The 53,998-nt window shown below is 66.4% G+C and carries 61 protein-coding genes and 1 tRNA gene (2 of these 62 only partly in view); 22 read left to right on the top strand and 40 right to left on the bottom strand.

The features are described from left to right. The 8 genes in view from tatA to hisB are tightly spaced (at most 55 nt apart) and all read right to left on the bottom strand, a layout consistent with a single transcriptional unit that may run on beyond the window. Positions 1 to 134 carry the 5' portion of a Sec-independent protein translocase subunit TatA gene (gene tatA, locus GO606_RS07915; RefSeq protein WP_169117629.1) on the bottom strand. It extends 97 nt beyond the left edge of the window, so 134 of the gene's 231 nt are visible here — the first part of the coding sequence; the start codon lies at positions 132 to 134; its stop codon lies off the left edge, out of view. 11 nt (positions 135 to 145) lie between these two features. Further along, a complete protein-coding gene (locus tag GO606_RS07910; RefSeq protein ID WP_169117630.1) occupies positions 146 to 493 on the bottom strand; it encodes a histidine triad nucleotide-binding protein in 348 nt (115 codons plus the stop codon). A 12-nt stretch (positions 494 to 505) separates the two neighbouring features. Beyond that, complete coding sequence (locus GO606_RS07905) at positions 506 to 832, bottom strand: phosphoribosyl-ATP diphosphatase (protein WP_053420000.1); 327 nt, start codon at positions 830 to 832, stop codon at positions 506 to 508. Beyond that, on the bottom strand, positions 829 to 1,230 hold the full coding sequence (hisI, locus tag GO606_RS07900; RefSeq protein WP_169117631.1) for a phosphoribosyl-AMP cyclohydrolase: 402 nt from the start codon (positions 1,228 to 1,230) through the stop codon (positions 829 to 831). The genes GO606_RS07905 and hisI overlap by 4 nt, the downstream gene beginning before the upstream one ends. Next, on the bottom strand, positions 1,227 to 1,985 hold the full coding sequence (gene hisF / locus GO606_RS07895; RefSeq protein ID WP_169117632.1) for an imidazole glycerol phosphate synthase subunit HisF: 759 nt from the start codon (positions 1,983 to 1,985) through the stop codon (positions 1,227 to 1,229). Before hisF ends, hisI begins: the two co-directional genes overlap by 4 nt. Continuing rightward, on the bottom strand, positions 1,985 to 2,734 hold the full coding sequence (gene hisA / locus GO606_RS07890; RefSeq protein ID WP_169117633.1) for a 1-(5-phosphoribosyl)-5-[(5-phosphoribosylamino)methylideneamino]imidazole-4-carboxamide isomerase: 750 nt from the start codon (positions 2,732 to 2,734) through the stop codon (positions 1,985 to 1,987). The genes hisF and hisA overlap by 1 nt, the downstream gene beginning before the upstream one ends. Positions 2,735 to 2,789: 55 nt before the next feature. Then, positions 2,790 to 3,428, bottom strand: a complete 639-nt coding sequence (gene hisH / locus GO606_RS07885) for an imidazole glycerol phosphate synthase subunit HisH (protein WP_169117634.1) — start codon at positions 3,426 to 3,428, stop codon at positions 2,790 to 2,792. A 42-nt stretch (positions 3,429 to 3,470) separates the two neighbouring features. Beyond that, positions 3,471 to 4,058 carry an imidazoleglycerol-phosphate dehydratase HisB gene (hisB, locus tag GO606_RS07880; protein WP_169117635.1) on the bottom strand — a complete coding sequence of 196 codons (588 nt, stop codon included), beginning with the start codon at positions 4,056 to 4,058 and terminating at the stop codon, positions 3,471 to 3,473. Between the two features lie 178 nt (positions 4,059 to 4,236). Here hisB and hisC point away from each other — a divergent pair, with 178 nt between their 5' ends. Further along, positions 4,237 to 5,307 (top strand): histidinol-phosphate transaminase, encoded by a 1,071-nt coding sequence (hisC, locus tag GO606_RS07875; RefSeq protein WP_169117636.1) that lies wholly within the window; start codon positions 4,237 to 4,239, stop codon positions 5,305 to 5,307. Between the two features lie 107 nt (positions 5,308 to 5,414). On the opposite strand, the gene hisD is transcribed toward hisC, so the two are convergent. Beyond that, on the bottom strand, positions 5,415 to 6,731 hold the full coding sequence (gene hisD / locus GO606_RS07870) for a histidinol dehydrogenase (protein ID WP_169117637.1): 1,317 nt from the start codon (positions 6,729 to 6,731) through the stop codon (positions 5,415 to 5,417). Then, positions 6,728 to 7,369 carry an ATP phosphoribosyltransferase gene (gene hisG, locus GO606_RS07865; protein ID WP_169117638.1) on the bottom strand — a complete coding sequence of 214 codons (642 nt, stop codon included), beginning with the start codon at positions 7,367 to 7,369 and terminating at the stop codon, positions 6,728 to 6,730. Before hisG ends, hisD begins: the two co-directional genes overlap by 4 nt. 133 nt (positions 7,370 to 7,502) lie before the next feature. Between hisG and rnk the strand changes: the two genes are divergently transcribed. Further along, positions 7,503 to 7,898 carry a nucleoside diphosphate kinase regulator gene (gene rnk / locus GO606_RS07860; protein ID WP_169117639.1) on the top strand — a complete coding sequence of 132 codons (396 nt, stop codon included), beginning with the start codon at positions 7,503 to 7,505 and terminating at the stop codon, positions 7,896 to 7,898. Between the two features lie 30 nt (positions 7,899 to 7,928). Here the strand turns inward: rnk and murA are convergent, their stop codons facing one another. The 11 genes from murA to GO606_RS07805 all read right to left on the bottom strand — a co-directional run bounded on the left by murA (position 7,929) and on the right by GO606_RS07805 (position 17,140). Next, the gene (gene murA, locus GO606_RS07855) at positions 7,929 to 9,179 is read right to left on the bottom strand and encodes a UDP-N-acetylglucosamine 1-carboxyvinyltransferase (RefSeq protein WP_169117640.1); all 1,251 of its coding nucleotides are present in this window, start codon (positions 9,177 to 9,179) and stop codon (positions 7,929 to 7,931) included. An 8-nt stretch (positions 9,180 to 9,187) separates the two neighbouring features. Beyond that, a complete protein-coding gene (locus GO606_RS07850) occupies positions 9,188 to 9,445 on the bottom strand; it encodes a BolA family protein (protein WP_169117641.1) in 258 nt (85 codons plus the stop codon). 10 nt (positions 9,446 to 9,455) lie between these two features. Beyond that, positions 9,456 to 10,226, bottom strand: a complete 771-nt coding sequence (locus tag GO606_RS07845; protein WP_169117642.1) for an ABC transporter permease — start codon at positions 10,224 to 10,226, stop codon at positions 9,456 to 9,458. Beyond that, positions 10,219 to 11,115 (bottom strand): ABC transporter ATP-binding protein, encoded by an 897-nt coding sequence (locus tag GO606_RS07840; protein ID WP_169117643.1) that lies wholly within the window; start codon positions 11,113 to 11,115, stop codon positions 10,219 to 10,221. Before GO606_RS07840 ends, GO606_RS07845 begins: the two co-directional genes overlap by 8 nt. Then, positions 11,112 to 11,414 (bottom strand): STAS domain-containing protein, encoded by a 303-nt coding sequence (locus GO606_RS07835; RefSeq protein WP_169117644.1) that lies wholly within the window; start codon positions 11,412 to 11,414, stop codon positions 11,112 to 11,114. Before GO606_RS07835 ends, GO606_RS07840 begins: the two co-directional genes overlap by 4 nt. After that, the gene (locus GO606_RS07830; RefSeq protein WP_169117645.1) at positions 11,411 to 12,067 is read right to left on the bottom strand and encodes an MlaC/ttg2D family ABC transporter substrate-binding protein; all 657 of its coding nucleotides are present in this window, start codon (positions 12,065 to 12,067) and stop codon (positions 11,411 to 11,413) included. The genes GO606_RS07835 and GO606_RS07830 overlap by 4 nt, the downstream gene beginning before the upstream one ends. Before the next feature lie 6 nt (positions 12,068 to 12,073). Next, complete coding sequence (locus tag GO606_RS07825) at positions 12,074 to 12,913, bottom strand: MlaA family lipoprotein (RefSeq protein ID WP_169117646.1); 840 nt, start codon at positions 12,911 to 12,913, stop codon at positions 12,074 to 12,076. Between the two features lie 25 nt (positions 12,914 to 12,938). After that, on the bottom strand, positions 12,939 to 13,406 hold the full coding sequence (gene mlaD, locus GO606_RS07820) for an outer membrane lipid asymmetry maintenance protein MlaD (protein ID WP_169117647.1): 468 nt from the start codon (positions 13,404 to 13,406) through the stop codon (positions 12,939 to 12,941). Continuing rightward, positions 13,403 to 14,197, bottom strand: coding sequence for a lipid asymmetry maintenance ABC transporter permease subunit MlaE (mlaE, locus tag GO606_RS07815; protein ID WP_169117648.1), 795 nt, complete (start codon positions 14,195 to 14,197; stop codon positions 13,403 to 13,405). Before mlaE ends, mlaD begins: the two co-directional genes overlap by 4 nt. Further along, entirely contained in the window at positions 14,194 to 15,021 is an 828-nt protein-coding gene (locus GO606_RS07810) for an ABC transporter ATP-binding protein (RefSeq protein WP_425532203.1), read from the bottom strand. The genes mlaE and GO606_RS07810 overlap by 4 nt, the downstream gene beginning before the upstream one ends. Positions 15,022 to 15,169: 148 nt before the next feature. Next, on the bottom strand, positions 15,170 to 17,140 hold the full coding sequence (locus GO606_RS07805) for a monovalent cation:proton antiporter family protein (protein ID WP_169117650.1): 1,971 nt from the start codon (positions 17,138 to 17,140) through the stop codon (positions 15,170 to 15,172). A gap of 149 nt (positions 17,141 to 17,289) precedes the next feature. Between GO606_RS07805 and GO606_RS07800 the strand changes: the two genes are divergently transcribed. The 6 genes from GO606_RS07800 to GO606_RS07775 all read left to right on the top strand — a co-directional run bounded on the left by GO606_RS07800 (position 17,290) and on the right by GO606_RS07775 (position 21,722). Beyond that, complete coding sequence (locus GO606_RS07800) at positions 17,290 to 18,285, top strand: KpsF/GutQ family sugar-phosphate isomerase (RefSeq protein WP_169117651.1); 996 nt, start codon at positions 17,290 to 17,292, stop codon at positions 18,283 to 18,285. Next, on the top strand, positions 18,285 to 18,806 hold the full coding sequence (locus tag GO606_RS07795; RefSeq protein ID WP_169117652.1) for a KdsC family phosphatase: 522 nt from the start codon (positions 18,285 to 18,287) through the stop codon (positions 18,804 to 18,806). Before GO606_RS07800 ends, GO606_RS07795 begins: the two co-directional genes overlap by 1 nt. An 8-nt stretch (positions 18,807 to 18,814) precedes the next feature. Further along, on the top strand, positions 18,815 to 19,396 hold the full coding sequence (gene lptC, locus GO606_RS07790; RefSeq protein WP_169117653.1) for an LPS export ABC transporter periplasmic protein LptC: 582 nt from the start codon (positions 18,815 to 18,817) through the stop codon (positions 19,394 to 19,396). Next, positions 19,393 to 19,965 (top strand): lipopolysaccharide transport periplasmic protein LptA, encoded by a 573-nt coding sequence (gene lptA, locus GO606_RS07785; protein WP_169117654.1) that lies wholly within the window; start codon positions 19,393 to 19,395, stop codon positions 19,963 to 19,965. The genes lptC and lptA overlap by 4 nt, the downstream gene beginning before the upstream one ends. A gap of 61 nt (positions 19,966 to 20,026) precedes the next feature. Beyond that, positions 20,027 to 20,803 (top strand): enoyl-CoA hydratase, encoded by a 777-nt coding sequence (locus tag GO606_RS07780; protein WP_169117655.1) that lies wholly within the window; start codon positions 20,027 to 20,029, stop codon positions 20,801 to 20,803. 352 nt (positions 20,804 to 21,155) lie between these two features. Then, entirely contained in the window at positions 21,156 to 21,722 is a 567-nt protein-coding gene (locus GO606_RS07775; protein ID WP_169117689.1) for a phasin family protein, read from the top strand. A 142-nt stretch (positions 21,723 to 21,864) separates the two neighbouring features. Here GO606_RS07775 and GO606_RS07770 read toward each other — a convergent pair whose 3' ends face one another. The 9 genes from GO606_RS07770 to miaB form a co-directional block, all read right to left on the bottom strand. Continuing rightward, complete coding sequence (locus GO606_RS07770) at positions 21,865 to 22,656, bottom strand: lysophospholipid acyltransferase family protein (protein WP_169117656.1); 792 nt, start codon at positions 22,654 to 22,656, stop codon at positions 21,865 to 21,867. 9 nt (positions 22,657 to 22,665) lie between these two features. After that, the gene (gmhB, locus tag GO606_RS07765) at positions 22,666 to 23,199 is read right to left on the bottom strand and encodes a D-glycero-beta-D-manno-heptose 1,7-bisphosphate 7-phosphatase (RefSeq protein WP_169117657.1); all 534 of its coding nucleotides are present in this window, start codon (positions 23,197 to 23,199) and stop codon (positions 22,666 to 22,668) included. 15 nt (positions 23,200 to 23,214) lie between these two features. Continuing rightward, a complete protein-coding gene (glyS, locus tag GO606_RS07760; RefSeq protein ID WP_169117658.1) occupies positions 23,215 to 25,302 on the bottom strand; it encodes a glycine--tRNA ligase subunit beta in 2,088 nt (695 codons plus the stop codon). Next, entirely contained in the window at positions 25,302 to 26,222 is a 921-nt protein-coding gene (gene glyQ / locus GO606_RS07755) for a glycine--tRNA ligase subunit alpha (RefSeq protein WP_169117659.1), read from the bottom strand. Before glyQ ends, glyS begins: the two co-directional genes overlap by 1 nt. Before the next feature lie 124 nt (positions 26,223 to 26,346). Then, positions 26,347 to 27,846 carry an apolipoprotein N-acyltransferase gene (lnt, locus tag GO606_RS07750; protein WP_169117660.1) on the bottom strand — a complete coding sequence of 500 codons (1,500 nt, stop codon included), beginning with the start codon at positions 27,844 to 27,846 and terminating at the stop codon, positions 26,347 to 26,349. Between the two features lie 38 nt (positions 27,847 to 27,884). Further along, a complete protein-coding gene (locus tag GO606_RS07745) occupies positions 27,885 to 28,733 on the bottom strand; it encodes a CorC family transporter (protein ID WP_211166537.1) in 849 nt (282 codons plus the stop codon). 49 nt (positions 28,734 to 28,782) lie between these two features. Beyond that, a complete protein-coding gene (ybeY, locus tag GO606_RS07740; protein ID WP_246979443.1) occupies positions 28,783 to 29,241 on the bottom strand; it encodes an rRNA maturation RNase YbeY in 459 nt (152 codons plus the stop codon). A 2-nt stretch (positions 29,242 to 29,243) separates the two neighbouring features. Beyond that, positions 29,244 to 30,215 (bottom strand): PhoH family protein, encoded by a 972-nt coding sequence (locus GO606_RS07735; protein WP_169117662.1) that lies wholly within the window; start codon positions 30,213 to 30,215, stop codon positions 29,244 to 29,246. Beyond that, on the bottom strand, positions 30,216 to 31,553 hold the full coding sequence (gene miaB, locus GO606_RS07730; protein ID WP_169117663.1) for a tRNA (N6-isopentenyl adenosine(37)-C2)-methylthiotransferase MiaB: 1,338 nt from the start codon (positions 31,551 to 31,553) through the stop codon (positions 30,216 to 30,218). It lies immediately after the preceding gene. 52 nt (positions 31,554 to 31,605) lie between these two features. Here miaB and GO606_RS07725 point away from each other — a divergent pair. Then, positions 31,606 to 31,682 (top strand) — tRNA-Met (locus GO606_RS07725). A 97-nt stretch (positions 31,683 to 31,779) separates the two neighbouring features. Here the strand turns inward: GO606_RS07725 and GO606_RS07720 are convergent. Together GO606_RS07720 and GO606_RS07715 are read right to left on the bottom strand one after the other, a co-directional pair. Continuing rightward, positions 31,780 to 32,304, bottom strand: coding sequence for a cupin domain-containing protein (locus tag GO606_RS07720; RefSeq protein WP_211166538.1), 525 nt, complete (start codon positions 32,302 to 32,304; stop codon positions 31,780 to 31,782). A 226-nt stretch (positions 32,305 to 32,530) separates the two neighbouring features. Next, positions 32,531 to 33,436 (bottom strand): LysR family transcriptional regulator, encoded by a 906-nt coding sequence (locus GO606_RS07715; RefSeq protein WP_169117664.1) that lies wholly within the window; start codon positions 33,434 to 33,436, stop codon positions 32,531 to 32,533. 155 nt (positions 33,437 to 33,591) lie between these two features. Here GO606_RS07715 and GO606_RS07710 point away from each other — a divergent pair, with 155 nt between their 5' ends. The 4 genes from GO606_RS07710 to maiA are packed head-to-tail and all read left to right on the top strand — an operon-like array spanning position 33,592 to position 37,258. Next, the gene (locus GO606_RS07710) at positions 33,592 to 34,629 is read left to right on the top strand and encodes a cupin domain-containing protein (protein ID WP_169117665.1); all 1,038 of its coding nucleotides are present in this window, start codon (positions 33,592 to 33,594) and stop codon (positions 34,627 to 34,629) included. 25 nt (positions 34,630 to 34,654) lie between these two features. Next, on the top strand, positions 34,655 to 35,365 hold the full coding sequence (locus tag GO606_RS07705) for a fumarylacetoacetate hydrolase family protein (RefSeq protein WP_169117666.1): 711 nt from the start codon (positions 34,655 to 34,657) through the stop codon (positions 35,363 to 35,365). A gap of 22 nt (positions 35,366 to 35,387) precedes the next feature. Continuing rightward, positions 35,388 to 36,584, top strand: a complete 1,197-nt coding sequence (locus GO606_RS07700; RefSeq protein ID WP_169117667.1) for a 3-hydroxybenzoate 6-monooxygenase — start codon at positions 35,388 to 35,390, stop codon at positions 36,582 to 36,584. A gap of 11 nt (positions 36,585 to 36,595) precedes the next feature. After that, positions 36,596 to 37,258: a maleylacetoacetate isomerase gene (maiA, locus tag GO606_RS07695; RefSeq protein WP_169117668.1), complete on the top strand. Its 663-nt coding sequence runs from the start codon at positions 36,596 to 36,598 to the stop codon at positions 37,256 to 37,258. A 93-nt stretch (positions 37,259 to 37,351) separates the two neighbouring features. On the opposite strand, the gene GO606_RS07690 is transcribed toward maiA, so the two are convergent. Then, the gene (locus tag GO606_RS07690; RefSeq protein ID WP_246979441.1) at positions 37,352 to 38,203 is read right to left on the bottom strand and encodes a LysR family transcriptional regulator; all 852 of its coding nucleotides are present in this window, start codon (positions 38,201 to 38,203) and stop codon (positions 37,352 to 37,354) included. A gap of 97 nt (positions 38,204 to 38,300) precedes the next feature. Between GO606_RS07690 and GO606_RS07685 the strand changes: the two genes are divergently transcribed. Then, complete coding sequence (locus GO606_RS07685; protein ID WP_169117669.1) at positions 38,301 to 39,497, top strand: YbfB/YjiJ family MFS transporter; 1,197 nt, start codon at positions 38,301 to 38,303, stop codon at positions 39,495 to 39,497. Positions 39,498 to 39,568: 71 nt separating this feature from the next. On the opposite strand, the gene GO606_RS07680 is transcribed toward GO606_RS07685, so the two are convergent. From GO606_RS07680 to ftsY, 4 genes are all read right to left on the bottom strand, one after another. Then, positions 39,569 to 40,699 (bottom strand): radical SAM/SPASM domain-containing protein, encoded by a 1,131-nt coding sequence (locus GO606_RS07680; protein WP_169117670.1) that lies wholly within the window; start codon positions 40,697 to 40,699, stop codon positions 39,569 to 39,571. Between the two features lie 78 nt (positions 40,700 to 40,777). Next, on the bottom strand, positions 40,778 to 41,680 hold the full coding sequence (gene ftsX, locus GO606_RS07675) for a permease-like cell division protein FtsX (protein ID WP_169117671.1): 903 nt from the start codon (positions 41,678 to 41,680) through the stop codon (positions 40,778 to 40,780). Continuing rightward, on the bottom strand, positions 41,677 to 42,339 hold the full coding sequence (locus tag GO606_RS07670) for a cell division ATP-binding protein FtsE (protein WP_169117672.1): 663 nt from the start codon (positions 42,337 to 42,339) through the stop codon (positions 41,677 to 41,679). The genes ftsX and GO606_RS07670 overlap by 4 nt, the downstream gene beginning before the upstream one ends. Beyond that, positions 42,336 to 43,466 carry a signal recognition particle-docking protein FtsY gene (gene ftsY, locus GO606_RS07665; protein WP_169117673.1) on the bottom strand — a complete coding sequence of 377 codons (1,131 nt, stop codon included), beginning with the start codon at positions 43,464 to 43,466 and terminating at the stop codon, positions 42,336 to 42,338. Before ftsY ends, GO606_RS07670 begins: the two co-directional genes overlap by 4 nt. Positions 43,467 to 43,606: 140 nt before the next feature. On the opposite strand from ftsY, the gene GO606_RS07660 reads away from it, so the two are divergent. The 5 genes from GO606_RS07660 to GO606_RS07640 are packed head-to-tail and all read left to right on the top strand — an operon-like array spanning position 43,607 to position 47,663. Continuing rightward, on the top strand, positions 43,607 to 44,980 hold the full coding sequence (locus GO606_RS07660) for a M16 family metallopeptidase (RefSeq protein ID WP_246979440.1): 1,374 nt from the start codon (positions 43,607 to 43,609) through the stop codon (positions 44,978 to 44,980). A gap of 1 nt (position 44,981) precedes the next feature. Next, positions 44,982 to 46,370 carry a M16 family metallopeptidase gene (locus GO606_RS07655; protein WP_169117675.1) on the top strand — a complete coding sequence of 463 codons (1,389 nt, stop codon included), beginning with the start codon at positions 44,982 to 44,984 and terminating at the stop codon, positions 46,368 to 46,370. Further along, positions 46,367 to 46,906 (top strand): 16S rRNA (guanine(966)-N(2))-methyltransferase RsmD, encoded by a 540-nt coding sequence (gene rsmD, locus GO606_RS07650; RefSeq protein ID WP_169117676.1) that lies wholly within the window; start codon positions 46,367 to 46,369, stop codon positions 46,904 to 46,906. Before GO606_RS07655 ends, rsmD begins: the two co-directional genes overlap by 4 nt. After that, on the top strand, positions 46,903 to 47,394 hold the full coding sequence (gene coaD / locus GO606_RS07645) for a pantetheine-phosphate adenylyltransferase (RefSeq protein WP_169117677.1): 492 nt from the start codon (positions 46,903 to 46,905) through the stop codon (positions 47,392 to 47,394). The genes rsmD and coaD overlap by 4 nt, the downstream gene beginning before the upstream one ends. Before the next feature lie 14 nt (positions 47,395 to 47,408). Beyond that, positions 47,409 to 47,663, top strand: coding sequence for a YfhL family 4Fe-4S dicluster ferredoxin (locus GO606_RS07640; protein WP_041645708.1), 255 nt, complete (start codon positions 47,409 to 47,411; stop codon positions 47,661 to 47,663). Positions 47,664 to 48,134: 471 nt separating this feature from the next. Here GO606_RS07640 and GO606_RS07635 read toward each other — a convergent pair whose 3' ends face one another. Beyond that, positions 48,135 to 48,443, bottom strand: a complete 309-nt coding sequence (locus GO606_RS07635; RefSeq protein WP_169117678.1) for a c-type cytochrome — start codon at positions 48,441 to 48,443, stop codon at positions 48,135 to 48,137. A 420-nt stretch (positions 48,444 to 48,863) separates the two neighbouring features. Here GO606_RS07635 and GO606_RS07630 point away from each other — a divergent pair, with 420 nt between their 5' ends. Beyond that, positions 48,864 to 49,217, top strand: coding sequence for a hypothetical protein (locus GO606_RS07630; RefSeq protein ID WP_169117679.1), 354 nt, complete (start codon positions 48,864 to 48,866; stop codon positions 49,215 to 49,217). Between the two features lie 42 nt (positions 49,218 to 49,259). Here the strand turns inward: GO606_RS07630 and queF are convergent, their stop codons facing one another. Beyond that, positions 49,260 to 50,111 carry an NADPH-dependent 7-cyano-7-deazaguanine reductase QueF gene (gene queF, locus GO606_RS07625; RefSeq protein ID WP_169117680.1) on the bottom strand — a complete coding sequence of 284 codons (852 nt, stop codon included), beginning with the start codon at positions 50,109 to 50,111 and terminating at the stop codon, positions 49,260 to 49,262. Positions 50,112 to 50,273: 162 nt separating this feature from the next. Beyond that, the gene (locus tag GO606_RS07620; protein ID WP_169117681.1) at positions 50,274 to 51,728 is read right to left on the bottom strand and encodes a TolC family outer membrane protein; all 1,455 of its coding nucleotides are present in this window, start codon (positions 51,726 to 51,728) and stop codon (positions 50,274 to 50,276) included. Between the two features lie 235 nt (positions 51,729 to 51,963). On the opposite strand from GO606_RS07620, the gene GO606_RS07615 reads away from it, so the two are divergent. Further along, positions 51,964 to 52,650, top strand: coding sequence for a transglutaminase-like cysteine peptidase (locus GO606_RS07615; protein ID WP_246979439.1), 687 nt, complete (start codon positions 51,964 to 51,966; stop codon positions 52,648 to 52,650). Positions 52,651 to 52,693: 43 nt separating this feature from the next. Continuing rightward, positions 52,694 to 53,998, top strand: partial view of a bifunctional diguanylate cyclase/phosphodiesterase gene (locus tag GO606_RS07610; protein WP_169117682.1) — the 5' portion only. 648 nt of this gene lie beyond the right edge of the window; the window shows 1,305 of its 1,953 coding nt (coding positions 1–1,305); it begins with the start codon at positions 52,694 to 52,696; the stop codon falls past the right edge of the window.

Genomic DNA, 53,998 nt, shown 5'->3' with positions numbered 1-53,998 from the left:
TCCCGCATGCCGTCCTTGAAACCCTTGACCGCGCCACCCAGGTCCTGGCCCACATTGCGCAGCTTCTTCGTCCCGAAGACCAGCACGACGATCACCAGAACGATCAGCCAGTGCCAGATACTGAATGAACCCATTACTTCTCTCCTTAACGCCTCAACATTGCCGGAAGCACCTCCGGGCCGCCCACGATGTGGACGTGCAGGTGATACACCTCCTGCCGTCCCACCCGACCCGTGTTGATGATCATTCGAAAGCCGTCGGCGCAACCTAGTTCCCCGGCGATCCGGGCAGATTCGGTCATCACCCGGCCCATCACCGCTGCGTGCTCCGGCCGCAACTCGGCCATCGACGGAATGTGCAGCTTCGGGATCACCAGGAAGTGAACCGGTGCGACAGGATGGATGTCGTGAAAGGCGAGGATGTCCTCGTCCTCGTGGATCTTCTTCGCCGGGATCTCGCCGGCCACGATCCTGCAGAAAATACAGTCGCTCATGGTTTGTTCGCCTCACGAAGCCGTGCGGGATTTCTTCTCGTCGATGCCAGAGACCCCTTCGCGACGCCGGAACTCCGCGAGCACGTCATCGACCGACAGGCCGAAATGCGTCAGCAGCACCAGCGAATGGAACCACAGGTCGGTGACTTCCCAGACCACGTGGAGCATGTCCTTGTCCTTGGCTGCCATGATCGTCTCGGCCGCCTCTTCGGCGACCTTCTTGCAGATCGCGTCGGTACCCTTGGCATACAGGCTTGAAACGTAAGACGAATCCGGATCGGCTTTCTTGCGCTCGGCAAGGGTCGCGGCGACTCGGTGCAGCACTTCGATATCGATCATTTGTAGATATCCTTCGGATCTTTGACGACCGGATCGACAGCTTCCCATGAACCGTCGGCCAGGTAGCGCTGGAAAAAACAACTGTGGCGGCCGGTATGGCAGGCGATGCCGCCGACCTGCTCGATCTTCAGGAGGACGACGTCGCTATCGCAGTCGACGCGGATCTCCAGCACCTTCTGGATATGGCCGGACTCCTCACCCTTGTGCCACAGCCGGCGGCGCGAACGGGACCAGTAAATCGCCTCGCCGGTTTCGGCGGTGCGCTGCAGCGCCTCGCGGTTCATCCACGCGAACATCAGCACATCGCCGGTCGCCGCTTCCTGCGCAATCACCGGCACGAGTCCCTGGTCGTCCCACTGCACCTCGTTGAGCCAGCGTACGGAGTTCGGTTTGCTCACAATCTCACCTCGATGCCCCGGCTGCGCATCAGCTCCTTCGCTTCGCGCACCGTATGCTGCCCGAAGTGAAAGATGCTGGCGGCGAGCACCGCATCCGCACGCCCCTCCGAGACGCCCTCGGCGAGATGCTCGAGCGTCCCGACGCCGCCACTGGCGATCACCGGGACCGGCACCGCGTCGGCGACGGCGCGCGTCAGTGCGAGGTCGAAACCAATTTTCGTGCCATCCCGATCCATGCTGGTGAGCAGGATTTCACCGGCGCCGAGCGCGGCGACCTTCTGCGCCCATTCGACTGCGTCGAGCCCGGTATTGTTGCGCCCGCCGTGCGTGAACACCTGCCACCTGCCGGGCGCCGTCTGTTTCGCATCGATCGCGACGACGATGCACTGGCTGCCGACCTTGCCGGCGGCCTCGGCGACAACCTGCGGGTTATTCACCGCGGCGGTGTTGATGCTGACCTTGTCGGCGCCGGCGTTCAGCAGCCGGCGCACATCCTCGACGGTGCGCACGCCGCCACCCACCGTCAGCGGGATGAAAACCTGCTCGGCAACCCGTTCGACGACATGCAGGATGATGTCGCGAGCATCCGAGCTGGCAGTGATATCGAGAAAGGTGATCTCGTCGGCACCCTGCTCATCGTAGCGGCGCGCGATTTCGACCGGATCGCCGGCATCGCGCAACTCGACGAAATTCACCCCCTTGACGACGCGCCCCGCACTGACATCGAGACAGGGGATGATGCGTTTGGCAAGCATCAGGCTTCGCCGCCGTTGAGTTCGTCGGCGCGCGCCTGTGCGGCGGCAAAATCCAGCGTCCCTTCGTAGATGGCACGCCCCGTGATCGCGCCCATCACGCCTTCGGCTTCGACCGCGCACAGCGCGTCGATGTCCGCGATGCTGGCAATGCCGCCGCTCGCGATGACCGGAATGCGCAGCGCCTGGGCAAGGCGGACGGTGGCTTCGACATTCACGCCCGAAAGCATGCCGTCGCGGCCGATGTCCGTGTAAATCACCGCCTCGACCCCGTAGTCCTCGTATTTCTTCGCCAGGTCGACGACGTCGTGGCCGGTCATCTTCGACCAGCCGTCGACGGCGACCTTGCCGTCCTTGGCATCCAGGCCGACGATGATGTGACCCGGAAACGCGCCGCAGGCGTCATGCAGGAAGCCCGGATTCTTCACCGCGGCAGTGCCGATGATGATGTACGAAATGCCGTTGTCGAGATAATGCTCGATCGTGTCGAGGTCGCGGATGCCTCCGCCGAGTTGCACCGGAATGTCGTCGCCGACCTCATCGACGATCGAACGGATCGCGGCGCCGTTCTTCGGCTTGCCGGCGAACGCACCGTTCAGATCGACCAGGTGCAGGCGTCTCGCCCCCTGCTCGATCCAGTGCCGGGCCATCGCGGCAGGATCCTCGGAAAATACGGTGGCATCGTCCATTTCGCCCTGCTTCAGGCGTACACAATGGCCGTCCTTGAGATCGATAGCGGGAATCAGCAGCATACGGGGGATGGGGTCAATATCAGAAGTGGATGGGAAACGGCAATGGCCAGACGAGTCAGGGCGCCCAGGAAATGAAATTCGCAAGCATTTTCAGGCCCGCCTGGGCGCTCTTTTCCGGATGAAACTGAACCGCAAAGATGTTAGCCCGGGCGACTGCACTGGTAAACCTTATCCCGTAGTCGCTTTCGGCGGCGACCAGCGCCGCGTCGGCTGGCGCGACGAAATAGCTATGGACGAAATAGAAGCGCTCGTTGTCCGGAATCCCCTCCCACATCGGATGAGGCTTGCGCTGGCGCACTTCGTTCCAGCCCATGTGCGGCACTTTCAGCCGGCTGCCGTCGGCGGCGACCATCTTCGCGTCGGGGAAGCGAACCACGCACCCCGGCAGGATTCCCAGTCCGGGCACGTTGCCTTCCTCGCTGTGCTCGAACAGCATCTGCTGGCCGATGCAGATGCCAAGGAAAGGCTTCGACGCGGCGGCGGCCTTGACCACGTCGCGCAGTCCGCGCAGGTCGAGTTCGCGCATGCAGTCGGGCATCGCGCCCTGCCCGGGGAACACCACTCGTGCGGCGGCGGCCACGACGGCCGGATCGGAGGTCACGACCACCCGCTTGTCGGGCGCTATATGTTCGATCGCCTTGGCAACCGAGCGCAGATTGCCCATGCCATAGTCGATGATGGCTACGTCGCTCATCGCGGAATCGCTCGTATCGTAATCAGATGAATCGGGAAGGAATCAGAGTGCGCCCTTGGTCGAGGGGATCGCTCCCGCCGCACGCTCGTCGCGTTCGGCCGCCATCCGCAACGCACGCCCAAAGGCCTTGAAAATCGTTTCGCACTGGTGGTGGGCATTGTCGCCGCGCAGGTTGTCGATGTGCAGCGTCACGCCGGCGTGATTGACGAAACCCTGGAAAAATTCGCGCGCGAGATCGACATCGAAGCTGCCGATCCGCGCCCGCGTGTAGCTGACAAAATAGTGCAACCCGGGGCGTCCGGAAAAATCGACGACGACGCGCGACAGCGCTTCGTCGAGCGGCACGTAGGCGTGACCATAGCGGCGGATACCCCGCTTGTCGCCGAGCGCCTTGGCGAAAGCCTGCCCGAGCGTGATGCCGACATCCTCGACGGTATGATGGTCGTCGATGTGCGTATCGCCTTCGGCCCGGATATCGAGATCGAACGCGCCGTGGCGGGCGATCTGGTCGAGCATGTGATCGAGGAACGGCACTCCGGTGGCGAGAGCGGCCTTGCCGCTGCCATCGAGGTCGACGCGCGCGATGATCCGGGTTTCGAGGGTGTCGCGAGTAACTTCGGCTTGCCGCATGGGAGTGTGAACGATAATGAAAGGATCGGATGCCGGCAGGCATCGTTCTCGCGCCATGATACCATCGCCCGCGAGTCGCGCCGCAATGCTGCCGTTCCGGTACCTGCGCGGGCGCGCGGCATGCGGGGCGCACCAGCGATCCCCGTCCCTTTCCGGTCCGACACACCCTGATCCGCTGATGAGCCAATACTGGAGCGCCGTCGTCCACGGCCTGACCCCTTATGTCCCGGGCGAGCAACCCAAGCTCGCCAACCTGGTCAAGCTCAACACCAACGAGCATCCGTACGGCCCGTCGCCCCGCGCGATCGCGGCGATCCGCGCCGAAGCATCGGACGCGCTGCGGCTCTACCCCGACCCGCGCGCCGACCGGCTGAAGGCGGCGATCGCGGCGCGCTTCGGCGTCGAGCCGCGCGAGGTGTTCGCCGGCAACGGCTCGGACGAAGTGCTCGCGCACGCGTTCATGGCGCTGCTCAAGCACGAGCGTCCGCTCCGCTTTCCGGACATCTCGTACAGCTTCTACCCGGTCTACTGCGGCCTGTACGGCATCGCGTTCGAGACCGTGCCGCTCGACGACAACTTCGCGATCCGCCCGGCCGACTACCTGCCGCACGGCCCGGCCGCCGCCGGCGGCATCATCTTCCCGAACCCGAATGCACCGACCGGCCGGCTGATGCCGCTGGCCGACATCGAACGCATCGTCGCGGGCAATCCGCAGTGCGTCGTCGTCATCGACGAAGCATATGTCGACTTCGGCGGCGAATCGGCGATTCCGCTGGTGCGGCACTATCCGAACCTGCTCGTCGTCCAGACGCTGTCGAAATCGCGTTCGCTCGCCGGCCTGCGCGTCGGCTTCGCGGTGGGCCATCCGGACCTGATCGAAGCGCTCGACCGCGTCAAGGACAGCTTCAATTCCTATCCGCTCGACCGGCTCGCGATCGCCGGCGGCGTCGCCGCGATCGAAGACGAAGAGCACTTCCAGCGCACTCGCACGGCGGTGATCGCCACCCGCGACCACCTTTCAGCGGATCTCACGTCGCTCGGCTTCGACGTGCTGCCATCGGCCGCGAACTTCGTGTTCGCCCGACATCCGCGGCGCGATGCCGGGGAACTCGCCGCGGAGCTGCGCCGACGCGCGATCATCGTGCGGCACTTCCGCCAGCCGCGGATCGAGCAGTTCCTGCGGATTACGGTCGGCACCGACGAGCAATGCACCGCGCTCGTCGAGGCGCTGCGCGACATCCTGCAGTAGTTCAACGAGGCGGGGCAAGCGGCCCTGCCGCAGCGCGTTGCCGCTCGCCCCGGAAGCCGGCTTCGAGAGTCGCCGGCCCGGCCGACGGCTTTTGGCCCGCGGTGCGGCTACCGATCGCGCAGCCGCATCTCGGCCGAGCGCGCATGCGCCTGCAGGCCCTCGCCGCGAGCGAGGATCGACGCCACCCGGCCGAGGGTCTGCGCACCGGCTTCCGAAATCTGCACGATGCTGGTGCGCTTCTGGAAATCGTACACGCCGAGCGGCGACGAAAAGCGCGCGCTGCGCATCGTCGGCAGAACGTGGTTCGGTCCGGCGCAGTAATCGCCGAGCGCCTCGACCGACCAGTGCCCGACGAAGATCGCACCGGCATGGCGGATGCAGCCGATCCATGGCTCGGCATCGTCCACCGACAGTTCGAGGTGTTCCGGCGCGATGCGGTTCGCGATCGCGCAGGCTTGTTCGAGGCTGTCGACGTGAATCAGCGCACCGCGGTTCGCGAGCGACGCGGCGATCGTCTCGCGGCGCGGCATCGTCGGCAGCAGGCGATCGATCGATGCGGCAACCGCGTCGATGAAATCCGCGTCCGTGCACAGCAGGATCGACTGCGCGAGTTCGTCGTGCTCAGCCTGCGCGAACAGGTCCATCGCGACCCAGTCGGCGTGGCCGCTGCCGTCCGAGATGATCAGCACTTCAGACGGACCGGCGACCATGTCGATGCCGACGGTGCCGAACACGCGGCGCTTCGCCTCGGCGACATAGGCATTGCCGGGGCCGACGATCTTGTCGACCTGCGGCAGGGTCTGCGTACCGTACGCGAGTGCGGCCACCGCCTGCGCGCCGCCGACCGTGAATACGCGGTCGACGCCGGTAATCGCGGCCGCGGCGAGCACCAGCGGGTTCTTCTCGCCGTTTGGCGTGGGCACGACCATGATCAGCTCGCCGACACCGGCAACCTTGGCCGGAATCGCGTTCATCAGCACGGAACTCGGGTACGACGCGCGCCCGCCCGGCACGTACAGGCCGACGCGGTCGAGCGGCGTGACTTTCTGGCCGAGCCGCGTGCCGTCGGCTTCGACGTAATCCCAGGATTCGGCGCGCTGGCGTTCGTGATAGACGCGCACGCGGTCGGCCGCGAGGCGCAGCGCCTCGCGCTGCTCGATGGTGAGACTGTCGAGCGCCGCCTTCAGCTCCGACTTCGGCAGTTCCAGCTGCGCCATCGACTTCACGTCGAGATGATCGAAACGCCGCGTGTATTCGAGCACCGCCGTATCGCCGGTAGTGCGCACTGCGCACAGGATCTCGCTGACCGCAGCGTCGATGCGCGCGTCCGCGCCGCCTTCGAATGCGAGCAGCGCGTCGAGTGTCGTCAGGAATTCGGGTTCGCGCGCGTCGAGGCGGCGGATCGCCGCAGCCGGGGCAGTCATTTCACGGCTCCTGCAAAGGCCTCCAGCAGCGGCTGGATGAGTTCGCGCTTGAGCTTGAGCGAAGCCTGGTTGACGATCAGGCGCGAGCTGATCGGCATGATTTCCTCGACCTCTTCGAGATTGTTCGCGCGCAAGGTACCGCCGCTCGACACGAGGTCGACGATCGCATCGGCGAGGCCAACGAGCGGCGCGAGCTCCATCGAACCGTACAGCTTGATCAGGTCGACGTGCACGCCTTTCGCGGCGAAATGCGCCTTCGCGCTGTTGATGTATTTCGTCGCGACGCGGATCCGGCCGCCGGGTCGGGAAGCCGCAGCGTAATCGAAGCCTTTGCGCGTCGCGACGCACAACCGGCATTTGGCGATATCGAGGTCAAGCGGCTGGTACAGCCCGGCGCCACCGTGCTCAAGAAGGACGTCCTTGCCGGCGATGCCGAGGTCGGCCGCGCCATACTGCACGTAGGTCGGCGTGTCGGTCGCGCGCACGATGACGAGGCGCACGTCCGGGCGGTTGGTGTCGATGATCAGCTTGCGCGAGGTTTCGGGATTGTCGGCGGGCACGATGCCGGCCGCCGCGAGCAGCGGTAGCGTTTCCTCGAAGATGCGGCCCTTCGACAGGGCGAGGGTGATGCTGGACACAGACGGCGCCTCGGAAGAAATCGGGCCGACATTGTAACCCGGCACGCCTTCTGTTAGCCTGCAGCGGTTGGCTGAACCGCACGGCGGTTCGGCCATTTTTACTTTTTCCACCAACGATTTGAGGTGAAATGAGATGAAACCCGAGATCGTGATCTCTTCACGTGACCTGGAACGCCTGGAAGGCCTGCTGTTCTCGCCCGCCACTCGCAACCGTAGCGACCTGAACGGCCTGCGCGATGAATTGGAGCGCGCCGTGGTGCGCGAACCGGAGGAGATGCCGGTCGACGTGATCACGATGAACAGTCGGGCGCGCTTTCGCGAACAACCCAGCGGCCGCGAATACGAGCTGACTCTCGTCTATCCGGGCGATGCCGGGCAGGGTCCCGGCAAGGTGTCCGTATTCTCGCCGGCTGGCAGCGCGCTGCTCGGCCTGTCGGTCGGCCAGGCGATCGACTGGAAGACCGACGACGGGCGTTCGATCCACCTCGAAGTGCTCGAAGTCCGACAGCCGGAAGCCGCCGGACACTGAGCTGCCGGGCCGCACCGCCGCGCCTGCCGCTCAGGCGACGCGGCGCACGCGCGCGCCGAGCGCGGCAAGCTTCTCTTCGAGCCGCTCATAGCCGCGGTCGAGGTGGTAGATGCGTTCGATGACCGTTTCGCCCTCGGCGACGAGGCCGGCGATGACGAGGCTCGCCGAGGCGCGCAGGTCGGTCGCCATCACCGTCGCCCCCTGCAGCCGCTCGACCCCCTGCACGACAGCGGTATTGCCGTCGATGCGGATGTCGGCGCCGAGGCGCTGCAACTCGACGGCATGCATGAAGCGGTTCTCGAAGATCGTCTCGCGGATCATCGCCGCCCCGCTGGCGACCGCGTTGATCGCCATGAACTGCGCCTGCATGTCGGTCGGGAACGCCGGGTACGGCGAGGTGCGAATATTCACCGCGGTCAGGCGCGCCGGCGCCTTCAGGCGGATCGCGTCGCGCTCGGCGACGACATCGCAGCCGGCGTCCATCAGCTTGTCGACGACGGCGTCGAGATACGCGGTCGACGTACGGGTCAGGCGGATCTCGCCGCCGGTCGCGGCCGCCGCGCAGAGATAGGTGCCGGTTTCGATGCGATCCGGCATGATGCGGTGCGTCGCGCCGTTGAGGCGCTCGACGCCGCGGATGCGGATCACGTCGGTGCCGGCACCGGAGATGCGCGCTCCCATCGCGACGAGGCAGTTCGCCAGATCGACGACTTCGGGCTCGCGCGCGGCGTTCTCGATCACCGTTTCGCCGTCGGCGAGACAGGCTGCCATCATCAGGTTTTCGGTGCCGGTGACCGTCACCATGTCGGTGAAGAGGCGCGCGCCGCGCAGGCGCGGCACGACCGCGTGCACGTAGCCGTGCTCGACCGTCACCTGCGCACCCATCGCCTGAAGGCCCTTGATGTGCTGGTCCACCGGGCGCGCGCCGATCGCGCAGCCGCCGGGCAGGCTCACGCGCGCCTCGCCGCAGCGCGCGACGAGCGGCCCGAGCACGAGGATCGACGCGCGCATCGTCTTGACCATCTCGTACGGCGCGACCGGATTGTCGATCGCGGACGCGTCGAGCGTGACGGTCGCATTGTCGCGGCTGACCTTGACGCCCATCTGCCCGAGCAGCTTCAGCAGGGTGTCGATGTCGTTCAGCTGCGGCACGTTCGTGAACGTCATCGGCTCACGGGTCAGCAGCGCGGCGCACAGGATCGGCAAGGCCGCGTTCTTCGCGCCGGAAATCGCAGTCTCTCCGGCCAGGCGCACGCCGCCTTCGATCAGTAGCTTGTCCATCGCGTCGCTCAGAACCCGAGTCCGCCGCGCACTTCGGCCCACTTGGCGGGCGTGAAGGTCTGCAGCTGCAGCGCGTGGATCTCGTTGCCCATCAGCTTGCCGAGGGTCGCATACACGGCCTGGTGCTGGCGCACCTTCAGCTTGCCCTCGAATTCGGCGCTGACGACGATGCCGGTGAAGTGGACGCCATCGTCGCCCTGGACTTCGACGAATTCGCAGGGCATGCCCTGCTCGATCAGTCTCTTGATTTCGCTTGCTTCGAACATTTTGATTTCCTCAGGCGCGCAGCTTGTAGCCCCGGGCGAGCATCGCCAGGGTCAGAGCCGCAAGTAACATCAGACAGACACTAACGACACCCAGGCTCAGCCACGGCGACACGTCGGACTGGCCGAAAAAGCCGTAGCGGAAACCGTCGATCATGAAGAAGAACGGGTTGGCGTGGGACACGTCCTGCCACAGCTGCGGCAGGGAATGCAGCGAATAGAACACGCCGGACAGCATCGTCAGCGGCATGATCAGGAAGTTCTGGAACCCGGCGAGCTGGTCGAACTTGTCGGCCCAGATGCCGGCGATGACGCCGAGCGAAGCGAGGATCGCGCTGCCCATCAGTGCGAACGCCAGCGCCCAGCCCGGCGCGGCGATCGACAGATCGACGAACGGAATCGACACCAGCAGCACGCCGGCGCCGACGAACAGCCCGCGCAGCATCGACGCGATCACGTAGGCAGCATAGAACTCGCGGTACGACAGCGGCGGCAGCAGGACGAAAATGATGTTGCCGGTGATCTTGCTCTGGATCAGCGACGACGAGCTGTTGGCGAACGCGTTCTGCAGCAGCGACATCATCACCAGCCCCGGCACGAGGAACGCCGTGTAGGCGATGTCGCCGTAGACGGTGACGTGGCGGTCGAGCACGTGCGAGAAGATCAGCAGGAACAGCATCGCGTTGATCACCGGCGCCAGGACGGTCTGGAACGCGACTTTCCAGAAGCGCAACACTTCCTTGTACAGCAGCGTGCGAAAACCCGCGAGGCGCGATTCACGCATCGTGCATGACCTCGACGAACACCCGCTCGAGATCGGCTTCGCCGAGCTGCATCTCGACGATCCGCCCGCCCGCCTCGCGCAGGCGCGCGAGCGTCGGCTCGACCTCGTCGTAGGTGTCGAGCGCGAACTCCGCCCAGCCGCCTTCGGCGAGCGTCGCGCCGAGTCGGCCGGCGATTTCGGGACGCTCGAGACGCACGCGCAGCGAATGGGCCGCGAAACGCCGCAGCAGGTTGGCGGTGGTGTCGAGCGCGACGACGCGGCCCGCCTTCAACATCGCGATGCGCCCGCACAGCGCCTCGGCCTCTTCGAGATAATGGGTCGTCAGCACGATCGTGTGACCGTCGCGGTTGAGCTTGCGGATGAACTGCCACAGGCCTTGGCGCAGCTCGACGTCGACGCCTGCGGTCGGCTCGTCGAGCACGATCACCGGCGGCCGGTGCACCAGCGCCTGGGCGACCAGCACGCGACGCTTCATGCCGCCCGACAGCATGCGCATGTTCGCGCCCGCCTTGGCGGTCAGATCGAGGCTCGCGAGGATCTCGTCGATCCAGTCGTCGTTGTGGCGGATGCCGAAGTAGCCAGACTGGATGCGCAGCAGCTCCCGCACCGTGAAAAACGGGTCGAATACCAGTTCCTGCGGCACCACTCCCAGCTTGCGGCGCGCATTGCGGTAATCGGACACGACGTCGTGCCCCATCACTTCGAGCGTGCCGCTGTCGGCGCGGACCAGCCCTGACAGCGCCGAGATCAGCGTCGTCTTGCCGGCGCCGTTCGGACCGAGCAGGCCGAAGAACTCGCCGCGGTCGACCTCGAGGTCGACGCCGGCGAGCGCCTGCACGGAGCCATACCGCTTCGTCGCCGAAACAATGCGGATCGCCGGCAGGCTCATTGAGTCGATGCGGCCGGGGCTTGCGCCGGCAACAGCTCGTCGACGCCATACAGCGCGGCGAGGCTGCGCAATCCCGCGGGGACGCCGCTCAGCGTCATCCGGTGGCTGGCGCCACGGGCCGCTCGCAGCCAGTCGAACAGCAGCGCCAGCGCCGCGGAATCGGCTGCGGTGACGCCGGACAGGTCGACCGTCAGGTCGCCGGCCGCGGCCTTCGCGCGCCCGGCCTGCACGAACCCGTTCACGGTCGTCATCGTCAGCGGTCCGTCGAGCCGCAGCACCCCGGTCACGTTGCCGTTCATGAACGCTCGGCGGGGCCGCTCAGTTCCTGCGTCTTGGCATGCAGGGAACGGATCAGCCCGTCGATGCCGCCAGCGCGGATTTCCTGCGCGAACGTGCCGCGATAATTCGTCACCAGGCTGACGCCGGCGACGACGACGTCGAACACTTTCCAGCCGCGATCGGTCTTTTCGAGCACGTAGTCGATGTTGATCGGCTGCGCCCCGGCCTGGCGGACCTCGGTCTGCACACGCACCGTGGTATCGGCGGCGCCGAACCGCGCCGGCTTGTATTCGATGACCTGGTTGCGGTACTGCGTCAGGGCATTGGAATAGGTGCGGACCAGCAGCGTGCGGAACACGTCGACCAGTTCCTTCTGCTGCTCGGGAGTCGCCTGGCGCCAATCCTTGCCGACGGCGAGCATCGTCATGCGGCGGAAGTTGAAGTGCGGCAGCACTTTTTCCTCGACGAGACTGACGACGCGGCCCGTATCGCCCGCCCGGATCGCGTGGTCGTCGCGAACGATCGCCAGCACGTCGCTGCTCACGTCACGAACCAGCGCGTCGGGAGCAATCAGCGCAGCCGTGGCTCGGGCACCGGGCGGCGTGACGGGGTCGGCCGCCATACTCGCGCCGATCGACAGGAACAGACACAGAGAAAGGAAGAGTTTTTTCATCTTGTATTACCTTGTGGCCGGGCGGTCACCACCGGATCCGGCGCTCGCCTGCTGAAATTCGTCGACATTCGTCGCTGCCGCGACACCCTTGGCGGGCCCATGCGGCGATGCGGCACCGTCACCCCCGTTGAAATCCTCGTATTCCTGCGGCGGGCTCCCGTCATGGACCCGGTAGCGACGCTGCTGCAGGTAGAAGTCGCGCGCATAGGAATACTTGTCGAGGGTGCCTTCTTCGAGCGTCTTGTCGATGCCGAGCAGGTTCGCCCGGCCATGCACGAGACGCAGCACGGTCAGGCTGTTGCGCGCCGCGACGTCGCTCACGCCCCAGACATTGTCGCCGTACAGGTCGATCGGCAGCACGGCGGCGTCGCGCACCGTGCGCGGACCGAAGAACGGCACGACGAAATAGGCGCCTTCGCCGACTCCCCAGCGCCCGAGCGTCTGGCCGAAATCCTCGTCGCTCTTGGGCAGTCCGAACTCCGACGCGACATCGAAGATGCCGAGGATGCCGAGCGTCGAGTTCAGGCCGAACCGGGCACCGTCGGACAGGCCTTCCCTCAACTTGCCCTGCAGCAGGTTATTGACGCCGTTCCAGACGTCGCCGACGTTGCCGAAGAAGTTGCCGACGCCGGTGCGTACGGGCGTCGGCATCGTCGCATCGTAGGCCTCGGCGACCGGCCGGATCGCGGCGCGGTCGACCGTTTCGTTGAAACCGAACATCGCGCGGTTGTAGCGCTCGAGCGGATCGTCCGGATTCGCGACCCGCGTCGTGCAGCCGGCGGCGAGCGTCAGGCAGAGCGCGATCGCCGCGAGCGTCGTGGGCCGGGGGAAGGGATTGTTATTCATTTTTGTTCGATGCAATGCGGCAGGGTCAGTTCGCCGGAGCCTCCGCTGCCTTGTTGAACAGGAATTGCCCGATCAGCTTTTCGAGCACCACGGCGGACTGCGTGATCTGCACGGCCTCCCCGCTCTTCAGCATCTCGACGTCGCCGCCCGGCTCGAGCCCGAGGTATTGCTCGCCGAGCAGCCCGGAAGTCAGGATCGTCGCGATCGTGTCGCGGGGGAATTGAAACCGGGTATCGACCACGAAAGTCACTTCGGCGCGATAGCTGCCGGTATCGAAGCCGATGTTCGTCACGCGCCCGACGACGACCCCCGCGCTCTTCACCGGCGCCCTGACTTTCAGGCCGCCGATGTTGTCGAACTGCGCCTTGAGGACGTAGGACTCGCTGAAATTGGCGCTCGCGAGATTGCCGACTTTCAGCGAAAGGAACAGCAGCGCAGCCATGCCGATGACGACGAAGAAACCGACCCACAGGTCGAGCGTTGTGCGGCTCATGACTGGCCCCTGAACATGAAGGAAGTAAGCACGAAGTCGAGCGCCAGGATCGCCAGCGCCGAACTGACAACGGTGCGGGTGATCGCGCGCGACACGCCTTCGGCGGTGGGCGTGCAGTCGTAGCCTTCGAACACCGCGATCAGCGCCACCGCGGCACCGAAAACCACGCTCTTGATCACGCCGTTGACGACATCGAAACGAAAATCGACGGCCGCCTGCATCTGCGACCAGAAAGCACCTTCATCGACGCCGATCAGCACGACGCCGATCAGCCAGCCGCCGAACACGCCCATCGCGGAAAAAAGCGCGGCGAGCAGCGGCATCGAGATCACGCCGCCCCAGAAACGCGGCGCGACGACGCGGGCGATCGGATTGACCGCCATCATGTCCATCGCCTTGAGCTGCTCGGTCGCTTTCATCAGGCCGATCTCGGCCGTCACCGCCGAGCCGGCGCGGCTCGCGAACAGCAGCGCGGCGACGACCGGCCCCAGTTCGCGCGTCAGCGACAGGGCCACGAGCACGCCGAGCGCATCGCCGGAGCCGAAACGCTGCAGCGTCTCGTAGCCCTGCAGTCCGAGCACCATGCCGACGAAAAGCCCGGAGACGATGATGATCAGCAGCGACAGCACGCCGCTGAAATACACTTCGCGGATCGTCAGATGCACGCGCCGCAGCGACTGTCCGGAATACAGCAGCAGCAGGCCGAAGAAGCGCGTCGCGAAACCGAGCCGCCACACCCCGTCGATGACGGCGCGGCCGAGCCGGCGCACGACACTCAGCAGGCCGTTCATGCCGCGCCCGGCCCCAGCAGGCTGGGCGCGAAAGGCTCAGCCGGATAATGGAACGGCACCGGGCCATCGGCCTCGGCATGGATGAACTGCTGCACGAAAGGATCGGCCGATGCGCGGATCTCGTCGGGCGTGCCGTGCGCGACGATGCGTCCTTCCGAGATGAAATAGACGTAATCGACGATCTGCAGCGATTCGAGGATATCGTGGGTGACCATGATCGTGCTCGCCCCGAGCGCATCGTTGAGCCGGCGGATCAGCTGCCCGATGACGCCCAGCGAGATCGGATCGAGGCCGGCGAACGGCTCGTCGTACATGATCAGCATCGGGTCGAGCGCAATCGCGCGCGCCAGCGCGACACGGCGTGCCATGCCGCCCGAGAGCTCCGCGGGCTTCAGCGTCGCCGCACCCCGCAAGCCGACGGCATTGAGCTTCATCAGCACGAGGTCGCGAATCAGTTCGGGCGGCAGGTCGGTATGTTCGCGCAGCGGGAACGCGACGTTGTCGAACACCGACATGTCGGTGAATAGCGCGCCGAACTGGAACAGCATCCCCATGCGCCGGCGCAGCGCATAGAGCTCGCGGGTCGACAAGCGCGCCAGATTCTGGCCCGCGACGTTCACGATCCCGCCGCTGGCCCGCAACTGCCCGCCGATCAGGCGCAGCAAAGTCGTCTTGCCACAGCCGCTGCCGCCCATGATCGCCACCACCTTCCCGCGCGGGATATCGAGATCGATGCCGCGCAGGATGACCCGCTCGCCGTATGCGAAGCGAACGTCCTGCAACTGCACGAGGGTGGCGGAGGATTCGGATGACAAGCGAGGCAGCCAAAAAAATCTTGTGGAAACACAGACTAACGCATCAGGGACGAGCGGCACTTCACCAAGATCAAGTGCTTCAGCGCATCACCCCGTGCATCGTCAAACGGCGGAGTTTAGCAGAGCACGGACGGCCGCAGGGGCACCCGAGAGGCGCTCAGACCCCTCCGAGCAGGCGGCGCTCGGCCTGTTCGAGATTGGCCTGAACGCCGATCAGGACGACGACATCGCCTTCCTCCAGCTGCGTTTCCGGCCCCGGCGACAGCCCCCGGATGTTCCGCCGGCGCACCGCCGACACGCCCACGCCGAGCTCGCCGAGCCCGATCGCACCGATCGTCATGCCGACTGCGCGGGCGCCGCCCGGCAGCGTCACCGAGCGCAGGCGCGCCTCGTTCGCGTCCGGCCCGTCCGCCGCGTCGCTGGTGCCGTGGAAGAAGCCGCGCATCAACGCGTAGCGCTGGTTGCGGATGTCGCGGATGCGCCGCACGATGCGGTTGAGCGGCACGCCGATCAGCGCCAGCGCATGCGAGGCGAGGATGATGCTGCCTTCGAAAGCCTCCGGCACCACTTCGGTGGCACCTCCTTGCGACAGTCGCGCCATGTCCTTCTCGTCGCTGGCGCGCACAACAATCGGCAGATCCGGCCGCAGCAGGTGGGCGCGATGCATGACCCGCAGCGCAGCTTCGACTTCGCCGAACGAAATCACCAGCGCACTCGCCCGCATGATGCCCGCGGCCATCAGCGTTTCGTGACGCGCCGCATCGCCATACACGACGGTATCGCCGGCCGCACCCGCCTCGCGCACGCGCTCCGGATCGAGATCGAGCGCCACGTAGCTGACGTTTTCCTGCTCCATGAAACGCGCCATGTACTGCCCGCTGCGCCCGTAGCCGCAGACGATGATGTGTTTGCTGGTGTTCATCGTCTGGGCAGCGACGCGCGTCAGCTCCATCGAGCGCAGCAGCCATTCGGAAGCGACGAAACGCAGCACCAGCCTGTCGCTCAGCTGCACGATCAGCGGCGCAACGAGCATCGACAGCACCAGCGCGGCAACCGTGATCTGCAGCAGTGCCTCCGGCATCAGGCTGACATCGTCGATATGCGAGATCAGCACGAAGCCGAACTCGCCGCCGGCGCACAGCCACAGCGCCGTGCGCAGCGCGGTGCCGCTCGACGAACCGAAGGCTCGCGATGCCGCGAAGACGATCGCCCCCTTGAATACCAGCAGCGCCACCAGCAGTCCCAGCACCGCCACCAGGTTCGCCACGATCAGCCTGACGTCGAGGAACATCCCGACGGTGACGAAAAACAGGCCGAGCAGCACGTCGCGAAACGGCTTGATGTCCTCCTCGACCTGGTAGCGGTACTCGGTTTCGGAAATCAGCATGCCCGCCAGGAACGCCCCCAGTGCCAGCGACAATCCCACCGCTGCGGAAAGCCACGCCAGCCCGAGCGTGATCAGCAGCACGTTGAGCATGAAGAGTTCGCCCGAGCGCCGCTGCGCGACGACGGTAAACCACCAACGCATCACGCGCTGGCCGACGACGAGCACCAGCGCGAGCAGCACTGCGGCCTTGAGCGCCGCGATGCCGAGCGTCCCGGCGAGTTCCCCGGCCGGCTGCGACAGCGCGGGGATGAGGATCAGCAGCGGCACGACGGCAATATCCTGGAACAACAGCACACCGATCGTTTCCCTGCCGTGCGGCCGGTCGAGTTCGAGGCGGTCGGACAGCAGCTTCGAGAGGATTGCCGTCGACGACATCGCGAGCGTCGCGCCGAGCGCGAAGCTCGCCCTCCACCCGAGCCCGAAGATCGCCCCGGCCAGCATCGTAAACAGCAACGATCCGAGCACCTGCGCCGCGCCGAGCCCGAACACGATGCGTTTCATCGCGAACAGCCGCGGCAGCGAGAACTCGAGTCCGATCGAGAACATCAGGAACACCACCCCGAACTCGGCCAGATGGCTCGCGCCGTCCGAGGCTTCGACCAGGTCGAGCGCATGCGGACCGACTCCCGCGCCGACGAGCAGGTATCCGAGCACCGGAGGCAAGCTCAGGCTGCGAAAAACCGCGACCACGACGACGCAGGCCGCCAGGAGCAACAGGACCAGCTCGAGCGTGTTGTGCATGAATGAGGGTGATGGGTGGAATGTGCACGATGCGGGGCCGCTCGGCCCGTCTGCTATACTTCGCAGCTTCGATTTGCGCCGCCGGGCCTGCTGTTCGCCGCCGGTTTTCCGGCCGTCTCGTGCGTCAGAGTGTAACCGCTTCGAACCCTATGAACCCAGTCCCGCCCGCTCTCTCCCATGAAGCCCGCAGCGTCGTGCTCGCCCGCCGGGTGCTGCGCATCGAAGCCGCCGCCGTCGCGGCGCTCGCCGAACGTCTCGACGCCGATTTCGAGCGCGCCGTGCAGCTGATCCTGCAGCGCCACGGCCGCGTCATCGTCACGGGCATCGGGAAATCCGGCCACATCGCGCGCAAGCTCGCCGCGACGCTCGCGAGCACCGGCACGCCGGCCTATTTCGTGCATGCGGCGGAAGCGGCGCACGGCGACCTCGGCATGATCACCGCCGAAGACGTCGTCATCGCACTGTCAAACTCCGGCGCCAGCGAGGAGCTGCTAACGATCGTGCCGCTCGTCAAGCGCCAGGGGGCGAAGCTGATCTCGATGACCGGCAAGCCGGATTCGCCGCTCGCGCGCGAGGCCGATGTCCATCTCGACGCCGCGGTCAGCGAGGAAGCCTGTCCGCTGAACCTCGCCCCGACCGCCAGCACCACCGCGGCGCTCGCGCTCGGCGACGCGCTGGCGGTCGCGCTGCTCGATGCGCGCGGCTTCGGCGCCGACGATTTTGCCCGCTCGCATCCGGGCGGCAGCCTCGGCAGGCGCCTGCTCACGCATGTCAGCGACGTGATGCGCGGCGCGGACCGCGTTCCGCAGGTCCCGGAAACCGTCCCGATGACCTCGGCCCTGCTCGAAATGACGCGCGGCGGCATGGGCATGACGGCAGTCGTCGACGCCCGCGGGGCGCCGATCGGCATCTTCACCGACGGCGACCTGCGCCGGGCGCTCGAGGGCGGCTGCGACGCGCGCACCGCGACGCTTGCCGAAGTCATGACACGCGCGCCGCGCAGCATCCATCCGGACGCGCTCGCCGTCGAGGCGGCCGAAATCATGGAACGGCTGCGCATCAGCCAGTTGCTCGTCGTCGGCGCCGACGGCACGCTCGCGGGCGCGCTGACCACCCACGACCTGATGCTCGCGAAGGTGATCTGATGCCGACCCGCGAAAACGCCTCGCGCATCCGCCTGATGGGCTTCGACGTCGACGGCGTGATGACGGACGGGAGCCTGTATTTCACCCCCAACGGCGAAGAGCTGAAAGTCTTCTCCAGCCTCGACGGCCACGGGCTGAAGATGCTGCAGAGCGCCGGCATCGAAGTCGCGATCATCAGCGGGCGCAGTTCGCGCGCGCTCGAATTGCGGGCGGCGAACCTCGGCATTCGCGAGCTGCACATGGGCGTCGAGGACAAGCGCGCCTGTCTCGACGCGTTGCTCGCGCGCCGGAACATCCCCGCCAGCGAAGCCGGCTACATGGGCGACGATGTCGTCGACCTGCCGATCCTGCGCGCATGCGGGTTTTCGGCTGCGCCATCCGACGGCCACGAATTCGTCCGGCGGCATGTCGGCTACGTCGCAGGCAAACCCGGCGGACGCGGCGCGGTGCGCGAAGTGTGTGATTACCTGCTGGCCGCACAGGGCAGGCTCGAAGCGATGCTTTCGGCCTATCTCGCCTGAGGCCGGCGATGCGCCCGTCGATCCTGCAACTCTATCCGCTCGTCGCGCTCGTCGTGCTGGCCGGTGCGACCCTGTGGCTCGAGCGAGTCACCCGCGGCGAGGACGGCGCGGTCCGCACCGACCAGCGACGCGACCCGGACTTCATCGCCGAGCAGACGCGGCTGGTCAGCTTCGGCGCCGACGGGCAGCAACGCTACGAACTGCTCGCCGACCGGATCACGAACTACCCCCTGTCGGGCATTACCGAACTCGAGCGTCCACGGCTGCGCTACGATTCCGAAGGCCGCGAACTGCGCATCACGGCGCAGTCCGGCGAAGTCCACGACGGCGGAAGCGAAGTCCTCCTGAGCGGCGACGTGCGCGTACACCGCGCGGCAACTGCCGGCAGCCCGGCGATGAGTTTCGCTTCCGAGACCCTGAAAATCTGGCCCGACGACGAGCGCGCCGAGACCAGTGACCCCGTCGTCCTCACGCAAGGCAAGACGACCGCGCACGCCGGCGGGCTCAAGTCGGACAACCTTTTCGGCACCCTCGACCTGCTCGGCGGGGTCACCGTTTTCATGCCACGCAACTCGCGGACCCCACCATGAAGCACGTCCCTGCACTCGCCTTCCTCGCGCTCGGGCTCGTCGCCGCACTGCAGCCGCTGCCGGCGCTGGCAGAACTCGCCGACCGCGAAAAGCCGGTCAACATCGAGGCGAACCACCTGACGGTCGATGACCGCAACAAGGTGCACGTCTTCGAAGGCAACGTCGTCCTCACGCAGGGCTCCCTCGTCATCAAGGGCGATCGGCTCGTCGTGACGCAGGGCCCGGACGGCTTCCAGACCGGCGTGGCCACCGGCAGCGACAAACGACCCGCGACGTTCCGCCAGAAACGCGAAGGCAGCAACGCGTTCGTCGAGGGCGAGGCCGAGCGCATCGAATACGACAGCCGGGCGGAGCGGGCGCGCCTTTTCAATCAGGCGCGCGTCGAATCCGGCGGCGACGAAGTGCGCGGGCATTACATCGAATACGACGCCCTGAGCGAAAAATACTTCGTCACGAACCAGCCGGGTACCAGTCCGGCAACGGCCGGTGACTCACGCGTGCGGGCCGTCATCCAGCCGAAAGGCTCGGCCGCGGAGCCGGGCAGCGAAGCGCCGCAAAAACCCCAATAACATCCCAATAAAACCCAAATAACACCCCCAGCAAAGCCTCAATCACCAGGAGATGAGACGCATGAGTTTCCAGAACATCCTCGTTGAAACGCGTGGCCGGGTCGGCCTGATCACCCTTAATCGCCCGAAGGCGATGAACGCGCTCAACGACCAGGTCGTCGATGAAATGTGGGAAGCGCTCGACCACTTCGAGGCCGACGAGGGAATCGGCGCGATCGTCATTACCGGCAACGAAAAAGCTTTCGCCGCGGGCGCCGACATCGGCGCGATGGCGAGTTTTTCGCACATGGACGCCTACAAGGGCAACTACATCACCCGTAACTGGGAACGCGTCAAGACCTGCCGCAAACCGGTCATCGCAGCGGTCGCCGGCTTCGCGCTCGGCGGCGGCTGCGAACTGGCGATGATGTGCGACATGATCATCGCCGCCGACAACGCGAAGTTCGGCCAGCCCGAAATCAAGCTCGGCATCCTGCCCGGCTCGGGCGGCACGCAGCGCCTGCCGCGCGCGATCGGCAAGGCGAAAACGATGGACATGTGCCTCACCGCGCGGCTGATGGGGGCCGAGGAAGCGGAACGTTCGGGACTCGTCGCCCGTGTCGTGCCGACCGGCAAACTGCTCGACGAAGCGCTCGCAGTCGCCACCGAGATCGCCAATTTCTCGCTGCCGGTCGTGATGATGATCAAGGAATCGGTCAATCGCGCATTCGAAGGCAGCCTCAACGAAGGCCTGCTGTTCGAGCGCCGCGTTTTCCATGCCGCGTTCGGCCTCGACGATCAGAAGGAAGGAATGGCCGCCTTCGTCGAGAAGCGCAAGCCCGACTTCAAGCACCGCTGACCTTGCCGCACCGCCGCATCCGCCGGCGGTGCACCAATACCCTCGTCATTCTCAAGTCATTTTTACCGTGATGTTGCAATTGCAACATCACGGTAATTTCCGTACCTGTTTTCCGCTCTAAAATTCACCCCATACATTCTGAAACATTATTTAAAAACCGTACCTTGCGCCACTTTTTCAGCCTTGCCCGGACAGCACCCGCGACTATTCCGCAAGTATTGTGCAACGCACAAAAAAAACGCTTGACAAGGGCTTCATCGCCCCTATAATCCAAACCATGTTGCGACGCACCAAGCAGACCGAAAGAGTTGCGGAGCAGATCATTGAAGCACCACCCTCAGGAGATGAAAAAATGTTTGCTACCCCCGAGCAGTTTGCAGCGACCAACAAAGCCAACGTCGAAACCCTGCTGACCCTGGCCAACAACGTTTTCGCCAGCGCCGAGCGCTTCGCCGCCCTCAACCTGAACACCGCCCGTTCGATCCTCGAAGACAGCATCGCCAATTCGAAGGCCCTGCTCGGCGCGAAGGACGTGCAGGAACTGGTGAGCCTGCAGGCCGCCCTGGCCCAGCCGCTGGTCGAAAAGGCCGTCGCCTACAACCGCAGCGTCTATGAGATCGCGTCGCAGGGCCAGGAAGAAGTCTCGAAGCTGGTCGAAACCCAGATCGCCGAACTGAACAAGAACCTGTCGTCGGCGCTCGACAAGGCCGCCAAGTCCGCTCCGGCCGGTTCCGACGTCGCCGTTGCCGCTGTCAAGTCCGCGCTGGCCGCCGCAAACAGCGCCTACGACAGCGTCAGCAAGGCTGCCAAGCAAGTCGCCGAGATCGCCGAAGCCAACGTGGCTGCCGCGACCAACGCCACCGTCAAGGCAGTCGGCGCCTCGGTGAAGGCGGGCGCCCAGAAGGCCAAGGCCGCCTGATACGCCTCGGCTCGCACCGCATCAAAAAGCCCCGCTCGCGGGGCTTTTTTCATTTCGGCGGCAGGCCGCGGAGAGTGTTCACGCCAAACGGGTTGCGGCCGGAATCGGGCGCGACCGTCGAAGCGGACTGACCGGGGAAGTTTCAGTTCTCGCCAGAGCCCCGGCGCGCTGCCGCGACGACACCGCTGTCCGGCTCGCCGCCGCGTTTCGCACCGGCTGCATAGTGATGCGGGAACAGCCGATGCATCTCCGCCTCGATCCACAGCTGGGCCCGGGCATTGACCTCGTTCGCGTCGAGCCCCTCGGGTCCGATCGCCGGCCCGATGCTGACGATGATCTCGCCGGGATATTTCAGGAACGCGTTGCGCCGCCAGAATTCGCCGGCGTTGTGGGCCACCGGCACCACCGGCACGCCCGCCTTCTGCGCCAGCCACGCCCCGCCCGGCTTGTAGCGCCGCGTCGTCCCCGGCGCGACGCGCGTCCCCTCGGGAAACACGACGACCCAGAAGCCTTCCGCCAGGCGCGCCCGGCCCTGCTCGACGACTTGCGTCAGCGCGTCCTTGCCGGCCGCCCGGTCGATCGCGATTCCCGGGATCTGCGCGAGCCCCCAGCCGAAGAACGGCACCCTCAGCAACTCGCGCTTGAGCACGAAACACAGCGGCGGGAAGATCACCTGCAGCGCCATCGTTTCCCACGCCGACTGGTGCTTCGACAAGATCACCGCCGGTCCGGCAGGAATGTTGTCGCGCCCGAGCACGCGGTAGCGAATGCCGAGCAGGTGGCGCACGAACCACATCACGAGCGGCGCCCACGAGGTGATGATGCGATGGCGCACGTGCGGCGGAAGCGGAAACGTCAGCATGCCGAAGATCGCGTAAGGCGGCGTGACGATCGCGAGGACGATCGCAAACAACAGGGAGCGCAGGACGATCACGGGTTTTCTTCAGGCAGTGAGGTCGGCGACGACCGTGGCGAGATCGGGATAGATCAGCGTTCCTTCGGGCAGCGCAGGATCGTCGCGCGTCTTGAGTCCCTTGCCGGTCAGCACGAGGTAGGGCTTGCAGCCGACCTCCACGCCGGCCTGCAGGTCGCGCAGGCTGTCGCCGACCGAGGGCACGCCGGCCAGCGTGACGTTGAAGCGCTCGGCGATCTGCAGGAACAGGCCGGGCTTGGGCTTGCGGCAGTTGCACGTGGAGTTCGCCGCATGCGGGCAGAAGAAGATCGCGTCGAGCCGGCCGCCGACCTGCGCAAGGCTCTTGACCATTTTCTCGTTGATCGCGTTGAGCGTGTCCATGCCGAACAGCCCGCGGCCGATGCCGGACTGGTTGGACGCGATGACGACGCGCCAGCCCCACTGGTTGAGCCGCGCAATCGCCTCGAGCGAGCCAGGGATCGGCTTCCACTCGTCGGGCGACTTGATGAACTGGTCGGAGTCGTAGTTGATGACGCCGTCGCGGTCGAGAATGATCAGTTTCATCGCGATCGGGCGCCTTTACGCAGACAGCCGCGACAGGTCCGCGACCTGGTTCATCAGGCCGGCAAGCTGGCGCAGCAGCGCGAGGCGGTTCTGGCGCGTGAGCGGCTCTTCGACCATCACCATGACGTCGTCGAAGAAGGTGTCGACCGCCACGCGCAGGCCGGCGAGTGCGCACAGCGCATCGGTGTAGTCCTCGTTCGCGACGTGCGAGCGCACCAGCGGCGCGACTTCGACAACGGCATGGAACAGCGCCTTCTCGGCCTGCTCCTGCAGCAACGCGACGTCCGGTTCCGGCAGCTCGTCCTCGGCTTTTTTCAGGATATTGACGATCCGCTTGTTCGCCGCGGCCAGCGCCTCGGCTTCCGGCAGTCCGCGGAACACGCGCACCGCATCGAGTTTTGCCGGGACGAGGTCGATACGCGTCGGGCGCAGCGCGAGCACCGCGTCGACGACGTCCACGGCATGACCCGCGTCGCGCAGCAGGTTTTTCAGGCGCTCGAACATGAAGTCCAGAAGCTGCGACTCGAAATCCGTGGCGGTCAGCAGACCCGGCCCGAAGCCTTCTGCGGCATCGGCAACCAGTGCCGCGAGGTCGAGCGGCAGCGGCGTCTCGATCAGGATGCGCAGCACGCCGAGCGCCGCGCGGCGCAGCCCGAACGGGTCCTTGTCGCCGGTCGGCAACTGGCCGATGCCGAAGAAGCCGACGAGCGCGTCGAGCTTGTCGGCGAGCGCGGCTGCGCACGCGGTGTTGCCCGAGGGCAGCGCGTCGCCGGCGAAGCGCGGCTGGTAGTGCGACTGGATGGCATCGGCGACGACTTCGCCTTCGCCGTCGTTGAGCGCGTAATAACGCCCCATGATGCCCTGCAGCTCGGGAAACTCCCCGACCATGTCGGTGACGAGATCCGCTTTGGCGAGCCGCGCCGCGCGCGAGGCGGCAGCGACGTCGCCATGCAACCGACCGGCGATCCGCCCGGCGAGGCGCTCGAGACGTTCGACGCGTTCGAGCTGGCTGCCAAGCCTGTTGTGGTAGACGACCGGCGCCAGGCGCGGCAGACGGCTGTCGAGCGTGTGCTTGCGGTCCTGCTCGAAGAAGAAGCGCGCATCCGACAGGCGCGGACGCACGACGCGCTGGTTGCCGGTGACGATGTTCGACGGGTCGGCGAGGCGCATGTTCGAGACGATCAGAAAGCGGTTCAGGAGGCGGCCGGCCGCATCGAACAGCGGAAAGTATTTCTGGTTCGCGCGCATCGTCAGGATCAGGCATTCCTGCGGCACGGCGAGGAACTCGGCTTCGAACTCGCCGACGTAGACCGTCGGGTGTTCGACGAGCGCGGCGACCTCGTCGAGGAGGTCCGCATATTCGCCGAGGCTCACACCCTGCTCTTGCGCGCTCGCGACGAGTTGGCGCTCGATGTCGGCACGACGTTCGACGAAGTCCGGGATCACCTTGCCTTCGGCGAGCAGCGTCGGTTCGTACGCTTCTGCGGTCGCGAGCTCGATCTCGCCGCGGCTCATGAAGCGGTGCCCCATCGTCACGCGGCCGGCATCGAGGTCGAGCACGCGGCCCGGCACGACACGCGCGCCGTGCAGCATCGCGAGTTTGTGCACCGGCCGGACGAACTGCGCGTCCCCTGCGCCCCAGCGCATCAGCTTCGGAATCGGCAGCGCCTTCACTGCATCGTGCACGATCGCCGCGAGCACGTCGTCGAGCGAGGCACCCGGTTCGACGCGCGTATAGAACAGCGCCTCGGCCTTGCCGTCGAGGCGTCGTTCGAAGCTCGCGACCGCTTCCGGCGCGATGCCCTTCGCCTGGAGCTTCTTCAGCAGCGCCGGCGTCGGCCGGCCTTCGGCGTCGAGCGCGACCTGCATCGGCATGATCTTTTCGGTGACTTCGCGCGACGGCGCGGCGGCGCGCACGGCCGGCACCGTGATCGCGAGCCGGCGGGGTGCGGCGAACCAGCGGAAGGGCTGGTCTTCCGCGACGAGACCGCACGCCTTCAGCCCCTCGTGGATGCGGGCGGCGAAAGTCTCGCCGAGACGCGGCAGCGCTTTGGGCGGCAGCTCTTCGGTCAGCAGTTCGACGAGCAGGGTCGCGGTGGTCATCACGTCGCCTCCGGCGAAGAATTCTGATTCAGCATCGGGAAACCCAGACTCTCGCGGGATGCGAAATAGGCCTGCGCGACGGCGCGCGACAGGTTGCGGATGCGGCCGATATACGCCGCGCGTTCGGTGACCGAGATCGCGCCGCGCGCATCGAGCATGTTGAAGCTGTGCGCCGCCTTCAGCACCATCTCGTAGGCCGGCAGCGCGAGGCCGGCTTCCATCAGCCGCTTCGCTTCGGCCTCGTAGTTGCCGAACAGCGAGAACAGGAAATCGACGTTCGAATGCTCGAAGTTGTAGGTGGACTGCTCGACCTCGTTCTGGTGGAAGACGTCGCCGTAGGTCACTTTCGAGCCGTCCGGATAGACCGCCCAGACGAGGTCGTAGACGTTCTCGACGCCTTGCAGGTACATCGCGAGGCGCTCGACGCCGTACGTGATCTCGCCCAGCACCGGCTTGCAGTCGAGGCCGCCGACCTGCTGGAAATACGTGAATTGCGTGACTTCCATGCCGTCGAGCCACACTTCCCAGCCGAGCCCCCACGCGCCGAGCGTCGGGTTCTCCCAGTCGTCCTCGACGAAGCGGATGTCGTGCGCATTGGTGTCGATGCCGAGCGCACGCAGCGAGTCGAGGTACAGCTCCTGGATGTTCAGCGGCGACGGCTTCAGCACGACCTGGAACTGGTAGTAATGCTGCAGCCGGTTCGGGTTCTCGCCGTAGCGGCCATCTTTCGGCCGGCGCGACGGCTGCACATACGCGGCGTTCCACGGCTCCGGGCCGATCGCGCGCAGGAAGGTCGCGGTATGCGAGGTGCCGGCGCCGACTTCGAGGTCGTACGGCTGCAGCAGCACGCAGCCGCGCTCGCCCCAGAACTGCTGGAGCGTGAGGATGACTTGCTGGAACGTGGGTTTATGCGGGGACATGGTCTCGGACGGCGGGGAGGCGGCCAGCGGGCCGCGCTGCGAACGCAAAGAAGCGGATTTTACTGGCATTCGCCGACACCGGCGACGTTTAGTCTCGTTTGCACGGGAATTGTTGCTGTGCAGCCTAGCCGGACACCGTTTTCAGCCTGCCGGCCAGTGGCCGCCGCGCCCCGACAACGCCCGCGCCGACCGCAACCAGTGCCAGCAGCAGCGCCGCGCGGTCGCCCCAGCGCGCATACGGCGTCAGCCCTTCATAGCCCTGCACCGGGACACGCAGCGCCCCTTGCGTGAACGGCGGCAGCATGCCTGAAACGCTGCCATCCGGCCGGACCACGGCGGTCATGCCGGTGTTCGTCGAGCGCAGCATCGGCCGGCCGGTTTCGAGCGCCCGCATGCGGGCGATCTGCAGGTGCTGCGGCTGCGCGAACGAATCGCCGTACCACGCGAGGTTCGAGATGTTCAGCATCAGCGTCGCGTCCGGCAGGCTGCGGATCAGCTCGCGGCCGAAAAGGTCCTCGTAGCACACGTTGACGGCGACGCGCTGCTCCCCGAGCTTCATCGGCGCCTGGTCCGGCGCGCCGCGCGTCTGGTCGGACATCGGGATATCGACGAGGTCGTAGAACCAGCCGAACAGCGGCGGCGAATATTCGCCGAACGGCACGAGATGGCGCTTCGCGTAGGTCTGGCTCGGGGATGCGCCCACGCTCAGCGCAGCGTTGTAGATGCCGCCCTGCGCATCGCGCAGAAAGACGCCGAGCACGAGATTGCCGCCGCCAGCCCGGGCGTCGCGGGCAAGTTCGTCCAGGTAGCCCACGGGCAGGCGGTCGGCCAGCAGCGGCAGCGTCGTTTCGGGCAGCACGATGAGATCGGCCGCGTGCTCGCGGGCGAGCCGGGCGTTGGTCTGCAGCCACTCGGCGAGACGTTCCGGGCGCCACTTCAGCCCCTGCTCGATGTTCGTCTGGATCAGCGCGACCACCACCGGTTCGCCGGCCGGCACCGTCCAGCTCACCTTGCCCAGCTGGTGGCCCGCGACACCGACGACGATGATGACGGCCCAGCCCGTCGCCGACGGGCCCACCTTCCTCCACTCGGTCAACGCGACGAGGGACGCGACGAGCGCGAGCAGCATGCCGATGCCATAGACACCGAGCACCGGCGCGAAGCTCGCGAGCGGGCTCGGCGGCGTCTGCGAATAGCCGATCGCCAGCCACGGAAAGCCGGTGAAGATCCACCCGCGCAGCGCCTCGCCGAGCGTCCACAGCCCGGCGAACAGCGCGGCCTGACGCAACGCGGCGCCGCGGCGAAAATGCACAAAGAGCGCCGCGGCAACCGCCGGAAACAGCGCGAGATAGGCGCAGAACAGCGCGATCGCGAGGCCGGCCAGCGGCGCCGGCATGCCGCCGTACCGGTTCAGCGCAATGTACAGCCACGACACGCCGCCGACGAAGGACGCGAATCCCCACGCCAACCCGATCAGGAAGCCGGCGCGAGCGTCACGCACGCCGCGCAGCACGCGCGTCAGCAGCGCAAGGCTGACCTGCCCGAGCAGGAAATACTCGAACGGCGCGAACGCGAACACTGATACGCCGCCCGCCAGCGCCGCGAGCACCACGATCCGGACCATCAGCGCTCAGCCACCGCGTTTCGTGTGAAGCACGCGCATCACGCCTGTCTCGCGTCCGCGACCGGCATCGCGTGCTCGACGAGCAGCGTATACACCCGCCGGCTGTCCGCGCGCAGCACCTGGAACTTCATGTCTCCGAGGACCACGGTGTCGCCACGCTGCGGCAAGCGGCCCAGGGCGCGGATCACCAGGCCGCCGATCGTGTCGACGTCGGCGTCGCTGAAATTAGTCGCGAAAGCGGTGTTGAAGTCGGCGATCTCGGTCGTCGCCTTGACGCGGTAACGCCCGTCCTGCATGAGCCGGATGTTGTCGCCGTCGAGGTCGCTGTCGTATTCATCCTCGATTTCCCCGACGATCTGCTCGAGCACGTCCTCGATCGTCACGAGCCCGGCGACGCCGCCGTATTCGTCGACGACGATCGCCATGTGATTGCGGCTGACGCGGAAGTCGCGCAGCAGCACGTTCAGGCGCTTGGTCTCCGGCACGAACACCGCCGGCCGCAACGCATCGCGCAACTCGAACTCCTGCCCGACGAAATAACGCAGCAGGTCCTTCGCGAGAAAGATGCCGACGACGTCGTCCTTGCTTTCGCCGACGGTGGGGAAGCGTGAATGGCCGGTCTCGATGACGAAGCTGGCGATCTTGTCCATCGGGTCGTCGACCCCGATCACCTCCATCTGCGACCGCGGGACCATCACGTCGCTGACCTGCAAGTCGGACATCTGCAGCGTGCCCTCGATGATCGAGAGCGCGTCGGCATCGAGCAGGTTGCGCTCGAACGCCGAGTGCAGCAGCGCCATGAGTTCACCACGGTCTTCGGGCTCGCGCGACAGCAGCGCCGAAAGCCGTTCAAGCAATGAAAGGGGTTTGCCGGGGAGACTGTCCATGGAGTCGGTATAGTCGAGAATGCACGCTCAGGCGTAAGGATGGCACGCCTCAGGCGTAAGGGTCCGGATAGCCGAGCGTTGCCAACACGCGGGTTTCGAGGGCTTCCATTTCCTCGGCCTCGTCGGGCGCTTCGTGGTCGAACCCCTGCAGATGCAGCATGCCGTGCACGATCAGGTGCGCGAAATGGGCTTCGAGCGGCTTGCCCTGCTCGGCCGCCTCGCGCGCGACGACGGGAACGCACAGCACCAGATCGCCGGCCAGCGTCTCGCTTTCGTCGTAGACGAACGTCAGCACGTTGGTCGCGTAATCCTTGCCGCGATAGTCCCGATTGAGGCGCCGCCCTTCGGCTTCGCCGACGAGGCGGACGGTCACCTCGGCGTCATCCTGCAACGCGGCGAGCGCCCAGCGCCGGATGAGCGCGCTGGCGGGCGAACGGGCACGGTTCTCGGTCCCGATCGCCCGTTGCACCGACAACGCGAGACGAGACGGCGCAGTTTCGGTGTCCACGCTCACGGTTTGCGGGCGAGCGCAGCCTGGGCGTCGCGCGCGGTCTGGTTGTCGTAGGCCTCGACGATGCGGGCGACCAGCGGATGGCGCACGACGTCTTCCTTCTGGAACTCGGTGAAGGCGATGCCGCGCACCGTCGCGAGCACTTCGCGCGCTTCGAGCAGGCCGCTGCGGTTGCCGCGCGGCAGGTCTACCTGCGTCAGGTCGCCGGTGACGACCGCCTTCGCGCCGATGCCGATGCGCGTCAGGAACATCTTCATCTGCTCGGGCGTCGTGTTCTGCGCCTCGTCGAGGATGATGAAGGCGTGGTTCAGCGTGCGCCCGCGCATGAACGCGAGCGGCGCGATCTCGATGCTGCCGCGCTCGAAGAGCTTGGCGACGCGGTCGAAGCCCATCAGGTCGTACAGCGCGTCGTACAGCGGGCGCAGGTAGGGGTCGACTTTCTGCGCAAGGTCGCCGGGCAGGAAGCCGAGGCGCTCGCCCGCCTCGACCGCCGGGCGCGTCAGGATGATGCGCTCAACGAGCTGGCGCTCGAACGCGTCGACGGCGCTCGCGACCGCAAGATAGGTCTTGCCGGTACCGGCCGGGCCGATGCCGAACGTGATGTCGTGCGCCTGGATGTTGCGCAGGTAGTCGATCTGGCGCGGCGTGCGCCCGTGCAGTTCGGTTTTGCGCGTCAGGAGCGCCGGCGCCGGCTGGTCCGACTGGCGGCGGTTCGCGAGCTCGATCAGCCCGAGCTGGATGTCGTCGACCGAGAGGTGCTCGTCGGCCTGCTCATAGAACTCGCTGAGCGCCTTCGCCGCGAGCTGCATCTGCGCGGGACTGCCCTGCAGCGTGAAACATTCGCCACGACGTGCGATCGTCACGTCGTACGCCGTTTCGATCTGGCGCAGGTTCTCGTCGAGCGCGCCGCACAGGTTGGCAAGCCGCTCGTTGTCGACCGGCTCGAGGACCACTTCCGTCGGACGCCCCATTCAACTCTCCGTTGTGACGATTTCGCCGCGCAGGCTGTGCGGCAGTGCGGCAGTGATCGTCAGGTCGACGAACTGCCCGATGAGACGCGGATGGCCGACGAAATTGACGACGCGGTTGTTGCCGGTGCGCGCCGCCAGTTCACTCGCGTCCTTGCGCGACAGTCCTTCGACCAGCACACGTTCGACCCGCCCGACCATCGCCTGGCTGATCGCCTGCGCCTGTTCGTCGATGCGTTTCTGCAGCCGCGCGAGCCAGCGCAACTTGGTTTCCTGCGGCACCGGGTCCGCGAGATCCGAAGCCGGCGTGCCGGGCCGCGGGCTATAGACGAAACTGAACGAGGCATCGAAACCGACTTCGTCGATGAGCTTCATCGTCTTCTCGAAATCTTCTTCGGTCTCGCCGGGGAAGCCGACGATGAAGTCCGAGGACAGCGACAGGTCCGGTCGCGCCGCGCGCAGCTTCCTGACGACCGACTTGAATTCGAGCACCGAATAGCCGCGTTTCATCGCCGCGAGGATGCGATCCGAGCCCGACTGCACCGGCAGATGCAGATGGCTGACGAGCTTCGGAATGGCCGCGTAGACGTCGAACACCCGCTGCGTCATCTCGCGCGGATGCGAGGTCGTGTAGCGGAGGCGCTCGATGCCGGGGATCTCGGCGACGCATTCGAGCAGGAACGCGAAATCGCCCTGCTCCCCGCCGCCGCGCATGATCTCGCCGCGCCACGCGTTGACGTTCTGCCCGAGCAGCGTGACTTCCCTGACGCCCTGCCCGGCGAGCCCCGCGACTTCGGCGAGCACGTCGTCGAGCGGGCGCGACACTTCCTCGCCGCGCGTGTAGGGCACGACACAGAACGTGCAGTACTTCGAACAGCCTTCCATGATCGACACGAACGCGCTCGCGCCCTCAACGCGCGCCGGCGGCATGTTGTCGAACTTCTCGATCTCCGGGAACGAGATATCGACCTGCGACCGTCCACTGTGGCGGCGTTCGGCGATCAGCTGCGGTAGGCGGTGCAGCGTCTGAGGGCCGAACACGATGTCGACGTACGGTGCACGCGCGACGATCGCATCGCCTTCCTGGCTCGCGACGCAACCGCCGACGCCAATGATCAGATTCGGGTTCGACTGTTTCAGATGCTTAACGCGACCGAGATCGTGGAACACGCGCTCCTGCGCCTTCTCGCGCACCGAGCAGGTGTTGAAGAGGATCACGTCCGCCTCTTCCGGATTGTCGGTCTTCACCAGCGCTTCGCTGGCCCCGAGCACGTCCGCCATCTTGTCGGAGTCGTACTCGTTCATCTGGCACCCAAAGGTGCGGATGTAGAGTTTCTTCATCAGCGCGTCTTGACGCCTCGTTTCCCAAACCTATATATTAGCAGGCTCGCGTGGTGATGTAGCTCAGACGGTTAGAGCGATGGATTCATAACCCATAGGTCGGCGGTTCGATTCCGCCCATCACCACCACGTTTTCGAAAGCCGTTGATCCGCGAGGTTCAACGGCTTTTTCATGCCCGAACGCGCCGCGCTGGGGCACGCATTCGCCTCTGGCCGGCCTGGGAATTTACTTCCCTGCGGCTCCGGAGTCGAGGTAAGAGATGCCCCACGGGCCCGTCCCGTGAATCTGGACGATCGTTTCCTCGTCGGCCGTATACGCAAACATCGGCATGCCTGCTGGGATCATCGTCACGCCGCCAGCCGGATAGGCTCTGGCTTTCGTTTTGTCGACCGTCTCCCCGATACCCAGATGGAAGGTGCCGGAGAGCACCGTGACGCGTTCGAACAGCGGGTGCGTGTGTAGCGGGATCGTGAAGTTGGGCGGGAGCTTCAGGCGGAAAGTGATCGGCACCGCCTGCTTCAGGTCGCCTTCCAAGACCGCGATTTTGGCGCCCGGTCCGACGGACGGCGCATCGGCCCATTTGATTTCCGACGGGACAATGGAAATGAGGCCCTCGGTACCGGCCTCCGCAGCCATGGCCGCAGGCGCGATGAGCCCGCCCAGAATGAATGCCGACGACGCCGTAACGAATTTAAGGCTGCGCATGATCTGCCTCACGATGACTGGCTGTTGCATGGCGGGCACGGTCATCAGAACTGTTCGACCGCTCGGCTCACTGCCAACCGACTGCCGAAGATAAGATCCCGGCCCTCTCATACCTTTCGCTCCGAACCCACCATAAAGCGTGCAGCGCGACGCGTGAATGCATTGGGCTCGCGCACGAAAAGGTCATTCAATTCAAGCACGCGGAGCGGTGAAATCCAGCTCTTGTGACCGAGCTGCGGTCGCGAATCGTCGCTCCACGCACCCCGCTTTCTCACGGCGCGAGCGGCGTCGACAGCAATTCCTGGATCAACCCGCGCAGCCAGCGGTTGCCGGGATCGTTGTTGTAGCGCTCGTGCCAGTGCTGCTTGACAGCGTATTCGGGCAGCGGGAAAGGCACCGGGTACACGCGCAGCCGCTCCCCGTCGGCGAGCAGTTCGCCCAGGCGCTGCGGGATCGTCACGAGCAGCGCGGTGCGCTCGACGACGTAGGCGATGCCGACGAAGCTCGGGATGCGCAGCACGACGCGGCGCTTGATGTCCTGGCGCGCGATCTCGCGGTCGATGATCAGGTGGCCGGTGCCGGAAGTGCTGACGACGGCGTGCTCCTCGGCTTCGAACTGCGCCAGCGTCAGGCTGCCGCGAATCCGCGGGTGCGTCGCGCTCGCCATGCAGACGTAGTGCTGCCGGAACAGCGCCTGCTGATAGAAGCCGGCTTCGAGCTGCGGCATGAAGCCGAGCGCGACGTCGACCTCGCCCGACTCGAGCATGCCGGCGGTGTTCGCCGAGAGATTCGCGATGTCGATATGGATGCCGGGCGCGACGGTGCGCAGCCGTTCCCACAGCCGGGGCAGCAGCACGAGCTGGCTGATGTCGGTCATTGCGATGCGGAACGTGCGGCGCGCCCGCGTCGGATCGAATTCGGCGCGATGACCCGAGGCAGCCGCGACCGCCGCGACGGCCACACGTATCGGCTCGGCCAGCTCCTCGCCGAGCGGCGTCGGCTCCATGCCTGCCGAGGTGCGCACGAACAGCGGGTCACCGAAATGCTCGCGCAGCTTGCCGAGCGCAATGCTCACCGCCGGCTGGCCGAGCCCGAGGTTGTCGGCTGCGCGGCTGACGCTGCGCGTTTTGTAGATTTCGTCGAAGACGCTCAACTGGCGGATTTCGAGAGTTTCCATCGCGCCACTCTATTCTTTTTTCGAATAAATCGCATTCGACACAACGAATGGATTGAATGTCTGCCGTTCAGTACATTTCGCCCATCGATAACAATTTTGTTGATCCAGATCAAAAGAATTGATCGAAAATCGATATTCGCAGGAGGAGTGCAGTCATGCCGGAACTCGGAACCCTTGAAGATCTGCCGCTCGATTATCGGCAGGCGCTGGCCGCGCAGAACCTCGTGCCGCTGTGGCCGAGCCTGCGCGCGGTGCTGCCGCACGGCCAGCCCGGTCCGCGCACCCGCGCGACGATGTGGTCGTACGAGAGCCTGCGGCCGTTGCTGATGCAGGCCGGTGAGCTGACGCCGATCGAGAAGGCCGAGCGCCGCGTCCTCGTGCTCGCGAACCCCGGCCACGGCCTCGAGAAGATGCAGGCGAGCTCCTGCATGTACCTCGGCATGCAGTTGCTGCTGCCGGGCGAATGGGCGCCGGCGCACCGGCACACGCCGAACGCGGTGCGCATGATCGTCGAAGGGACCGGCGCCTACACGACGGTCAATGGCGAAAAATGCCCGATGCAGCGCGGCGACCTGATCCTGACGCCGACCGGGCTGTGGCACGAGCATGGCCATGACGGCGACGAGGCGGTGGTGTGGCTCGACGTGCTCGATCTGCCGCTCGTCTACTATATGGAAGCTTCCTACGCGGTCGAGGGCGAGAAGCAGGACGTCGTCCCGCGCCGCGGCGACAGTGAATACCTGCGCGGCGGCATCGTGCCGAGCCCGGTGTTCACCCGCGACACGTCGACCTATCCGATGCTGCGCTACCCGTGGGTCGACGTGCGTGCGGCGCTCGAAACGCTGGCGGCCGAGCGTCCCGGCATCGACGCGGTGCAGGTCGCGTACGTGAATCCCGAAGACGGCAGCGACTGCCAGAACATCCTCGGTTTTTCCGCGCTGATGCTGCGCCCGGGCGAGGCGCTCGCGCTGCCGGCGCGCTCGCCGGCGATGGTGTTCCACGTCATCGAAGGCGGCACAATGGTTTCGAGCGATGACGCCCGGTTCGCGCTTGCCGAAGCGGATACCTGCTGCGTACCCGGCTTTGCGCGCGTAACGTTGAAGAACCGCTCGGCGACCGAACCCGCGTTCATCTTCATCGCCGACGAGTCCCCGCTGCACCGCAAGCTCGGACTCTACGAAGTCCGCCCCTGATTCGCCTGCCACTGGAGAGATCACGATGAGCCAAGCCGAATACGTCTTTACCCCGCCGCCGGTCCGGTCACTGCCGGTGCGCGGCAGCGATGCCCGTTTCCCGATCAACCGGCTGTTCTTCGTCGGCCGCAACTATTACGCGCATTCCGTCGAGATGGGGAATCCGGTGGACAAGGCGACTTCGCGGCCGTTCTATTTCACCAAGGCGCCTTCGACGCTGACCGAATCCGGCGCGACCGTCGCGTACCCCCCCGGGACGAAGAACTTCCACTACGAGATGGAACTCGTCGTCGCGATCGGCGCACCGGGTTTTCGCGTCGCCGAAGCCGATGCGGAAAAACTCATCTACGGCTACGCTTGCGGCCTCGACATGACGCGCCGCGACCTGCAGCTCGTCGCGCGCGAAGCCGGCCGGCCGTGGGATCTCGGCAAGGACGTCGAGCAGTCGTCGGTCGCGTCCGAGATCGTGCCGAAAGGCGCGCTCGGCGTCGTCGCGAAAGGCGCGATCGAGCTCGCAGTCAACGGCCAGACCAGGCAATCGTCCGACGTGTCGCTGCTGATCTGGAGCATCCCGGAGATCATCGCCGACCTGTCGCAGTTCTATCACCTGCAGCCGGGCGACCTGATCTACACCGGCACGCCCGAAGGCGTCGGCGCAGTCAATCCGGGCGACCGGCTCACCGGGCGGATCGACGGCATCGGCGAAATCAGCCTCGTGATCGGCCAGCCGGAATAAGAGAAAGACAGAGGAGACGGACATGAGCGAGACACTTCCCGTAATCGTCGCCGGCGGCGGCATCGGCGGCCTGGCCGCGGCGCTGGCGCTGGTGCGCCAGGGGTTTTCGGTCAAGGTGCTGGAGCGGGCGGCCGAGATCGGCGAGATCGGCGCTGGCATCCAGCTCGGGCCCAACGCCTTCCACGCGTTCGACGCGCTGGGCGTCGGCGACAAGGCGCGCGCCCGCGCGGTCTATACCGACGAGATGGTGATGCACGACGCGCTCGACGAGAGCCTCGTCGGCCGCATCCCGACCGGGGAAGCTTTCCGCAAGCGCTTCGGCAACCCCTACGCCGTCATCCATCGCGTCGATGTGCACCGGTCGCTGCTCGAAGGCGCGCAGGAAACCGGGCGCGTCGAGTTTCTGACGTCGACCCGCGCCGAGCGCGTCGAGCAGGACGAGCACGGCGTGACGGTGTTCGACCAGCATGGCAACACGCACCGCGGTATCGCGTTGATCGGCGCCGACGGCGTGAAGTCGGCGGTGCGCGCGCAGTACGTCAATGACCTGCCGCGCGTCACCGGCCACGTCGTCTATCGCGCGGTGATCGACAAGAAGGATTTCCCGGAAAACCTGCAGTGGAACGCCGCGAGCATCTGGGTCGGCCCGAACTGCCACCTCGTGCATTACCCGCTGCGCGGCGGCGAGCAGTACAACGTCGTCGTGACCTTCCACAGCCGCCAGCAGGAAGAATGGGGCGTCACCGAAGGCAGCCGCGAAGAGGTGCAGAGCTACTTCCAAGGCATCTGCCCGAAGGCGCGCCAGCTGATCGACCTGCCGAAGAGCTGGAAGCGCTGGGCAACTGCCGACCGCGAGCCGATCGGCCAGTGGTCGTTCGGCCGCGTCACGCTGCTCGGCGACGCCGCACATCCGACGACGCAATACATGGCCCAGGGCGCATGCATGGCGCTCGAAGACGCCGTGACGCTCGGCGAAGCGCTGCGAGTCAGCGGCAACAACTTCGTCCGGGCTTTCGACCTGTACCAGCGTTCGCGGGTCGCCCGCACGGCGCGCATCGTGCTGTCGTCGCGCGAGATGGGTCGCATCTACCACGCCAAGGGGGTCGAGCGTCTCGTCAGGAACGACCTGTGGAAAGGCCGCACGCCGGAGCGCTTCTACGACGCGATGGAGTGGCTGTACGGCTGGAACGTCGACAATTGCCTTGCCGCAACGGCATGAGGGAGCGGGCGATGCAGCTCTACAACTTCTTCCGCAGCGGCACGTCGCATCGTCTGCGCATCGCGCTGAACCTCAAAGGGCTCGACTACGAATACGTCGCGGTCGACCTGCGCAGCGAGGAACACCTCGGTGCCGCCTTCAAGGCGGTGAATCCGCAGGCGCTGGTGCCGGCGCTCGTGTCGGAGTCCACTGAGGGCGACCTCACGCTGATCCAGTCGCCGGCGATCATCGAGTGGCTCGAGGAACGCTACCCGACGCCGGCGCTGCTGCCCGCCCGCGCCGAGGATCGCGCACGCGTGCGCGCGCTCGCCGCGATCGTCGGCTGCGACATCCACCCGATCAACAACCGCCGCATCCTGGAATACCTGCGGAAGACCCTCGGCTGCGATGAGGCCGCAGTGCTCGCATGGTGCGGCACGTGGATCAAGGCCGGTTTCGACGCGCTCGAAGCGCTGCTTGCGGCCGACAAGTCGCGCGGGGAGTTCTGCTTCGGCAATACGCCGACGCTCGCCGACGTCTATCTGATCCCGCAGGTGGAGAGCGCGCGCCGGTTCAACGTCGATCTGTCACCGTACCCGAACCTTCTCGCGGTCGACGCGGCGTGCGGTCAGCTCGACGCATTCTGTCGCGCCGCGCCGGCAAAACAACCCGACGCCCCGCCGTCGACGGCCTGAACACCGGCGCCGTACGGGCCTGGAGGTGCGCACGTGGCCGCTCCCGGCGCCTGACTCGCCGCCTCCCGGTGCCTCGCCGGAACCCGGCGGCGCTCAGCACGCGCCGGTCGTCACCGCGTCGGCAAGCGTCTTCAATGCTGCCAGCGGTCGCGCGTCGCGCAGGCGCACCATCCCGGTCGGCACGCGGCCGACATCCGCCGGCACGGCCTCGATCACAAGATCAGCCGCGTGCGGCGAGCGCTCGACGACGCGCCGCGGCATCAGCGTCCAGCCCAGCCCGACCGACACGCAGCCGAGGATTCCTTCGAGCGTGCCGAATTCCATCACGTCGGCGCACGCCTGCCCGCTCGCACGCTGCCAGGCAAGCGCTCGGGTCCGGTATGCGCAGCCTTCGCGGAAAATGATCAGCGGCAGCGCTTGGGGGCCCGCGCCATCGGCGCATACTTGCACGAGTTCCTCGACGACAAGCTCGTCGAACTGAAGATCGGGGTGCTTCACCGGCCCGGCAACGAACGCGCAGTCGAGCTTGTGGTCGAGCACCTTCTCGGCCAGCGCCGCACTGGTGTCCGCCTGCACCCGCAACTCGAGCCCAGGATGCGCGGCGCGCACGGCCTTCAGCCCTGCGGGCAGGTGCAGCGCGGCGAAAGTCTCCATCGTGCCGATGCGCAATTCCCCTGCACTCTCGCCGACCTGCCGCATCGCCGCGGTCGTCTGGCGTTCGAGCAGCAGCATCCGGCGCGCGTATTCGAGCAGCACCCGCCCGGACGGCGCGAGCTCGATCCCGCGCCCCTTGCGGAAAAAGAGTTCCGTTCCCAGCTCTTCCTCGAGCCGGCGGATCCGGCTCGTGACGTTCGACTGCACGGTGTTGAGCTTGCGCGATGCAGCGAGGATGCCGCCCTCTTCGACGACCGCCTGGAAGGTCCGCAGCGCGACAAGTTCCATCATCCATCTCCAAAACAGAATTTTTCGTTCAGAACAAATCGTTTGTTTCGATAGATTATCCTGTCTATCGTGTCCGATCGGAAGAACTGACGAGCCTCTGATGAACGAACAGAAAGAACGCATCAAGATTTTGAGCGCAGGCATCTTCAGCCTGATTCTCGTGCTCGGTGTCGCGCGTTTCGCGTATACCCCGCTGCTGCCGCTGATGCAGCAGCAGGCGGGGCTCGGGATCGCCGAGGCTGGCTGGCTGGCGGCCGTCAACTACGCCGGCTATCTCTCCGGCGCGGTGCTCGCGGCGATGATCAGCGACCTCGTGCTCAAGGACCGCCTGTACCGGATCGGGATGGTCATTGCAGTCCTGAGCACCGCGATGATGGGCCTGACGACCGACTCCACCGTCTGGGCGGTGTCGCGCTTCGTCGCCGGGCTGAGCAGCGCCGCCGGCATGCTGTTCGGCACCGGGCTGATCCTCAACTGGCTGATCCGTCACAACCACCGCAGCGAACTCGGCATCCACTTCGCCGGAATCGGCCTCGGCATCGCCGGCTGCGCAGCGGCCGTCGCGCTGATGAGTTCGTGGCTCGACTGGCGCGAGCAGTGGTTCGCGTTCACCGCGTTCGGCTGCGTGCTCCTGGTCCCGGCGCTGCGCTGGCTGCCGCCACCCGATCGCAGCGCGGTAACGAAGACCGGCGAGGCCATGATCGACCGGCCGCCAACGGCGCTGTTCATGCGCCTCTTCATGGTCGCGTACTTCTGCGCGGGGATTGGCTACGTCGTCAGCGCGACCTTCATCGTCGCGATCGTCGACCAGCTGCCGGGACTCGCCGGGCGCGGCACGCTGGTGTTCCTCGCAATCGGCATCGCCGCGGCGCCGGCCTGCATCGTCTGGGACTTCGTCGCGCGCCGCACCGGGGACCTCAATGCGCTGATCCTCGCGGCGGTGCTGCAGATCGGCGGCATCCTGCTGCCGCTCGCCGGCGGCCTTCCGGCGGCGCTCGCCGGCGCGCTGCTGTTCGGCGGCACGTTCATCGGCATGGTCAGCCTCGTGCTGACGATGGCCGGCCGCTACTACCCGACGCGACCGGCGAAAATGATGGGCAAGATGACCGTTTCGTACGGCATCGCGCAGATCGCAGCCCCGGCGCTGACCGGCTGGCTCGCGGCCTCGCTCGGCGGCTACGCCGCGGGACTGTACCTCGCCGCCGCGGCGATGGTCGTCGGCGTCGTCCTGCTGCTGGTGCTGAAAGTGGTCGAAAGGCGCGAAGCCGCGGGCAACATGCCGGCCTTCGAAGCCTGACGGGCAATCGAGGATTGCGTCGGGCATCGCCCGGCAGCTTTCGCCCAGCGGCCCCGATGCGCCGTTCTACGCTACGGCATCACTTCGACGTAGTCGTAGATCTCGCAGTCGGTGATCTCGCGGCGCACCGCAAGCGGTGCGTTGGCGAACCAGGCGTGCGGGTCGCGGCGGTCGATTTCGCGGCCCATGAACTTCACCAGTTCGCAGATCGGCTCGACGACCTGCTCGCGGTACGGCGCGTCGTCGAGCACGTAGCCGACGTAGAGGTTCTTCATGCAGTTGCGGCGGCAGAACGCGAGCGCTTCGCACGAGTCGCACGGCATCGCCGAGGTGGGCTGCAGCGGGCTCGGCTTGAGCCAGTTCGCGACGAGGTCGCCCTGCTGCATTTCGGGGCGGTGCGTCAGGTCCGGGCACGGGAAGATGCGGCCGTCCGGCAGGATGTTGAGGATATGCGTCGACGCGCGGCATTGCGACAGGCCGCTGCACGCTTCGCGGGCGCGCGACGGCAGCACCTTGTTGCGCACCGTCCCCATCAGCGGAATGAATGGGTACAGCGCGGGTGAAGCGAAGAACTTGTCGATCAGCAGCGAGAGCGCTTCCTTCTTGGCGGGCATGGCTTCGGCGTCGTAGAAGCCTTCGGCCTGCGTGAACTGCCAATACACGTAGTCGAAGGCCGGCAGCAGGCTGTCGAGTTCGTCGAAGCTGATGTCCGGGTGCCCCCACGTCACGCGCGCAGTCAGCTTGCCGCCGAGCTTCGGCCGGATCTTGTCGATGTTCGCCGTGACCTTGCGGTACACGCCGCGGCCGCGGTAATGGTCCGTGGTGTGCTCGGCGCCATCGACCGACACGAGCACGTTCGACAGCTTCGCCAGCACCGCATCCGGCAGCCGGTGCAGCAGCGTCCCGTTGGTCTGCAGCTGGAAGCGGAAGGTCGGATGGCGCTCCATCAATGCGGCCATGAACGGGATGTTCAGCGTCGGCTCGCCGCCGTAGAACGTGACGTAGATCTCCTTGTCGGCAAGATGCGTCGCGATGAAGGTGTCGAGCGTGTCGAGCGAATACGCGACCTTGCCCTGCGAGCCGAGCACGTCGCCAACTGCGATCGAGCAGTACGAGCACTTCAGGTTGCAGGCGAGCGTCGTGAAGATGTTGAGTTCGACGCGGTTGCCGACGATCGGCCGGCGCAGTTCGGATGCGTTCATGATTTGTCGTGCGTGAGCTGGAGGGAAATGTTTCCGCGGCGGGCGCGGATTATAGCCGCCGCCCGCCGCCGCGGAGCCTTACGTCAGGCGTTCGGCAAGATGCCGGCGTACCGAGATCGCGCTGCCGAGCCAGCCGAGGAACGCGGCGAAGCCGAGGATCGCCGCGCTCTCGCGCAGGCCCGGCCCGCTCAGCGTGAACACCGCGCCGTAAGTCTCGGCGAGGCTCGCGACCGGCCCGCCGAGCGCCTGCACAGTCGCCCACACCGTCGCGAGCGCGACACCGCCGCCAAGCAGGCCCTGCAAAGTGCCGAACCAGTAGAACGGGCGGCGGATGAACGGATCCGTCGCACCGAGCAGGCGGCTGACGTCGATCTCGTGGCGCTGCGTGAGGATCTGCAGCCGAATCGTGTTGAACGTGACGATGACGAGCGCGAAGCCGAGCAGCCCGGCGAGCAGCAGCACCGCGGACTGCCCGAGCCCGAGCAGCGCATGCAGGCGCTTGACCCACGCCGAATCGAGCTGCACGTGCGCGACCCCCGGCCACGCCGTAAAACGCGCGTGCAGCGCCTCGTACGCGGCCGGATCGTCGCTGCCCGGCGTGATGATGAACGCGTCGGGCAGCGGGTTCGATGTCAGGCCGCCAAGCACGTCGCCCAAGCCGCTGCGCTCGAGCTGCCGCAGCGCCTCGTCCTTGGGCACATGGCGGTAGCCGGCGAGCTCACCGTCAGCCCGCAGCCGCTTCTCGATCGCGGCAATGTCGGCGGCCGACGCATCCTGCGCCATGAACACGCTGATTTCCGGCGTCCCGGAGACGCCGCGCGCGAGCGACGCGACGTTGTCGAGGAGCAGGTAACCCGCTGCCGGCAGCGACAGCGCGATGCCGACGACGAGCGCCGACAGCAGCGTTCCGAGCGGTTGCGCGACGAGACGCCGCAGCGCCAGCACGAACGCGCGCAGGTGCAGGGAGAACCAGTTCATCATGCCGCCTCTTCGATCAGCAGGCCTTTGCCGAGCACGATTCCGCGTGGCTTGTGCTCGGCGAACAGGCGCTTGTCATGGGTCGACACGAGCACTGTGACGCCGGCCGCGTTGAAGGACTTGAAGAGCGCCGCGATCTCGGCCGCATAATCGGTGTCGAGGTGCGCGGTCGGCTCGTCGGCGATCAGGATCGACGGCCGGTTGACGATCGCCCGCGCGATCGCGACCCGCTGCTGCTCGCCACCGGACAGCCCGGCCGGCATCTCGCGCTCGCGCCCTGCGAGGCCGACGCGATCGAGCGCGGCGGCGACGCGCTTCACGGCATCCCGTGGCGGATGACCGGTGATCAACAGCGGCAGCATCACGTTGTCGAACACGCTGCGGTCGTACAGCAGGCGGCTTTCCTGCAGCACCAGCCCGAGACTGCGGCGCAGGTACGGAATCGCGCGCCGCCGCAGGCCGGACACGTCCTGGCCGCTGATGCGCACCGTGCCCGAGGTCGGGCGCTCGATCGCAGCGATCAGTTTCAGCAACGTGCTCTTGCCCGCGCCGGAGTGGCCGGACAGCACGGCAAGTTCGCCGGCGGGAATCTCGAAGCTCACGCCGGCGAGCGCCGTGTAGCCGCCGGGATAACGCTTCACGACCTCATCGAAGACGATCATGCCGCGCTGCCGGCTCCGTTGTTCGTGTCGAACAGCGCATCGACGAACTCGCGCGCCTTGAACGGCTGCAGGTCGTCGATCCCTTCGCCGACGCCGATAAAGCGCAGCGGCCGCGGGTACTGCCGTGCGATCGCGGCGACGACGCCGCCTTTCGCGGTGCCGTCGAGCTTCGTGACGACGAGGCCGGTGACGCCGATCGCGTTGTCGAAAGCCTTCACCTGCGCCAGCGCGTTCTGGCCGATGTTCGCGTCGAGAACGAGCAGCACTTCGTGCGGTCCGGTCGGGGAAGCTTTCGCAATGACCCGTTTGACTTTCGCGATCTCGTCCATCAGGTGCAGCTGCGTCGGCAGCCGGCCGGCGGTGTCGGCGAGCACGACGTCGATGCGTCGCGCCTTGGCCGCGTTGATCGCGTCGAAGATCACCGCCGCCGAGTCGCCGCCGTCCTGCGCGATGACGGTGACGTTGTTGCGCTCGCCCCACGTCATCAGCTGTTCGCGTGCCGCGGCGCGGAAGGTGTCGCCGGCGGCAAGCAGCACGCTCCTGCCCTGTCCCTGGAAGTACTTCGCGAGCTTGCCGATCGAGGTCGTCTTGCCCGAGCCGTTCACGCCGGCGATCATGATGATGTAGGGGCTGTGGCCGGACACGTCGAGCGGCTCTTCGAGCGGCAGCAGGATCGCGTGCAGCTCGTCGGCGAGCGCCTTCTGCAGCTGGTCGGCGGTCTCGAGCCGGTCGCGCTTCCAGCGCTTGCGCAGTTCGCCGAGCAGGTGCTGCGTCGCCTCGACGCCGCAGTCGGCCATCAGCAGCGTCGCTTCGAGCTCCTCGAGCAGCTCCTCGTCGATCTTGCGCCGGCCGAAGAGGCTCGCGAGGCCGCCGCCGAGCTGCTGGCGGGTGCGGCTGAGTCCCGCCTTGAGCCGCTCGGACCACGAACGTTTCGCGGCTGGCTTGGCGATCTCCGCGGCGACCGGCGCAGGTGTTTCAAAGTCGAGGTCAGCTTCGGTCGGCCGCACCGCTTCGGCGATCGGTTCGGCCTGATCGAGCGCGGGCTCCGCGGCCGGGATTTCGCCCGGCTGCGCCTTGTCTTCCACCGCATCGGGCTTCGCGGGCTTTTTTCTCAGGAAACCAAACATGGGTATTCGGGTCTGTTGTGACGTTTGAACTTCGGCGGCGCCGAAGTCCCAATAACGCTAAGATGCGGCTGCACGTTCGAGCGGCGCCGGGTTTCGTCCGGGCCGCGAGCCGCGAATTCTACCAGATGCAGGACATCTCCATGTTTCGCCAGAACTTTCCCCGCATCGCCCTGCTTGCCGCCGCGCTGTTCGCCGTAGCGGGGCCGCTTCATGCGAATCCGTTCGAGACGACCCTCGACAACGGCATGCAAGTCATCGTCAAGGAAGACCGCCGCGCCCCGTCGGTGGTTCATATGGTGTGGTACGACGTCGGCGCGATGGACGAACCGGAAGGCGTCTCGGGCATCGCGCATCTGCTCGAACACCTGATGTTCAAAGGCACCGAGAAAGTCGGCCCGGGCGAGTTCAACAAGCGCGTCGCCGCGGTCGGCGGTCGCGACAACGCCTTCACGTCGCGCGACTACACAGCGTATTTCCAGCAGATCCCGCCGGCGCAACTGGGCGACATGATGATGCTCGAAGCCGACCGGATGGCGAACCTGAAGATCACCGAAGCGCTGTTCGCGCCGGAGCTCGACGTCGTCCGGGAAGAACGGCGCCTGCGCACCGAAGACGAGCCGCGCGCGCTGGTGCATGAGCAGCTGATGGCGACGGCGTTCCAGGCCCACCCGTATGGCCGTCCGGTGATCGGCTGGATGACCGACCTCGCCTCGATGACGGCCGAGGACGCGCGCACCTGGCACCGGAACTGGTACGCGCCGAACAACGCGCGCCTCGTCGTCGTCGGCGACGTCGACCACCAGGCGGTGTTCGACCTCGCCCGCCGCCACTACGGCGCGGTGGCCGCGCGCGAGCTGCCGAAGCGGCGCATCACCCCCGAACCGGAGCAGCTCGGCCCGCGCCAGAGCGTCGTCAGGGCGCCGGCCGACCTGCCGTACGTCACGCTCGCGTGGCGCGCGCCGACGCTGCGCGATCCGGCCAACGACCGTGACGTGTATGCGCTGCAGGTGCTCGCGGCGGTGCTCGACGGCTATGACGGCGCGCGCCTGCCGCGCCGGCTGGTGCGCGAGACGCGCGTCGCGGTGTCGGTCGGCGCCGGCTACGACGGCACCGCGCGCGGCCCGTCACTGTTCACGCTCGACGCCGCTCCCGCGGCGGGCAAGACCGTCGCCGACGTCGCCGCGGCGCTGCGCGACGAGATCGCGCGCATCCAGAAGGAAGGGATCGCCGAGGACGAGCTCGAGCGGGTCAAGACGCAGACCATCGCCGGCGAAGTCTACAAGCGCGACTCGCTGATGGGGCAGGCGATGGAGATCGGTTTCCTCGAGGCGAGCGGCCTGTCGTGGCGTGACGAGGCGGCGCTGCTCGAAGGCGTGCGGCGCGTCACCGCCGCCGAAGTCCAGGCGGTCGCGCGCAAATATTTCACCGACACCACGCTGACCCGGGCACAGCTCGACCCGCTGCCCGTTCCTGCCGGACAGCCTCGCCCCGCGACGCCGGCGACGAGGCACTAGCATGAAGAATCCGACCGCCCTGATCCGGAAAATCGCCTCCGCCCGCGCGACGCTGTTCGCGCTGGCGGCCTTCACAAGCCTGGGCACGGCGATCGCCGGCCCGGACATCCAGCACTGGACCGCCCCGACCGGTGCACGCGTGTTTTTCGTCGAAAGCCATGCGCTGCCGCTCGTCGACGTGCAGGTCACGTTCGCCGCCGGTGGCGCGCTCGACCCGGCGGGCGCCGCGGGCGTCGCGAGCCTGACGCGCAGCCTGCTCGATGCGGGGACGGAAAGCCTGAACGAACAGCAGATCGCCGAACGGATCGCCGACACCGGCGCCCGCATCGGCGGCGGCACCGACAAGGACATGGCCAGCCTGTCGGTGCGCACCCTGTCGAGCGAGGCCGAGCGCGACGCGGCCATCGGGCTCGCCGCGCGGCTGCTCGCGAAGCCGACATTCCCGGCGGAGATCCTCGAACGCGAGCGCGCGCGCAGCATCGCCGGCCTGCGCGACGCGCTGACGCGCCCGGACACGCTCGCCGCGCGCAGCTTCACCCGCGCGATCTACGGCGATCACCCGTATGGCCGGCTCGTCACCGTCGAATCGCTGCAGCGCATCACGCGCGACCAGATCGAAGCGTTTCACCAGGCGCACTACACCGCGCTCGCGGCCAGCGTCGCGATCGTCGGCGACGTCAGCCGCGACCAGGCCGAACGGATCGCCGTCCGCCTCACCGAAGCCCTGCCCGCCGGGACGCCGCCCGCCCCGCTGCCCTCGCCGCAGCTTCCGCCCCGGCTGATCGAACATATCGAACACCCTTCCGCCCAGGCCCACATCCTCATGGGGATGCCGGGAATCTCGCGCGACGACCCGGATTATTTCCCGCTGGTCGTCGGCAACTACGTCCTCGGCGGAGGCGGCTTCGTGTCGCGGCTGACGAAGGAAGTGCGCGAGAAACGCGGCTTCGCGTACAGCGTCTTCAGCTCGTTCCAGCCGCTGCGCGTCGCCGGACCGTTCGAAATCGGGCTGCAGACGCGCGGCAGCCAGGCCAAGGAGGCGCGGCAGGTGACGCAGGCGGTGCTCGACGACTTCATCGCCGCCGGCCCGACCGCCGAGGAACTGCAAGCGGCCCGGGACAACCTCATCAACGGCTTCGGGCTGCGGCTCGACTCCAACCGCAAGATCCTCGACTACGTGGCGATGATCGGTTTCTACGGCTTGCCGCTGGACTGGCTCGACACTTATCCGAAGCGCGTTGCCGAAGTCACCGTCGAGGCCGTGCGCGACGCTTTCTCGCGCCGCATTCGTGACGAGCACCTCGTGACCGTGGTCGCCGGCGGCGACGGCGACGTGGCCGCCAATGGCCGCGAACGTGCACCGGCGGCCAAGGCGGAACCTGCCAATTGAGCCGGGTGCGCATCGTCGGCGGCGCGTGGCGTTCGCGCCTCATCGACGTCGCGAAAGTCCCCGGCCTGCGGCCAACGCCCGACCGCGTGCGCGAGACACTGTTCAACTGGCTCGGCCAGGACCTCACCGGCCTGACGTGCCTCGACCTCTTCGGCGGCTCGGGCATCCTCGGCCTCGAAGCGGCTTCGCGCGGCGCCTCCCGCGTGACCATCGTCGAGCACGACGCTCGCGCATTTGCGGCATTGCGACAGGCAGCCAGGGCGCTTGACGCGGAGCAGGTAGAGGTGATCCGCGGCGATGCGGTAAGATTCGCGCAAACGGCGTCGGAACGGTTCGACGTGGTATTCCTCGATCCACCCTACAATCAAGGCTGGCTTGAGCGGTTGGAACCCTGGCTCGACCGGGTTCTGAAGCCGGACGGCTGGCTCTATGCGGAGTCGGAAACGCCGGTAGGCGGACTTGGCGCCTGGCGGACGACGAAGCAGGGTCGCGCCGGCCAAGTCCATTTCCATCTCTTGCAAGGGAGGCAAGAATGAAGGAAGGGGTCGCGATTTATCCGGGGACGTTCGATCCGTTCACCCGGGGCCACGAGGATCTGGTGCGCCGCGCGTCGCTGCTGTTCAACACGGTCGTCGTCGCGGTCGCCGAGAGCCACGGGAAGGCACCGATCTTCACGCTCGACGAACGTGTCGAGATCGCCCGCGACGTGCTGGCGCCGTTCCCGAACGTCGAAGTCACCGGCTTCGACGGGCTGCTGATGGATTTCCTGCGGCAGCGGGACGCGCGCCTGATCCTGCGCGGGCTGCGGGCGGTGTCCGACTTCGAGTACGAATTCCAGATGGCCGGGATGAACCGAAAGCTGTTTCCCGACGTCGAAACGGTGTTCCTGACGCCGGCCGAAGAATACATGTTCATCTCGGCGACGATGGTGCGCGAGATCGCCCGCCTGGGGGGCGATGTCAGCAAGTTCGTGCAGCCTGCCGTGAATGAACGGTTGCTGCAGAAAGTGTCTTTGAAGCGATAGCGAGGAAGTAAAAGATGGCTCTGATGATTACGGACGAATGCATCAACTGCGATGTGTGCGAACCGGAATGTCCCAATGGCGCGATCTACCAGGGGGATGAGATTTACGAGATCGACCCGAACAAATGCACCGAGTGCGTCGGCCATTTTGACGAACCGCAGTGCCAGCAGGTCTGTCCGGTCGACTGCATCCCCATGAACCCGGATGTGGTCGAAACGAAGGAGCAACTGATGGAGAAGTTCGTCCGCCTGACCAGCCAGAAGGTCTGAGCAGGCGCCCCGCAGTGCGGGGATCGGACACGCGAAGCGCACTCTCAAGGTGCGCTTTCTTTTTTTCCAGGAAGGCAAAGTCAGCTTGCCCGCCGCTTGCTCGAGGTTCGTCAAATAGTCGATGGGGTGCCTGCGGAAGCGGCAACGCTGGCGTCGCGCCCGGCGTTACCGCTCCAGTTCGGCGCGCCGCGCGCACCAGGCCGCGGCGCGTCATGATCTGGCGCGTCTTGGTGTAGGCCACCGGCATCGGCTGCCCGCAGGCCGCACAGGTGGTCAGGCTGGGGTGAGCCGGTGCGCTTCGACCGGCTCGGTGCGGGCGGTACGACGGGACATCGGGGCTCTCCGCCAACTCGACCTCGATTGGATCGCATCCATCGCGCCAAGTTGTGCCGTCAAGCCCAGTTTGCCTTCCTAGAAAAAAAGCCAGCTCGCAGCTGGCTCTTCCGATGTGGCGCTGCGATGTGGCGCCGATTACTTCTGCGACATCACCCAGGTGGCGAGCAGCTTGGCTTCGTCGGCGCTGACTTGCGGATTCGCCGGCATCGGCACCGGACCCCAGACGCCGGAACCACCCTTCTGGATCTTGTCGGCCAGCTTGGCGACTGCATCACCCTGACCGGCGTATTTCTTCGCCACATCCTTGTACGAGGGGCCGACCAGCTTCTTGTCGACCGCATGACAGGCGAGGCAGTTCTTGGCCTTGGCCAGTTCAGCGGAGGCAAACGCCGGAGCGGTGGACAGCAGGCCAGCGGTAACCGCGGCGGCAACGAACAGTTTCATGCTCTTTTCCTCATCAGGGGTGGTGTAAAAAAGTGGCCGGATATTAAACCAGCGGCCCGGATTTGACTACGACACAACACTGTTGCGCGACATCGATTCAAGTCTCGCAAACGCGTCGTCCGGACCTGAGCAATCAACGCCTCGGTCCCGGCTTGCGTTGACGTCGACTTTCCGCGCGCCTGGAACGCAGGGCACGCGGCGCAGCGCCCCGAAGGCGGGAATGTTCTCTCCGGCCGGAACTGTTTGCGGCGTGACACGCTCCCCAGCATAAGGCAGGCTCGTGACCGGAGGAGACGCGCGTCTGGCAGACACGCATCCGGCAGCAATACCGGCAGTGGCCCGGCCGCAACGTGCCAACGCAGCGATCTCGAGTGAGCCGGGTCATCCGGCATGTTGCGGCCAGGGACGAAGGGGCGACCCATGAATGTTGGCGATGAGCAATCAGACTTCTCCCGGCCCGGCGAGCCGTTGTGGCGCCTGGCCTACCGCTTCCTGTGGCCGTTCCAGTATTTTCGCGACGTCACGCGCGGCAGTAGCCTGGAGCGCCAGCAGAACTACCGCCACAACCGCGCGATGCGGGTGTATCTGCCGGGCTTCATCATGAAATGGGTGATCCTGACGGGCTTGTGCTACAGCGCCGGCGGTGCGCTGTGCCACGTCGGCGCGGACGTTCTCGCGGCCGGCTGCTTCGTTGTCGCATGCTGGACGCTGATCGTCGTCGTCCTGCTCGGCGTCGACTGGCTGTGGCTCGGGCGCTTCACCGATCTGTATTAGCGCCCGGCGCGAGCCATCGCGCGACGCCGAAAGCGCCCTGGTTCATTGCCGCACTTCGGCGACATTGTCGAATTGCGTGAAGTGTCCGGTCGAACGGAAAGGGTTGATATCGAGCCCGCCGCGGCGCGTGTAGCGCGCCCATACCGCCAGATGCCGGGGCGCGCAGCGTCGCAGCACATCACAGAAGATCCGTTCGACACATTGCTCATGGAACTCGTTGTGGCTGCGGAACGAAACGATGTAGCGCAGCAACCCGGCGCGGTCGATCGGCGGGCCGATGTAGCGCACGACGACAGTCCCCCAGTCGGGCTGGCCGGTGACGAGGCAGTTCGATTTCAGCAGATGCGAATAGAGCGTCTCGCTGACTTCGTCGGCAGCGGAGTCGGTTTGCAGGAAAGCGGGGTCGGTCTGGTAGGTGTCGATCTCGATGTCGATCTCGTCGAGCAGCACACCGTTCGGATAGCCGAAAACACGCGCCGGCCGACGCGACAGGGGTTCGATCGACACTGCGACCGGCGCGCCGGCAGCCCCGGACAGATCGCGCGTCAGCGTGTCGTGCACGAGCGCCGGATCGACAAAGCGGTGCTGGTTGAACGAGTTCAGGTAGAGCTTCAGCGATTTCGACTCGATCAGGCGCGGTGACGTGACCGGAACGCGGAACGTGCCGATCGCGGCGACCGGCTTGCCGCGCGAGTTCAGCCACGACAGCTCGTACGCGTTCCACAGATCCTCGCCGACGAACGGCAGCGTGTCGGGGGCGAGGCCGAGCTCGTCGCGCTTGATCTGCCGTGCGATCGGGAACAGGAGTTCCGGGGCGTAGGTGTCACGATAGGCGACGGACTGGCCCAACGGCGACGCCTCGGCGCCGTGGTCGCGCGTGTCGGAAGTGTTCATGGCGGCGATTGTAAGGGAATTACATCCTGCCAGAACCGCACTTGGATGGTGAGCGCCGAAAGTGGCCCGTCGCGGGGTTGACCCTTCTTCACCCGAGGCACTGGCTGCCGTGGCAGCAGGGACGCCGGCCGCAGCCGCGTCCCGCGCGTGGTCGAAAACCGATCAGTTGCCCGGTCGTTTCGTGCCGCCCACGGCCCTGATCGCCTCGGACAGCAACGCTTCCTTGTCGATCTCGACGATTGCGGGCGCTTCCGGCGGACAGACCGTCTGCGGATCGATGCCGCTGCGGTCCTGGCCTATTTCTTCGGGCGTCGGCAGATCCTCGCGCGCGACACCGAGCGATCCCATCAACTGCCCCATCCCGGTGAGCGTGCGGGCCTGCGCGATGATCCGGTTGTATTGGGCGTTCACGTAGGCGCGCCGGGCCTCGAAGTATTCGTTCTCGGTGTCGAGCAGGTCCAGCAGCGTGCGCTGCCCGATGTCGAACTGCCGGCGATAGGCTTCGCGCGCCTTCTCGATCGAAAGCTGGTGCTGGTCGAGATACACGAGCTGTTCAGTCAGCCGTCGCACGTCGTTGTACGCGATCGACAGCGTCTGGCGCAGGTCGCGGCACGCTTTCTCGCGCAGGTCCTTGGCCAGGTCGAGCGTTTCGGCCGCCTGGCGCAGCCGCGCCTGGTCGGCGCCACCGCGGGACAGGTTGTAGCTCAGCACGGCTTCGATTGCGCCATCATGCGAACGTCCATCGAGGCCCTCGAGGTTATGATCGACCCCTTGGCGAGCCCGCACATCGACCCGCGGCCGGAACGCCGCCTGGCGCGATTCGATCTGGGCCTGCCCGGCCCGAACGTTTTCGACCGCGGCGTTCAGCGACGGGCTGGTCACGAAAGCGGTCCGCAGCGCGTCCTTTGCGGTTGGCGGAATCGCACCGACCACCATGCCGGGGGCAAACCGCTGCGCATCGGCAGGCGGCGCTTCACCGACGATGCGCAGGTAGCGGGCGCTGACGTCATGAAGATTGGAGACTTCGGTGAGGAGGTTCGACTCGGCCAGCGCAAGGCGCCCCGCGGCCTGCTCGAGATCCACCCTTCGGCCGACGCCGGCGCCGGCGCGTTCGGCGATCTGATCGTGGATCTGCTTGTGCTGGACGTAGTTCTCCTGCGCGAGGCGCGTCAGATCGCGGTAGCGCAGCACGTCGCTGTAGGCACGCAGCGCTTCGAGCGCCGCGGTCTCGGAGACGTCGCGCAACTCGTAATAGCGCGTGAGCTTCGCGTAACCGAGCCGCGACACCTCGCTGCGCGTCAGGAAACCGTCATAGACCATCTGATTCAGCGAGAGGCTCACGCGGCGATGATTGAAGTCGTCCGACGACTGGCCCGGGCGTTTCAACGTTTCGCGCCCCGCGCCGGCAATCAGGTCGACCTGGGGAAAGTAGCCGCCGCGCGCGGCGCCCTGCTCTTCCGCGGCAGCACGGAATGCATGCCACCCTGCCTGCACTTCGGGATTGGCGACCACGGCCTTGCGCGCCGCATCGCGCAAGGCGCTCGGGACTTCTGCCGCCGCGAACCGGGGCAGCGCAGCCAGGACGGCAACACAGATCACGGTTCTCAAGTTTTTCATGTCATCTCCGTAACGGTGCGTGAGTCTCTGCACAAATCCTGCGAATGCAGGGCACAGGTGACTCAATCCAATTGGTTAAATGATATGCGGTTGAATTTGACCGCTCCGCCAACTACGCAACACTTCCCGTCAAATAAGGGCGCGGCGCGGCACCTGCAGCCCTCGACCGATACCCGATAATGGCGACGACCGAACCGCCTGCCGTCCGATGCCGACACACCTCCTTCCGCACGGAATGTTTTTCCGGCCAGGCCGGCTGGGCAACGCAGCGCTCGTCCGCCTGGCCGGCCTGTGCGTGCTCATCGGCGTCGGGCTCGCGACCGCCAGCGGCGATGCGGATCTCATGGAGCGCCTGGCCGGCGAACGTTTCGGCACGACAGGCACGGCATCGGTGCGCGCGTGGCACCAGATGATCGCCGACGCGCTGCCGCTGGACGACCTGGAAAAGCTGCAGCGCACGAATACGTTTTTCAACCGTCGCATCAGCTTCGATGACGACGCCTCGGTCTGGAAGGAGGCGGACTACTGGGCAACCCCGCTCGAGACGCTCGGCCGCGGGGCCGGTGACTGCGAGGACTTCTCGATCGCGAAATACATGAGCCTGCGGCTGCTCGGCATTCCGGCCGACAAGCTGCGCCTGATCTATGTCCGGGCACAGATCGGCGGCGCGCAGAGCGCTCTTTCACAGGCCCACATGGTCGTCGGCTTCTACCCCTCGCCCGAGGCCGAGCCGCTCGTCCTCGACAACCTGATCGGCGAGGTGCGGCCGGCGGCGCGGCGGCCCGACCTGTTGCCGATATTCAGCTTCAACAGTGCGGGGCTGTGGATCGGCGGCGCGACCGCCTCATCCGCGGATCCGACCACCCGCCTGTCGCGCTGGCGCAGCGTGCTCGTGCGCATGCAGCAGGAGGGCCTGCAATGACAGCCCACCGTCCGAGTCCGACCCGTCCCGGAGATTTTCACTCATGTCCCTGATCAAGCAACTGTGGATCGCGATCGCGATCGTGATGTCCCTGTCGCTCGGCGGCAGCCTGGTCGTCAGCACGCTCTCGGCGCGGCATTATCTCGAGCAGCAGCTGCAGGTGAAGAATCTCGACAACGCCACATCGCTGGCGCTGTCGCTGTCGCAACTGCCGAAAGATCCGGTGACCGTCGAATTGCAGGTCGCCGCCCAGTTCGACGCCGGCCACTACCGCCTGATCCGCCTCACCGGCCCGTCCGGCGACGTCGTTGTCGAACGCGAGTACGCCGACCCCCATAACGGCACGCCTGACTGGTTCACGCGGCTGATTCCGATCGAGGCGCGGCCTGGCATCGCCCAAGTGCAGGACGGCTGGCACCAGTTCGGCACGCTCACGCTCGAGAGCCACAAGCGTTATGCGTACGAAGCGCTGTGGGTCGGCACGAAGCAACTGCTGCTGTGGTTCGGCCTCGGCGGCGCGCTGACCGGCCTTATCGGCACGCTGCTCATCAAGCACATCACGCGGCCGCTCGGGCGGGTCGTCGAGCAGGCGGAGGCGATCGGCGAGCGGCGCTTCGTCACGACGCCCGAGCCGGGCACGATGGAGTTTCGCCGCCTGGTGCGTGCGATGAACACGCTGAGCGAGCGGGTGCGCACGATGCTCGCCGACGAATCACGGCGGCTCGAGCAGTTGCGCCGTCAGACGCAGCATGACGACATCACGGGACTCCTCAACCGCGGCCAGTTCATGAACCGCCTCGACTCCGTGCTCGCACGCGACGACGCGCGTTCCGCCGGCACCTTGCTGATCGCGCGCCTCGGCGACCTTGCGGCGCTGAACCAGCGTCTCGGACGCGATACGACAAACCGCCTGCTGCGCGAGATCGCCGGTCAGTATGCCGCCTTCGCCGCGCCCCACGCCGACTGGGAAACGGGCCGCATCGGCGGCAGCGATTTCGCGCTGCTCGCGCCCGGCTGCCCGGATCCCGCAGCGATCGCCGGCGAGCTTGCGCAGCGCCTGGACACGGCGCTCAACGTCACTGCGGAAGGGCGCGGCATCCGCCTGCCGCTGGCTGCCGGCGCATTTGCGGCAGGGGAGTCGCGTTCGTCGTTGTTGGCCCGTGTGGACGGCGCCCTGGCCGTGGCTGAACGCGCAGGGGAACGCGCCATGGAAATCGCCAAGGAGAGCATCACCGCGATGCCTTTTCCCGATCTTCAGGCATGGCGCACCGCACTCACCGAGGCGCTCGACCGCAACGACATTCGCCTCGCACGGTTCCCGGTGTTCGGCGCTGACGGCACGCTGCTT

The organism is Aromatoleum anaerobium (assembly GCF_012910705.2).
GTDB lineage: Bacteria > Pseudomonadota > Gammaproteobacteria > Burkholderiales > Rhodocyclaceae > Aromatoleum > Aromatoleum anaerobium.
The sequence above is the reverse complement of the archived record's forward strand: the minus strand, read 5'-3'. Positions and strand labels throughout refer to the sequence as shown.

Bases quoted from the DNA above. Each gene is read 5' to 3' on its own strand.
- GO606_RS07910 (WP_169117630.1), bottom strand. From the start codon at position 493: ATGAGCGACTGTATTTTCTGCAGGATCGTGGCCGGCGAGATCCCGGCG.
- GO606_RS07905 (WP_053420000.1), bottom strand. From the start codon at position 832: ATGATCGATATCGAAGTGCTGCACCGAGTCGCCGCGACCCTTGCCGAG.
- hisF (WP_169117632.1), bottom strand. From the start codon at position 1,985: ATGCTTGCCAAACGCATCATCCCCTGTCTCGATGTCAGTGCGGGGCGC.
- hisA (WP_169117633.1), bottom strand. From the start codon at position 2,734: ATGCTGCTGATTCCCGCTATCGATCTCAAGGACGGCCATTGTGTACGC.
- hisH (WP_169117634.1), bottom strand. From the start codon at position 3,428: ATGAGCGACGTAGCCATCATCGACTATGGCATGGGCAATCTGCGCTCG.
- hisB (WP_169117635.1), bottom strand. From the start codon at position 4,058: ATGCGGCAAGCCGAAGTTACTCGCGACACCCTCGAAACCCGGATCATC.
- hisC (WP_169117636.1), top strand. From the start codon at position 4,237: ATGAGCCAATACTGGAGCGCCGTCGTCCACGGCCTGACCCCTTATGTC.
- hisD (WP_169117637.1), bottom strand. From the start codon at position 6,731: ATGACTGCCCCGGCTGCGGCGATCCGCCGCCTCGACGCGCGCGAACCC.
- rnk (WP_169117639.1), top strand. From the start codon at position 7,503: ATGAAACCCGAGATCGTGATCTCTTCACGTGACCTGGAACGCCTGGAA.
- murA (WP_169117640.1), bottom strand. From the start codon at position 9,179: ATGGACAAGCTACTGATCGAAGGCGGCGTGCGCCTGGCCGGAGAGACT.
- GO606_RS07850 (WP_169117641.1), bottom strand. From the start codon at position 9,445: ATGTTCGAAGCAAGCGAAATCAAGAGACTGATCGAGCAGGGCATGCCC.
- GO606_RS07845 (WP_169117642.1), bottom strand. From the start codon at position 10,226: ATGCGTGAATCGCGCCTCGCGGGTTTTCGCACGCTGCTGTACAAGGAA.
- GO606_RS07840 (WP_169117643.1), bottom strand. From the start codon at position 11,115: ATGAGCCTGCCGGCGATCCGCATTGTTTCGGCGACGAAGCGGTATGGC.
- GO606_RS07835 (WP_169117644.1), bottom strand. From the start codon at position 11,414: ATGAACGGCAACGTGACCGGGGTGCTGCGGCTCGACGGACCGCTGACG.
- GO606_RS07830 (WP_169117645.1), bottom strand. From the start codon at position 12,067: ATGAAAAAACTCTTCCTTTCTCTGTGTCTGTTCCTGTCGATCGGCGCG.
- GO606_RS07825 (WP_169117646.1), bottom strand. From the start codon at position 12,913: ATGAATAACAATCCCTTCCCCCGGCCCACGACGCTCGCGGCGATCGCG.
- mlaD (WP_169117647.1), bottom strand. From the start codon at position 13,406: ATGAGCCGCACAACGCTCGACCTGTGGGTCGGTTTCTTCGTCGTCATC.
- mlaE (WP_169117648.1), bottom strand. From the start codon at position 14,197: ATGAACGGCCTGCTGAGTGTCGTGCGCCGGCTCGGCCGCGCCGTCATC.
- GO606_RS07805 (WP_169117650.1), bottom strand. From the start codon at position 17,140: ATGCACAACACGCTCGAGCTGGTCCTGTTGCTCCTGGCGGCCTGCGTC.
- GO606_RS07800 (WP_169117651.1), top strand. From the start codon at position 17,290: ATGAACCCAGTCCCGCCCGCTCTCTCCCATGAAGCCCGCAGCGTCGTG.
- GO606_RS07795 (WP_169117652.1), top strand. From the start codon at position 18,285: ATGCCGACCCGCGAAAACGCCTCGCGCATCCGCCTGATGGGCTTCGAC.
- lptC (WP_169117653.1), top strand. From the start codon at position 18,815: ATGCGCCCGTCGATCCTGCAACTCTATCCGCTCGTCGCGCTCGTCGTG.
- lptA (WP_169117654.1), top strand. From the start codon at position 19,393: ATGAAGCACGTCCCTGCACTCGCCTTCCTCGCGCTCGGGCTCGTCGCC.
- GO606_RS07780 (WP_169117655.1), top strand. From the start codon at position 20,027: ATGAGTTTCCAGAACATCCTCGTTGAAACGCGTGGCCGGGTCGGCCTG.
- GO606_RS07775 (WP_169117689.1), top strand. From the start codon at position 21,156: ATGTTTGCTACCCCCGAGCAGTTTGCAGCGACCAACAAAGCCAACGTC.
- gmhB (WP_169117657.1), bottom strand. From the start codon at position 23,199: ATGAAACTGATCATTCTCGACCGCGACGGCGTCATCAACTACGACTCC.
- glyS (WP_169117658.1), bottom strand. From the start codon at position 25,302: ATGACCACCGCGACCCTGCTCGTCGAACTGCTGACCGAAGAGCTGCCG.
- glyQ (WP_169117659.1), bottom strand. From the start codon at position 26,222: ATGTCCCCGCATAAACCCACGTTCCAGCAAGTCATCCTCACGCTCCAG.
- lnt (WP_169117660.1), bottom strand. From the start codon at position 27,846: ATGGTCCGGATCGTGGTGCTCGCGGCGCTGGCGGGCGGCGTATCAGTG.
- GO606_RS07745 (WP_211166537.1), bottom strand. From the start codon at position 28,733: ATGGACAGTCTCCCCGGCAAACCCCTTTCATTGCTTGAACGGCTTTCG.
- GO606_RS07735 (WP_169117662.1), bottom strand. From the start codon at position 30,215: ATGGGGCGTCCGACGGAAGTGGTCCTCGAGCCGGTCGACAACGAGCGG.
- miaB (WP_169117663.1), bottom strand. From the start codon at position 31,553: ATGAAGAAACTCTACATCCGCACCTTTGGGTGCCAGATGAACGAGTAC.
- GO606_RS07720 (WP_211166538.1), bottom strand. From the start codon at position 32,304: ATGACCGTGCCCGCCATGCAACAGCCAGTCATCGTGAGGCAGATCATG.
- GO606_RS07715 (WP_169117664.1), bottom strand. From the start codon at position 33,436: ATGGAAACTCTCGAAATCCGCCAGTTGAGCGTCTTCGACGAAATCTAC.
- GO606_RS07710 (WP_169117665.1), top strand. From the start codon at position 33,592: ATGCCGGAACTCGGAACCCTTGAAGATCTGCCGCTCGATTATCGGCAG.
- GO606_RS07705 (WP_169117666.1), top strand. From the start codon at position 34,655: ATGAGCCAAGCCGAATACGTCTTTACCCCGCCGCCGGTCCGGTCACTG.
- GO606_RS07700 (WP_169117667.1), top strand. From the start codon at position 35,388: ATGAGCGAGACACTTCCCGTAATCGTCGCCGGCGGCGGCATCGGCGGC.
- maiA (WP_169117668.1), top strand. From the start codon at position 36,596: ATGCAGCTCTACAACTTCTTCCGCAGCGGCACGTCGCATCGTCTGCGC.
- GO606_RS07690 (WP_246979441.1), bottom strand. From the start codon at position 38,203: ATGATGGAACTTGTCGCGCTGCGGACCTTCCAGGCGGTCGTCGAAGAG.
- GO606_RS07685 (WP_169117669.1), top strand. From the start codon at position 38,301: ATGAACGAACAGAAAGAACGCATCAAGATTTTGAGCGCAGGCATCTTC.
- GO606_RS07680 (WP_169117670.1), bottom strand. From the start codon at position 40,699: ATGAACGCATCCGAACTGCGCCGGCCGATCGTCGGCAACCGCGTCGAA.
- ftsX (WP_169117671.1), bottom strand. From the start codon at position 41,680: ATGATGAACTGGTTCTCCCTGCACCTGCGCGCGTTCGTGCTGGCGCTG.
- GO606_RS07670 (WP_169117672.1), bottom strand. From the start codon at position 42,339: ATGATCGTCTTCGATGAGGTCGTGAAGCGTTATCCCGGCGGCTACACG.
- ftsY (WP_169117673.1), bottom strand. From the start codon at position 43,466: ATGTTTGGTTTCCTGAGAAAAAAGCCCGCGAAGCCCGATGCGGTGGAA.
- GO606_RS07660 (WP_246979440.1), top strand. From the start codon at position 43,607: ATGTTTCGCCAGAACTTTCCCCGCATCGCCCTGCTTGCCGCCGCGCTG.
- GO606_RS07655 (WP_169117675.1), top strand. From the start codon at position 44,982: ATGAAGAATCCGACCGCCCTGATCCGGAAAATCGCCTCCGCCCGCGCG.
- coaD (WP_169117677.1), top strand. From the start codon at position 46,903: ATGAAGGAAGGGGTCGCGATTTATCCGGGGACGTTCGATCCGTTCACC.
- GO606_RS07640 (WP_041645708.1), top strand. From the start codon at position 47,409: ATGGCTCTGATGATTACGGACGAATGCATCAACTGCGATGTGTGCGAA.
- GO606_RS07635 (WP_169117678.1), bottom strand. From the start codon at position 48,443: ATGAAACTGTTCGTTGCCGCCGCGGTTACCGCTGGCCTGCTGTCCACC.
- GO606_RS07630 (WP_169117679.1), top strand. From the start codon at position 48,864: ATGAATGTTGGCGATGAGCAATCAGACTTCTCCCGGCCCGGCGAGCCG.
- queF (WP_169117680.1), bottom strand. From the start codon at position 50,111: ATGAACACTTCCGACACGCGCGACCACGGCGCCGAGGCGTCGCCGTTG.
- GO606_RS07620 (WP_169117681.1), bottom strand. From the start codon at position 51,728: ATGAAAAACTTGAGAACCGTGATCTGTGTTGCCGTCCTGGCTGCGCTG.
- GO606_RS07615 (WP_246979439.1), top strand. From the start codon at position 51,964: ATGTTTTTCCGGCCAGGCCGGCTGGGCAACGCAGCGCTCGTCCGCCTG.